This is a genomic window from Aeromonas bestiarum (assembly GCF_028751155.1).
Lineage (GTDB): Bacteria > Pseudomonadota > Gammaproteobacteria > Enterobacterales > Aeromonadaceae > Aeromonas > Aeromonas bestiarum.
In genome coordinates this window covers 1947785-2005455 of record NZ_CP064746.1, presented here as the reverse complement: position 1 = coordinate 2005455, position 57671 = coordinate 1947785, and the positions used below count along the sequence as shown (strand labels likewise).

At 57.4% G+C, this 57671-nt stretch carries 54 protein-coding genes, 3 tRNA genes and 2 pseudogenes (1 of these 59 cut by a window edge); 22 read left to right on the top strand and 37 right to left on the bottom strand.

Translation table 11 applies throughout. The annotated features are described in order from the left end of the window. Positions 1-439, bottom strand: the 5' end (the start) of a protein-coding gene (locus tag IU367_RS09385) for a glycoside hydrolase family 36 protein (protein ID WP_274454124.1). It extends 1271 nt beyond the left edge of the window; the window shows 439 of its 1710 coding nt (coding positions 1-439); its start codon is at positions 437-439; the stop codon falls past the left edge of the window. Positions 440-630: 191 nt separating this feature from the next. Here IU367_RS09385 and IU367_RS09380 point away from each other — a divergent pair, with 191 nt between their 5' ends. The 3 genes from IU367_RS09380 (at position 631) to cdd (ending at position 2751) form a co-directional block, all read left to right on the top strand. Continuing rightward, on the top strand, positions 631-987 hold the full coding sequence (locus IU367_RS09380) for a CidA/LrgA family protein (RefSeq protein ID WP_042035460.1): 357 nt from the start codon (positions 631-633) through the stop codon (positions 985-987). Beyond that, complete coding sequence (locus IU367_RS09375; RefSeq protein WP_274454123.1) at positions 984-1670, top strand: LrgB family protein; 687 nt, start codon at positions 984-986, stop codon at positions 1668-1670. Before IU367_RS09380 ends, IU367_RS09375 begins: the two co-directional genes overlap by 4 nt. A 187-nt stretch (positions 1671-1857) precedes the next feature. Then, positions 1858-2751, top strand: a complete 894-nt coding sequence (gene cdd, locus IU367_RS09370) for a cytidine deaminase (RefSeq protein WP_274454122.1) — start codon at positions 1858-1860, stop codon at positions 2749-2751. A 66-nt stretch (positions 2752-2817) separates the two neighbouring features. On the opposite strand, the gene IU367_RS09365 is transcribed toward cdd, so the two are convergent. From IU367_RS09365 to IU367_RS09355, 3 genes are all read right to left on the bottom strand, one after another. Further along, positions 2818-4482, bottom strand: a complete 1665-nt coding sequence (locus tag IU367_RS09365; protein ID WP_274454121.1) for an AMP-binding protein — start codon at positions 4480-4482, stop codon at positions 2818-2820. A 97-nt stretch (positions 4483-4579) separates the two neighbouring features. Then, positions 4580-4858, bottom strand: coding sequence for a YfcL family protein (locus IU367_RS09360; protein WP_042872229.1), 279 nt, complete (start codon positions 4856-4858; stop codon positions 4580-4582). A gap of 123 nt (positions 4859-4981) precedes the next feature. Continuing rightward, entirely contained in the window at positions 4982-6097 is a 1116-nt protein-coding gene (locus IU367_RS09355) for an ATP-NAD kinase family protein (protein ID WP_274454120.1), read from the bottom strand. Between the two features lie 108 nt (positions 6098-6205). Here IU367_RS09355 and IU367_RS09350 point away from each other — a divergent pair, with 108 nt between their 5' ends. Next, positions 6206-6937, top strand: coding sequence for a TerC family protein (locus IU367_RS09350; RefSeq protein ID WP_043136098.1), 732 nt, complete (start codon positions 6206-6208; stop codon positions 6935-6937). 59 nt (positions 6938-6996) lie between these two features. Here IU367_RS09350 and yfiB read toward each other — a convergent pair whose 3' ends face one another. The 12 genes and pseudogenes from yfiB to pspA form a co-directional block, all read right to left on the bottom strand. Continuing rightward, positions 6997-7485 carry an outer membrane lipoprotein YfiB gene (gene yfiB, locus IU367_RS09345; protein ID WP_098983874.1) on the bottom strand — a complete coding sequence of 163 codons (489 nt, stop codon included), beginning with the start codon at positions 7483-7485 and terminating at the stop codon, positions 6997-6999. A gap of 2 nt (positions 7486-7487) precedes the next feature. Further along, on the bottom strand, positions 7488-8756 hold the full coding sequence (dgcN, locus tag IU367_RS09340; RefSeq protein ID WP_103470603.1) for a diguanylate cyclase DgcN/YfiN: 1269 nt from the start codon (positions 8754-8756) through the stop codon (positions 7488-7490). After that, on the bottom strand, positions 8753-9301 hold the full coding sequence (gene yfiR, locus IU367_RS09335) for a regulatory sequestration protein YfiR (RefSeq protein WP_274454119.1): 549 nt from the start codon (positions 9299-9301) through the stop codon (positions 8753-8755). The genes dgcN and yfiR overlap by 4 nt, the downstream gene beginning before the upstream one ends. Positions 9302-9501: 200 nt before the next feature. Continuing rightward, positions 9502-11049 (bottom strand): transcriptional regulator TyrR, encoded by a 1548-nt coding sequence (gene tyrR / locus IU367_RS09330; RefSeq protein ID WP_043136086.1) that lies wholly within the window; start codon positions 11047-11049, stop codon positions 9502-9504. Positions 11050-11183: 134 nt separating this feature from the next. Further along, positions 11184-11308, bottom strand: a pseudogene (locus IU367_RS09325) (4a-hydroxytetrahydrobiopterin dehydratase); the annotation flags it as partial. An 11-nt stretch (positions 11309-11319) separates the two neighbouring features. After that, positions 11320-11658, bottom strand: coding sequence for a 4a-hydroxytetrahydrobiopterin dehydratase (locus tag IU367_RS09320; protein WP_274454118.1), 339 nt, complete (start codon positions 11656-11658; stop codon positions 11320-11322). Between the two features lie 54 nt (positions 11659-11712). Beyond that, positions 11713-12507 (bottom strand): phenylalanine 4-monooxygenase, encoded by a 795-nt coding sequence (gene phhA / locus IU367_RS09315; RefSeq protein ID WP_043556859.1) that lies wholly within the window; start codon positions 12505-12507, stop codon positions 11713-11715. Between the two features lie 164 nt (positions 12508-12671). Beyond that, positions 12672-13715 (bottom strand): YcjF family protein, encoded by a 1044-nt coding sequence (locus tag IU367_RS09310; RefSeq protein ID WP_274454116.1) that lies wholly within the window; start codon positions 13713-13715, stop codon positions 12672-12674. 65 nt (positions 13716-13780) lie between these two features. Next, positions 13781-15187 carry a YcjX family GTP-binding protein gene (locus tag IU367_RS09305; RefSeq protein ID WP_274454115.1) on the bottom strand — a complete coding sequence of 469 codons (1407 nt, stop codon included), beginning with the start codon at positions 15185-15187 and terminating at the stop codon, positions 13781-13783. Between the two features lie 113 nt (positions 15188-15300). Further along, the gene (pspC, locus tag IU367_RS09300; RefSeq protein WP_241325815.1) at positions 15301-15705 is read right to left on the bottom strand and encodes an envelope stress response membrane protein PspC; all 405 of its coding nucleotides are present in this window, start codon (positions 15703-15705) and stop codon (positions 15301-15303) included. Then, entirely contained in the window at positions 15702-15938 is a 237-nt protein-coding gene (gene pspB, locus IU367_RS09295; protein WP_042872204.1) for an envelope stress response membrane protein PspB, read from the bottom strand. The genes pspC and pspB overlap by 4 nt, the downstream gene beginning before the upstream one ends. A 3-nt stretch (positions 15939-15941) precedes the next feature. Next, positions 15942-16616 carry a phage shock protein PspA gene (gene pspA / locus IU367_RS09290; protein WP_042872202.1) on the bottom strand — a complete coding sequence of 225 codons (675 nt, stop codon included), beginning with the start codon at positions 16614-16616 and terminating at the stop codon, positions 15942-15944. A 195-nt stretch (positions 16617-16811) separates the two neighbouring features. Between pspA and pspF the strand changes: the two genes are divergently transcribed. From pspF to IU367_RS09255, 7 genes are all read left to right on the top strand, one after another. After that, complete coding sequence (pspF, locus tag IU367_RS09285; protein WP_098983868.1) at positions 16812-17843, top strand: phage shock protein operon transcriptional activator; 1032 nt, start codon at positions 16812-16814, stop codon at positions 17841-17843. Positions 17844-18052: 209 nt separating this feature from the next. Continuing rightward, positions 18053-19648, top strand: coding sequence for an ABC transporter substrate-binding protein SapA (gene sapA / locus IU367_RS09280; protein ID WP_274454364.1), 1596 nt, complete (start codon positions 18053-18055; stop codon positions 19646-19648). Positions 19649-19650: 2 nt separating this feature from the next. Beyond that, positions 19651-20610 (top strand): ABC transporter permease, encoded by a 960-nt coding sequence (locus tag IU367_RS09275; RefSeq protein ID WP_043136056.1) that lies wholly within the window; start codon positions 19651-19653, stop codon positions 20608-20610. Positions 20611-20645: 35 nt separating this feature from the next. Then, positions 20646-21539 carry an ABC transporter permease subunit gene (locus IU367_RS09270; RefSeq protein ID WP_274454114.1) on the top strand — a complete coding sequence of 298 codons (894 nt, stop codon included), beginning with the start codon at positions 20646-20648 and terminating at the stop codon, positions 21537-21539. Beyond that, positions 21539-21667, top strand: coding sequence for a hypothetical protein (locus IU367_RS09265; protein WP_274454113.1), 129 nt, complete (start codon positions 21539-21541; stop codon positions 21665-21667). Before IU367_RS09270 ends, IU367_RS09265 begins: the two co-directional genes overlap by 1 nt. Positions 21668-21749: 82 nt before the next feature. Beyond that, positions 21750-22748 carry a peptide ABC transporter ATP-binding protein gene (locus IU367_RS09260; protein WP_043136052.1) on the top strand — a complete coding sequence of 333 codons (999 nt, stop codon included), beginning with the start codon at positions 21750-21752 and terminating at the stop codon, positions 22746-22748. Positions 22749-22803: 55 nt separating this feature from the next. Beyond that, positions 22804-23589: a peptide ABC transporter ATP-binding protein gene (locus IU367_RS09255; protein ID WP_043556852.1), complete on the top strand. Its 786-nt coding sequence runs from the start codon at positions 22804-22806 to the stop codon at positions 23587-23589. Positions 23590-23746: 157 nt separating this feature from the next. Here the strand turns inward: IU367_RS09255 and miaE are convergent, their stop codons facing one another. The 8 genes from miaE to lrp form a co-directional block, all read right to left on the bottom strand. Continuing rightward, positions 23747-24505 (bottom strand): tRNA isopentenyl-2-thiomethyl-A-37 hydroxylase MiaE, encoded by a 759-nt coding sequence (gene miaE, locus IU367_RS09250; RefSeq protein WP_274454112.1) that lies wholly within the window; start codon positions 24503-24505, stop codon positions 23747-23749. A gap of 200 nt (positions 24506-24705) precedes the next feature. Continuing rightward, positions 24706-26226 carry an amidophosphoribosyltransferase gene (purF, locus tag IU367_RS09245; protein ID WP_042869861.1) on the bottom strand — a complete coding sequence of 507 codons (1521 nt, stop codon included), beginning with the start codon at positions 26224-26226 and terminating at the stop codon, positions 24706-24708. 21 nt (positions 26227-26247) lie between these two features. After that, positions 26248-26736 carry a CvpA family protein gene (locus tag IU367_RS09240; RefSeq protein WP_042869859.1) on the bottom strand — a complete coding sequence of 163 codons (489 nt, stop codon included), beginning with the start codon at positions 26734-26736 and terminating at the stop codon, positions 26248-26250. 187 nt (positions 26737-26923) lie between these two features. Next, positions 26924-28219, bottom strand: coding sequence for a serine--tRNA ligase (gene serS, locus IU367_RS09235; protein WP_098983866.1), 1296 nt, complete (start codon positions 28217-28219; stop codon positions 26924-26926). A gap of 387 nt (positions 28220-28606) precedes the next feature. After that, positions 28607-29944: a replication-associated recombination protein A gene (locus tag IU367_RS09230; protein WP_274454111.1), complete on the bottom strand. Its 1338-nt coding sequence runs from the start codon at positions 29942-29944 to the stop codon at positions 28607-28609. Positions 29945-30020: 76 nt separating this feature from the next. Beyond that, positions 30021-30629, bottom strand: a complete 609-nt coding sequence (gene lolA, locus IU367_RS09225) for an outer membrane lipoprotein periplasmic chaperone LolA (protein WP_241279057.1) — start codon at positions 30627-30629, stop codon at positions 30021-30023. 73 nt (positions 30630-30702) lie between these two features. Beyond that, on the bottom strand, positions 30703-33225 hold the full coding sequence (locus tag IU367_RS09220) for a DNA translocase FtsK (protein ID WP_274454110.1): 2523 nt from the start codon (positions 33223-33225) through the stop codon (positions 30703-30705). A gap of 207 nt (positions 33226-33432) precedes the next feature. Beyond that, positions 33433-33924: a leucine-responsive transcriptional regulator Lrp gene (lrp, locus tag IU367_RS09215; protein WP_005300047.1), complete on the bottom strand. Its 492-nt coding sequence runs from the start codon at positions 33922-33924 to the stop codon at positions 33433-33435. 150 nt (positions 33925-34074) lie between these two features. Between lrp and ald the strand changes: the two genes are divergently transcribed. From ald to IU367_RS09200, 3 genes are all read left to right on the top strand, one after another. Then, positions 34075-35190, top strand: coding sequence for an alanine dehydrogenase (gene ald / locus IU367_RS09210; RefSeq protein WP_274454109.1), 1116 nt, complete (start codon positions 34075-34077; stop codon positions 35188-35190). Positions 35191-35371: 181 nt separating this feature from the next. Next, positions 35372-36322: a thioredoxin-disulfide reductase gene (gene trxB / locus IU367_RS09205; protein WP_241279054.1), complete on the top strand. Its 951-nt coding sequence runs from the start codon at positions 35372-35374 to the stop codon at positions 36320-36322. A 57-nt stretch (positions 36323-36379) separates the two neighbouring features. After that, complete coding sequence (locus IU367_RS09200) at positions 36380-37627, top strand: diguanylate cyclase (protein WP_043135955.1); 1248 nt, start codon at positions 36380-36382, stop codon at positions 37625-37627. A gap of 104 nt (positions 37628-37731) precedes the next feature. Here the strand turns inward: IU367_RS09200 and IU367_RS09195 are convergent, their stop codons facing one another. Beyond that, positions 37732-38202, bottom strand: a complete 471-nt coding sequence (locus IU367_RS09195; protein WP_043135952.1) for an outer membrane lipoprotein — start codon at positions 38200-38202, stop codon at positions 37732-37734. A 19-nt stretch (positions 38203-38221) separates the two neighbouring features. On the opposite strand from IU367_RS09195, the gene aat reads away from it, so the two are divergent. The 3 genes from aat to infA all read left to right on the top strand — a co-directional run bounded on the left by aat (position 38222) and on the right by infA (position 39929). Further along, positions 38222-38929 (top strand): leucyl/phenylalanyl-tRNA--protein transferase, encoded by a 708-nt coding sequence (gene aat, locus IU367_RS09190; RefSeq protein WP_274454107.1) that lies wholly within the window; start codon positions 38222-38224, stop codon positions 38927-38929. Then, the gene (locus IU367_RS09185) at positions 38926-39642 is read left to right on the top strand and encodes an arginyltransferase (RefSeq protein WP_043135946.1); all 717 of its coding nucleotides are present in this window, start codon (positions 38926-38928) and stop codon (positions 39640-39642) included. Before aat ends, IU367_RS09185 begins: the two co-directional genes overlap by 4 nt. 68 nt (positions 39643-39710) lie before the next feature. Beyond that, positions 39711-39929 (top strand): translation initiation factor IF-1, encoded by a 219-nt coding sequence (infA, locus tag IU367_RS09180; protein ID WP_005300033.1) that lies wholly within the window; start codon positions 39711-39713, stop codon positions 39927-39929. 67 nt (positions 39930-39996) lie between these two features. Here infA and clpA read toward each other — a convergent pair whose 3' ends face one another. Beyond that, a complete protein-coding gene (gene clpA / locus IU367_RS09175) occupies positions 39997-42249 on the bottom strand; it encodes an ATP-dependent Clp protease ATP-binding subunit ClpA (protein WP_043556842.1) in 2253 nt (750 codons plus the stop codon). A 60-nt stretch (positions 42250-42309) separates the two neighbouring features. Then, complete coding sequence (gene clpS / locus IU367_RS09170; protein ID WP_005310725.1) at positions 42310-42627, bottom strand: ATP-dependent Clp protease adapter ClpS; 318 nt, start codon at positions 42625-42627, stop codon at positions 42310-42312. 229 nt (positions 42628-42856) lie between these two features. Here clpS and cspD point away from each other — a divergent pair, with 229 nt between their 5' ends. Beyond that, on the top strand, positions 42857-43075 hold the full coding sequence (gene cspD, locus IU367_RS09165; protein ID WP_005300025.1) for a cold shock-like protein CspD: 219 nt from the start codon (positions 42857-42859) through the stop codon (positions 43073-43075). Positions 43076-43185: 110 nt separating this feature from the next. Here cspD and folD read toward each other — a convergent pair whose 3' ends face one another. Next, on the bottom strand, positions 43186-44049 hold the full coding sequence (folD, locus tag IU367_RS09160) for a bifunctional methylenetetrahydrofolate dehydrogenase/methenyltetrahydrofolate cyclohydrolase FolD (RefSeq protein ID WP_043556841.1): 864 nt from the start codon (positions 44047-44049) through the stop codon (positions 43186-43188). 203 nt (positions 44050-44252) lie between these two features. Here folD and IU367_RS09155 point away from each other — a divergent pair. The 4 genes and pseudogenes from IU367_RS09155 to IU367_RS09140 all read left to right on the top strand — a co-directional run bounded on the left by IU367_RS09155 (position 44253) and on the right by IU367_RS09140 (position 45970). Next, positions 44253-44329: transfer RNA gene (locus IU367_RS09155), tRNA-Pro, on the top strand. Between the two features lie 37 nt (positions 44330-44366). After that, a tRNA-Arg gene (locus tag IU367_RS09150) sits at positions 44367-44443 on the top strand. 52 nt (positions 44444-44495) lie between these two features. Further along, positions 44496-44571 (top strand) — tRNA-His (locus IU367_RS09145). Positions 44572-44820: 249 nt separating this feature from the next. Beyond that, positions 44821-45970, top strand: a pseudogene (locus IU367_RS09140) (IS3 family transposase). Positions 45971-46242: 272 nt separating this feature from the next. On the opposite strand, the gene IU367_RS09135 reads toward IU367_RS09140, so the two are convergent. From IU367_RS09135 to IU367_RS09095, 9 genes are all read right to left on the bottom strand, one after another. After that, a complete protein-coding gene (locus IU367_RS09135; protein ID WP_274454106.1) occupies positions 46243-48642 on the bottom strand; it encodes a polysaccharide lyase 8 family protein in 2400 nt (799 codons plus the stop codon). Between the two features lie 73 nt (positions 48643-48715). Continuing rightward, positions 48716-49435: an oligogalacturonate-specific porin KdgM family protein gene (locus IU367_RS09130; RefSeq protein WP_274454105.1), complete on the bottom strand. Its 720-nt coding sequence runs from the start codon at positions 49433-49435 to the stop codon at positions 48716-48718. A gap of 32 nt (positions 49436-49467) precedes the next feature. Beyond that, complete coding sequence (locus IU367_RS09125) at positions 49468-51021, bottom strand: sulfatase family protein (protein ID WP_274454104.1); 1554 nt, start codon at positions 51019-51021, stop codon at positions 49468-49470. Between the two features lie 285 nt (positions 51022-51306). After that, on the bottom strand, positions 51307-51891 hold the full coding sequence (locus IU367_RS09120; RefSeq protein ID WP_274454103.1) for a DJ-1/PfpI family protein: 585 nt from the start codon (positions 51889-51891) through the stop codon (positions 51307-51309). After that, positions 51888-52526 carry a bifunctional 4-hydroxy-2-oxoglutarate aldolase/2-dehydro-3-deoxy-phosphogluconate aldolase gene (locus IU367_RS09115; protein ID WP_274454102.1) on the bottom strand — a complete coding sequence of 213 codons (639 nt, stop codon included), beginning with the start codon at positions 52524-52526 and terminating at the stop codon, positions 51888-51890. Before IU367_RS09115 ends, IU367_RS09120 begins: the two co-directional genes overlap by 4 nt. After that, on the bottom strand, positions 52526-53479 hold the full coding sequence (locus IU367_RS09110) for a sugar kinase (protein ID WP_274454101.1): 954 nt from the start codon (positions 53477-53479) through the stop codon (positions 52526-52528). Before IU367_RS09110 ends, IU367_RS09115 begins: the two co-directional genes overlap by 1 nt. 127 nt (positions 53480-53606) lie before the next feature. Then, positions 53607-54461, bottom strand: a complete 855-nt coding sequence (locus tag IU367_RS09105; RefSeq protein WP_274454100.1) for a tagatose bisphosphate family class II aldolase — start codon at positions 54459-54461, stop codon at positions 53607-53609. A 105-nt stretch (positions 54462-54566) separates the two neighbouring features. Continuing rightward, positions 54567-56039: a DUF2264 domain-containing protein gene (locus tag IU367_RS09100; protein WP_274454099.1), complete on the bottom strand. Its 1473-nt coding sequence runs from the start codon at positions 56037-56039 to the stop codon at positions 54567-54569. A 107-nt stretch (positions 56040-56146) separates the two neighbouring features. Then, positions 56147-57385 (bottom strand): anaerobic sulfatase maturase, encoded by a 1239-nt coding sequence (locus IU367_RS09095; RefSeq protein WP_274454098.1) that lies wholly within the window; start codon positions 57383-57385, stop codon positions 56147-56149. Positions 57386-57671 lie beyond the last annotated feature (286 nt).

Sequence of the window (57671 nt, the reverse complement as noted above, 5' to 3'; positions counted from 1 at the left end):
CGCAGTTCATCAGGATTTGCAGACGACCATCGGGATAGAGGCGGAACTCGCCGCCAAAACGGTGGCAACTGGCAAAGGCGAGCAGCAGCCAGCCCTTGCCGTGTTCCACCAGCAACAGGTTGTGGACCGTGTGATAGCCGTCGTCGTCGCTGATGCGATAGACGCCGGCATCGGGACAACGGCCGACCGGCTGCGGGGTCTGCCAACTGCCCATGGTCTGGGCCAGCATCTGGAAGCCTTCGCCATAGATGGCGCACGCAGGCGAGAGGTCGAGCTTGCCGTCAAACAGCACCCAGCGGCCGACCGGCGCAGCCTCAGGGCCTGTGTTGTCGAGCCTGACCCGGCACACAGACCCCTCCCACTGACGGGTTTGCAACAAATCCGGGGGCAGGCCGCTATCGGCCGCCAGTTGACGCACGCGGGACAAGAGGGATGTCATGGCTACTCCTTGTAATTCATAAACAAAACAAACAGTTCAGAACCTGGTCGTTCAAAAAGTGCATCGAGTCAGAAAATCTTCAATCAAATCAGCTTCAAACGAACTGATTTCAGCTGTTATTGTTTTAATGCCGCGCCCCTGCCTCTCTGGTAAACTGCCCGTTCATTCACAGTTACCAAGTTGGGGCTCACGTGATCGCGCAACGTGCCTTGCTGTACCTTCGTGACTTCATGGTCATAGTCGCCTGCCTGCTGGCGGGCAAAACCCTGGCAGCCATACTGCCGTTCGCCTTCCCCGGCAGCATCATCGGCATGCTGCTGCTGTTCGTGCTGCTCTCCTTGCAACTGGTGAAATTGCACTGGGTCGAGCTCGGCGCCGGCCTGCTGCTGCGCCACATGGGCGTGCTGTTCGTGCCGGTGGCGGTCGGGCTGGTAGCCTGGCTGGAGCCGCTGCGCCAGTCGTTCGGCCTCATCATGCTCTGCATAGTGCTGGGGATAGTCTTGATCCTCGGCACGGTCGGCCGGCTCTACCAGAGGATGAACCGATGATCTTCTGGCTTGCCATCCCCCTGACCCTGGCGCTCTACTTCGCCACCCGGACCCTCTATCGCCGCCTGCCCTGGCCCATCATCAATCCCGTGCTGGTGCCCACCGCCGTCATCATAGGCCTGCTGCTCTGGCTCGATCTGCCGCTGGATCAGTACGAGAGCGGCACCCGCCCCATCACGGCGCTGCTGGAACCCGCCGTGGTGGCGCTGGCCCTGCCGCTCTACCAGCAGGCCCGCCAGATCCAGGCCAGGCTCAAGCCCATCCTAATCTGTACTCTGGCCTCCGTCTTGATCTCGGTCTGCACAACCCTGCTGATCGGTCATTTTATGGGCGCCGATCCGGCATTGCTGGCCTCGCTCGCCACCAAGTCCATCACAACCCCGCTCGCCATGAGCGTCAGCCAGTCCCTCGGCGGCATTCCGGCCATCGCGGCGGCCGTGGTGGTGGTGGTCGGGATTGTAGGCGCCCTCATCGGCTACCCGCTGCTCAAACTGATGCGGGTGACCGACCCCGAAGCCCAGGGGCTGGCCATGGGAGCCTGCGCCCACGCCATCGGCACCGCCACCTCCGCCGAGAAGGGCATTACCCAGGGGGCCTTCTCGTCGCTGGCCATGGTGGTGTGCGGCATCCTCACCGCCGCCGTGGCCCCCCTGCTGTTTGCCATTTACCATTGGTTGAGCTGAGTCGTACCGATTTTCGGTTGTGCGGGCCTGGTGGCCCGCCACAGTGCGAGCTGACGCACAGTTTGCGCAAGACAAACGTTTCCTTTACCATCCCCCTCCTTTTGCCCGTCAGGGCGTGAGCGCGCTCACACATTTTGCCGAGCTTGCTCCCTACAATGGCCCCCCAATTGGCCTTTGAGGACACACTATGCATCCCCGTTTTGCCAAGCCACTCGATACCCTGCCCGCCCCGCTCAAAGCGGCGCTGCTGCCCATGCTGGATCCCGAACAGGGCGGCGAATTCAATGCCCGTTTTACCCCTGAGCAAGTGGCGACCCTGAAAGCCGCCACAGGTCTGGAAGATCGCGCCCTGCGCCTGGCCCTGCTGCCACTGGCCGCGGCCTGCTCTGTGGCCCCCATCTCCAAGTTCTTCGTCGGCGCCATCGCCTGCGGCCTGAGCGGCACCTGGTATTTCGGCGCCAACATGGAGTTCGCGGGACAAGGGCTGTTCCACTCGGTCCATGCCGAGCAGTCCGCCATCTCCAACGCCTGGCTGGGCGGTGAGACAGGGATCAGCGAGATCACCGTCAACTACACCCCCTGTGGCCACTGCCGCCAGTTCATGAACGAGCTGAGCACCGCCAAGATCCTGAAAGTCTCTCTACCGGACGACCTGAGCGCCCTGCAATCCTTCCTGCCCCACTCGTTCGGGCCGGCGGATCTCGACATCACGGATGCCCTGATGAGCCCGCAAGCTCACGACGAGCTGCGGCTTGAGAGCGAGGATCCGCTCTGGCAAGCCGCGCTGGCCGCCGCCCGCCAAAGCTATGCCCCCTACAGTCAGGGCTATGCCGCGGTGGCACTGCAGTTTGCCGATGGTCGCCTCTTCTGTGGCCGCTACGCCGAGAACGCCGCCTTCAACCCCAGCCTGCCGCCGATGCAGATGGCCTGTGCCCATGCGGTGCTGAACGGTGAAGATCTCGCCACCATCCGCCGCGCCGTGCTGCTGGAGAGCAAAAACGGCCAGATCAGTCAGCATGACTCCGCCCAGTCCACCCTCAAGGCGCTGGGGTCGGTCGAGCTGGAATACCAGGCCGTCTGAGGTCAAAACGCCCAACAACAAGGGGAGCCACCGGCTCCCCTTGTTGTTTCTGCTGCTAGCTGAAGCTCAGGATTCCCAGATGATGCTCTGGGAGGAGGACCAGGCCTCACCGAGGTCCGCGTATTTCTGCTCCAGCAGGTGGCGGCGGATCTTCATGGTGGGGGTGAGCACGCCGTTCTCTATGTTCCAGGGGCTCTTCACCACCAGGATACCGCGAATTCTGGCGTGGGATTCCAGCTGCTCGTTGACCCGGTTGCGCGCCGCCTCCAGCTGGGCGTTGATGGCGTCCCGGTTGCCCTTCATGGCACTCTCGGCCAGTTGCACCAGCGCCACCGGCTGGGGCATGCCGTAACCTATCACGCACAGCTGCTCTATGATGGGCTCCTGCCCCAGCAGTCCTTCGATGGGCACAGGCGCCACGTACTTGCCCTTGGCGGTCTTGAACACGTCCTTCATCCGGCCCGTGATGGTGAGGTAACCCTCCCTGTCCAGCTTGCCCATGTCGCCGGTGTGGAGCCAGCCATCACTGTCGATGGCCTCGGCGCTGTGCTCGGGATCCTTGTAGTAACCCAGCATCATGCCGTCGCAACGGCAGAGGATCTCCCCCTCATCCGAGATGCGGATCTCGACCCCGGGCCCCGCCTTGCCTACCGTGCCTATCTTGTCGGCCCGAAACGGACAGTTGAGGGTGGAGAAGGCGTGGTTCTCGGTCATGCCCCAGGCTTCGGTGATATTGACACCTATGCTGTAGTACCACTGCAGCAGGGCCGGTGACACTGGCGCCGAGCCGCAGCCCAGCACCCGCGCCTGATCCAGCCCCAGCCCCTTTTGCAACTTGCGTTTGATGAGACCCGAGACAAACGGGATCTTGAGCAGCAGCTCGAGCTTTTTCTGGGGCAACTTCTCGTGGATCTTGATGCGGAACATGGCCCACAGCCGGGGCACAGAGATAAAGACGGTGGGACGGCAACGCTTGACGTCATCGATAAAGGTGTCGAGGGATTCGGGGAAGGCGATGGTGGCGCCGCTGAACAGGCTGCCACCATAGATGTAGACCCGCTCAGTGATGTGGGCGAGCGGCAGATAGGAGAAGCCGCGATCGGCGGCGGTCAGCCCCACCGCCTCCACCAGTTTCTCGCACGACCAGGCGTAGCGCTCGACGCTCAACATGGCGCCCTTGGGCTTGCCTGTGCTGCCGGAGGTGTAGACCAAGCTCAGCAGGGCGTCCGGCACCTGCGCCGGGCTGTCAGCAATGGGTTCGTGCGCCTCCAGCAGATCGTCCCACTGATGGCTGGCGGGCATGGTCTCATAAGGCAAGGCGATGCGCAGCAGATCGGCGGGCACACCGGCCTCCTGGCTCTTCCAGTCATCCAGCTTGCCGACGAAGATCGCCTTGGCCTCGCTGTGGCGCAGCACATATTCGATGGTGTCGACGTTGGCGGTCGGGTAGATGGGCACGCTCACATACTGCCCCATCTGCATGGCCAGATCGGCGATGAACCACTGGGCGCAGTTCTTGGAGAGCAGAGCCACCTTGTCACCGGGCACCAGCCCCAGATGACGCAGTGCCGTCACCATGCGGCGCGCCTCGTCGGCGACTTCACCCCAGGTGAAGTCGACGTATTCGCGGTTGATGGTTTGACGAAGGTAGACTCGGTCAGGACACTGCCGCTCCCAGTGATAGAGCATCTCGAGCGGCAGTTTGTTGGCAATACGTGATGAGGAGGCCATAGTTTAATCCCTGAAACAAAAGGCGAAACTTATTATTAACCTTTCACTAACTTCAGGGAAGAATAAACTCAAACTTCTGTTTGAAATGTGTATCCGATCAAGCTTCTGCTTGTTGCTGCAAACGAATCCACATTGCCTGTACCAGCTTCTCATCTTCTTCGGAGAGCTCACCCTCCAGAATGGCCTCGTTCAGGCTGCGCAGCACATAGCTCTTCACATCCCGCACCAGGTTCTTGCCCTCCAGCTCGGCGCGCGCCACCGCCAGCGAGATGTGGCCGCGCAGATAGCCCCCCGCAAACAGCTCATCTTCGGTCGCCGTGGCCACCATGCTGTCTATCAGTCCCAACAACTTGTGCTCAAAATCATGAATCGTCATGTAACGCAGCCTCATTTTCAGAGTGGCTGGCAAAAAATTGCCGGCAAAATAATTCGGGGGAGTGGAACCGCGATCCGGTTGATCACGGCTCTCTGGCGCCAGGCCAGCCGCATCCTTGATGCCCTATTCCGGGTTGGCCACCGGGTAGATGACCTGATCCTTGTATCCCGTGGTTATGCGCAGATAACCACTTAACGACCGGTTCAGTGCCGGGTCATCGGTGTCCACCAGCAGCGGCCTGCCCGCGAGGGCTGCCAACTTGGCCTTGGTGGCCAGGACCTGGATCTGGTCCCGCCCGACAGCCCGGATCACCTCTGGACTCAATTGCTGATTTCCGCGCCCGAACAGATGTCCCTGTCCGCCGATCAGGGTAATGATCAGCCGGCAGTGACGACCGAGGATCCGGGTCAGGATCTCGGCGGCGGACAGATCCTGCCCGATAAGCCGGCCGTTTTCCACCAGATCCACACCGAGCAAGGTATTTTCCAGGCCTAGCTCTGCCATGCAGGCGGCGACCGTGCTGCCCGACCCCATCAGGTAGAGGGTGTCGGGCTCCATCTGCTCGACCACACCGGCGGCGAGATCCGCCAGCACCAGCTCCTCGGACTCCCGCCCCCCCTGCTTGACCGCCTGCACGTAGCGCAGATCGCCGGGCACCAGCAGCTGGCCGTAATGGCGAGCCCGCACCTTGCCAGCCCGAAACGCCTCCTCGTCTATGTCCATCACCTCGGCATCCACCAGGCTCAGCAATTCGCCGGCGATCATCCGCGCCACTACCCGACCGCTAGCGGCCGGGGTGACGCCATACACGCCGGAGTGAATTTTGCAGCCGGCCGGGATGCCGAGCACATGGCACGACTCCCCCACTGCCGCGCAGATGTCGCGCGCCGTGCCATCGCCACCGGCGAACAGCAACAGGTCGACACCCGCCTCGCGCATCCGCTCGGCGGCGGCGCGGGTATCGGCCGCCGTGGTGGTGCCGGCTGCTGGCCGATAGACGATACGGCAAGGCAGCTGGAGCGATTTCGCGAGATCGGCACCCATTTCGCCTGCGACCGTCAGCAACTCGAATGAGTCTTCGAGATCGCACAGGGGCAGCAGGGCTTGCCGTGCCCGCTCCTGCGCTCTGGGCACGGCGCCCAGCGCCAGCGCCTCGGCGACCACGCCATCGCTGCCCTTGAGACCGACCGCGCCGCCAATGCCGGCAACCGGGTTAATGATGAGTCCTAAACGAAACATAGATTTCTCCCTCAAATCGCCCGCCATTTTATCTTTTCAAGGCGCTGGGACAAGCCATGTTGCGCCTGCTAGAATGCGCTGCTTCAATTTTTTAACCAAGGTTCAATCATGCTGGAATGGGTTCTTGATCCCTCTGCCTGGGTTGCGCTCGCGACCCTGACCCTGCTCGAAATCGTGCTGGGCATAGACAACATTATCTTTATCTCCATCCTGGTCGCCCGCCTGCCGGAGGCGCAACGCCAGAAGGCGCGGATCCTGGGTCTCGGCCTCGCTATGGGCACCCGCATCCTGCTGCTGCTGTCGCTCGCCTGGGTGATGCGCCTGACCGAGCCGCTGTTCACCGTGCTGGGTGAGGCCATCTCGGGTCGCGATCTCATCCTGCTGCTGGGGGGCCTGTTCCTCATCGGCAAGAGTGCCCACGAGATCCACGCCACCCTGGAAGGGGCGGCGGAGCCAGAAGGCTCAATCGCGGTTGCGTCCGGCTTCGTCAGCACCCTGATCCAGATCGCCATCCTCGACATCGTCTTCAGCCTGGATTCTGTCATCACAGCCGTGGGCATGGCGGATCACGTGCCCGTCATGGTGCTGGCCATCATGATCGCCGTCTTCATCATGATGTTCGCCGCCAAGGCCATAGGTGACTTCGTCGATCATCACCCCACCATCAAGATGCTGGCCCTCTCCTTCCTCACCCTGGTCGGCTTCGCGCTGATGGCCGAGGGCATGGATCTGCACATTCCGAAGGGTTACATCTACTTCGCCATGGCCTTCTCGCTGACGGTGGAGATGATCAACATCCGCCTGCGCAGTCACCACGACCGCGAGAAGCTCGAGCAGTAAATGCCAGAGCCACAAAAAAGAGCGCCATCAGGCGCTCTTTTTTTATCCACACAACCGGCTTATTCGTTGCTGATGACGATGGCAACACGGCGGTTCTCGGCCCGCCCGGCAGCGGTCTTGTTGTCTGCCACCGGATCCCGCTCACCGCGACCACGGATGTCCAGGTTGGCCGGCTGCATGCCGACCGACACCAGCACCTCGGCCACCGATTTCGCCCGTTTCAGGGAGAGCTGATCGTTGTAGAGCTCAGGCCCGTTGGAGTCGGTGTGACCGTCGATGCGCGCCTTGTTCAGGCCGACACCCAGCAAGGTCTTGCCCAGCTTTTCCACCAGAACACGGGTCTTGGGGTTGAGGGCCTCCACGTTGTTGGCAAACAGCACCCGGTTGGAGAAGTCCAGAGTCCAACCCTCATCGGTCAGGCGAAAACCCTGCTCCTTGAGTACGGCGATCTGCTCTGCCGTCAAGCCGTGGGGGGCGCTTTGACAGCCCACCAGCACGCTCAACAACAGGCCGATCAGGCCGGTTTTCATCAGGACATGGATCTTCATTGTTATTTTTCCTCTGCAGAAACATCAAATTCCAGCTGGTCATGGAGTGCAAGCTCCCGACGCAGCCGCTTGGATTGGTACATGGCGTTGTCGGCCTGCTGCAACAGCTCGCCAGCGGTCAGCCCCTGCTCCGGATAGAGGGCCGTGCCTATGCTGATGGCCGCCACCAGCTGGCGACCATCCCCCAGCACCACGGGGTCGGCCATGGCCTGCTGGATGCGGGATACCACATCCTGCGCCTCGCTCTCTTGCAACACAGGAGTCAACAGGATGGCGAACTCGTCTCCCCCCAGCCGACATACCAGATCCATCGGCCGAAGCTGATGTTGTACCCGTCTGGCCAAGGCGATAAGCACGTCATCCCCGGCGGCATGGCCCAGGGTATCGTTGATCTGCTTGAAGCGATCACAATCGAGGTAGAGCAGTGCGAAACGCTCTTCATGCAAGCGACCCGTGGTCACGGCTTGATCCAGACGAGCCTCAAAAAGAGCACGATTGGGCAGGCCGGTCAAGGCATCGTGGGTGGCCCGGTGCAGCAGGCTGGCGTTCTCCCGCCGCTGATGAGCCTGCCAGGCTTCCAGCTCGTCGAGCAGGGAGTTGAAGTCCTGACCGAGCTCGTGCAGCTCGGCGATATGCGCCTCGGGGACCCGCATGGCCAGGATGCGTCGACGGCTGACACTGTGAGCCACCTGCGCCAGCTCCTTGAGTGGCACAGTCAGAGAGTTTTGCATCCAGCGCGCCACGTAGAGCGCCCCCAGCGCACTGAGGATGAGACAGACCAGCATGGCCAGCAGGGTTTGCAGCAGGAACAGCAGCAGATATTGGCCGTGGCCGACCAGATGGATGCGGGCTATCTCCACCCCGCCCCGCATCATGGGCTGATCGACCGGGCCCGGCAGTATGAGCCTGGCCAGATACTGCTCCAGCCCAGACCAGGGGGTGCTCATGGCCCGGCGCCAACTTGCCAGCGGCTGACCCGTGGGCAGATAGATGCTGGCCTGCGCCACATCCTCATGGGTGACTATGGCTTGCAGCGCCTCCTTGGCGGCCTCTTCGTCATGGAACACCACGGCCGCTTCACTGGTGTAACTGATGGCGCGGGCCACCAGCTCCAGGTTGTGATCCGCGTAGAGGCGCAAGGCCAGCAGAGCGATACCGGTCAGCAGCACACCGGCCATACAGACAGCGGTCAGGGACGTCACCAGGTGGGTGCGTCCCAGACTCTGTCGCAAGGTGAGCCGCTGGGTCGGTGGACGAAAGAGCCCTATCATGGTGTCTCCTCATCCGCCTTGGCCAGCTTGAGCACGGCAGGATGCACCCGCACCCCGCTCCTGGCCAAGGCATCCAGATTGACCCGGAACCGCACGCGTTCCAGCCCGACCCGCAGGCAGAATACGGCGTCGGCGACACACTCGGCGCTCTGCTCGCTGATGCTGAGAATGGGGTGTTCCCGCAGCCGCTGGAACAGGGACAGCCGCCGCTCCGGCGCCAATATCCCCAGGTAGAGCACGTCACAGCGCCGCCCCAGCGCCTCATCATCCACGTCGTAGCGATGGACGCTGACCGGCCGGCCATTGGCTTGCTGCTTGATGGAAAAGAGGGCGGTGGCATATTCGGTCGGCGCCGTGATGCACAGGCGCAGCTCAGCGGGCTCGGTCGGCCAGCGGGTATAGCTCAGTATGTCGAGGACCGTCTGGCGTACCTGCTCGGCACGCACCTCGGCAGAGGTGGGGAGAACAGGCTCGGTGGCGAGGGCCAGCGAACAGATCAGCGGCGTCAACCACGCCAGGATTCGAACCAGTGAAAGAGAGTGCATCGTGCCTGCGCTTATGCCCACGCCAGCGCCCGCGAAGGCCTGACGCCCAGGAAGGGTGAGCCGGATAGGAGTAGTATTGAGCTTATCAGCCGCATGACAAGGCACCGCCAACAGAACAAGCACATACGTCACTAAATGTCGCAACAATGGCAGGGGCCCACCCTGGTGTGAGCCCCAAGATCCTACCTGCATTCATCGACTTACTTCTTGCTGATCCCGTATTCGCGCAACTTGTTGGCGATGGCGGTGTGCGACACCCCCAGCCGTTTGGCCAGCTGACGGGTGGAGGGGAAGGCCGGATAGAGCCGCTCCAGCAGCCGGCTCTCGAAGCGCTTCACCGCCTCGTCCAGGCCCCCTTCGAACCACTCATCGATCAGCGGCATGGCATCGGCCGCCACCGGCAAGTCGACGTGCTCCGGCCCTATCTCGTCCCCTTCCAGCAAGGTCATGGCCCGGTAGAGGCAGTTGCGCAGCTGGCGCACGTTGCCGGGCCAGCGGTAGGCGGTCAGGTACTCGGCCATGTTGCGGGTAAAGCGCGGGCGCGGGCGCTGCAATTCGCTGGCGAAGCGGGAGACGAACTGCTGGGCCAGCGCCATGATGTCCGCCTTGCGCTCGCGCAGGGGCGGCAACGCCAGACTCAGCACGTTGAGGCGGTAGTAGAGATCTTCGCGGAACTTGCCGTCGTGCACCAGATCCAGCAACTGCTTCTGGGTGGTGCAGATGAAGCGCACATTGACCTTCACCTCCTGCTCGTCACCCACCCGGCGGAACACGCCATCCTGCAGCACTCGCAGAAACTTGGTCTGCAGATGGGGGGACATGTCGCCGATCTCGTCCAGCATCAGGGTGCCGCCGCTGGCCAGCTCCAGTACCCCGCGCTTGCCCTCGGTGTTGTTGCCAAAGGCGCCGGGGGCGTAGCCAAACAGCTCGCTCTCGGCCACGTTGTCCGGCATGGCGGCGCAGTTGAGGGCCATGAAGGGGTGGCTGGAGCGCAGGCTGGCGCCGTGGCAGGCGCGGGCCAGCAGCTCCTTGCCGGTGCCCGTCTCGCCGACGATGAGCAGCGGCGCGTCCTGCATCGCCAGCTTGCTCGCCTCCGTCAGTACCTGCTTCATCTTCTGGCTCTCGGCCTGCAGGTGCTCGAAGCCCCCCACTTCCACCGCGTGCAGCGCGCTGAAGTGCATGCCGACCCGACGGGCGGATTTGAGAACCACCACGGCGCCGGCCAGGGCCTGACGGCCCTTCTCTTCGGCCACGAACAGCGGCATCAGGTCCGCCAGATACTCTTCGCCATTGAAGCTGAGCTTGCAGGTCTGCGGCTTGATCTCGCTCGCCTCCAGCCAGCGGCTGAAGGAGAAACCCTTGACCAGCGAGCCCAGCGCCACGCCGCGTATCTCTTCCACCGGCAGGGCCAGGGTGGTGAGGGCGGACTGGTTGGCCTGGGTCACCTTGCCCTTGGCATCGAGGGAGAAGACCAGATCCGGCAGCGCCTTGAGCAGGGCCTCAATCTCGTGGTGCTCGCGCTCGGAGGGCATGTAGGGGATGGTCTTGACGTCATAGACGCCGGGAATGCGGCGGATCTCCGGCATCAGGTGCTGGAAATCACGAAACTCCAGCTCGGGAAAGTTGAGATAGATGATGCCTGAGGTATCGATTTCGATGCCGCGCAGATCGATGTTGTGCTCCACCAGACGGTCGAGCAGTTCCCGGGTCAGGCCCAGGCGGTCTTCACAGCTGACTTCAAGACGCATTCGGGACACACTTCCTAGCTAACTCTATGAATGACCGGATAATACAGACTCGATCCCGCCAGTGCGAGCGCCAGCCCATAAAAATGCGGGCCCGCCCCGCTTTCGCCGGACAGGCCCGAGTCACTGGATGAGGCTTATTTGTGCAACGGATCACTGAGCAACTGGTCGGTGCGCGCCGCCATGATGAAGTCGTTGCGATGCAAGCCGCCTATCTTGTGGGTCCACCAGCTGACGGTCACCATATCGCCCACTCGGTGAGTGGTGGCGTCTTCACTTCAGCAGCTCATCCGTACGCGCCGCCATGATAAAGTCGTTGCGATGCAAGCCGCCTATCTTGTGGGTCCACCAGCTGACGGTCACCTTGCCCCACTCGGTCAGAATGGCGGGGTGATGGAATTCCGCCTCCGCCAGCTCGCCCAGACGGTTGGTGAAGGCCAGCGCCTCCTTGAAGTTGCGAAACGCAAACTCCCGGCGCAGCTGCAGCTCCCCTTTCACCACCAGCGGCTGCCAGTCGGGGATAAGCTGCATCAACTCGACGAGTTCCTGTTCGCTCACCTTGGGGGCATCTGCGCGGCACGCTTCACACTGCTGGCTTGCCAGTTCGGACATGGGTTTCTCCTTGTTCATCAATGGGGATCGGATAACGAAATGGGTCTGTTCAATTCAGCTCGCCTGTTTGCCGCCGGCGGGGGCAAAGCGGGGCGGACGCAACCCCAGCCGGCGGGCATCGGACACCATGGCCATGATGTCCTGCTCCGCCAGACGGTAGAGATCGGCCAGCTCGGGCAGCACGAAATAGGTGGGCTGCATGATGTCGATGCGATACGGGGTGCGCAGCACTTCTATGGGGTCGAAGGGTTGCAGCACCGGCTGACCGCCGAGGGCATAGGCGGTCTCGCCGATGGAGGAGAGAATGCCGCCGCCGTAGATGCGCAGCCCGGCAGGAGTATTGAGCAGGCCAAACTCCACGGTGAACCAGTAGAGCCGCGCCAGAAAGACGCGATCTTCCTTGCCCGCCTGCAGGCCGAGCTGGCCATAGACATGGGTGAAGTGCGCGAAAGCCGGGTTGGTCAGCATGGCGCAGTGGCCGAAGATCTCGTGAAAGATGTCAGGCTCTTGCAGATAGTCGAGCTCGTCCCGGCGGCGAATGAAGGTGGCCACCGGAAACTGGCGGTTGGCCAGCAGGGCAAAGAAGCGATCGAACGAGATAAGCGCAGGCACGGCGGCCACCGACCAGCCGGTGGCCGGTTGCAACACGGCGTTGATCTGGGCCAGCTGGGGGATGCGATCCAGGGGCAGATTGAGGCGGGTCAAGCCAGCCAGATAGTCGTCACAGGCCTTGCCTTCGAGCGCCGCGAGCTGACGCTCGATCAGGATCTGCCAGGTACCGTGCTCCTCATCCGTGTAATGGATGAGGCCCTGAGGGTCCGGCTGGTGTGCTGTGTAGAGACTTGCCATTAAGGGTTCCATCCTGTCTGCCCGCCCGGTAACCCAAGCAGCGGCGACTCACGTTTGACTGATGGGATCACTGTAACGGTTTGTCCCCTAAAAAAGCAGCCGACCCCGGGGTCGGCTGCCGTTGACAATTGTAAATAATTTGTGACAACCACAATCGAGGCCCGTCACCCCTTGTTGAGATAGCCAGCCAGCTGGCCGATGAGCCGCTTGCGCAGCTCGCCGAGCCTGGGCTTCTCGTCAGCGCACCAGGGCAGCGGGCGGCACGCCTCCATGGTGCGCAGGCCAAGACGCGCAGTGAGCAGCCCAGCCCCCACCCCTTGCGCGGCGCGGGCGGAGAGCTTGGCGGCGAACTCTGCCCCCAGCAGATCCATCCCCACCTCGGTCACCAGCTCGGTGGCCCCGGCATAGAGCATGTTGCGAAACACCTGCCGAATGAGGCGGATGCGGCTCCAGTAGCCGAGCTCGATGGCGTAGACATCGGCAATGTCCTCGATCATCCGCAGGTTGCGCCACAGCATCAGCATCATGTCGACGGTGGCGAGCGGGCTCAGGGCCACCAGCACGGCGGCCTCCCCCGACCATTTGGCCACCCGCGCCTGGGCCAGCTTGTCCCGCTCGGTCAGCACCAGCTGACTGTAGAGGGTCAGCACTTCCCGATCGCTGTGGCTCTCGTCGAGCTGGGACAGCCAGTTGTTGTACCCCTCCCGCCCCTTGTCCCCACTCTTCTCGGCGAGCGCCTCGCAAAAAGCCTGTCCCTGCCCGACGCCCTGACGGGCCAGCAGATCGTCGGCCCGGGAGCGCACATCCTGGCGCCGCTTGAGGGTGCGCAGCCGCAGCCACTCGCGCCCCACCACACCTGCCGTGCCCACGGCCACCAGACCGGAGGCCAGCAACCAGGCGCTGCCCCAGAGCGGGGTGGTGAGCAACTGGTCGTAGAGAAAGGCGCCATACTGGCCCAGCGACAACAGGCCAACCGCCCCCAGTCCCCAGCCAAGCAGCCGGTGCCGCCGGCGCGGCTTGATGGTGAGTGCGGGCTCCACCTCGGTGAATGCCTCCAGCTCGTCGAGGCGCTCGAAACTCGCCTCTTCCAGCCGCTGGGCAGGTGCAGGCGGTCGCTCGTCGCTGGCCACAGTCAAGGCGGGCTCCAGGATCACCTTGCCCTGCAGCTGTGCCGGTTCGGCCACCGTCGGTTTTGTCTGATCGTTCATCTTTTTGCTTGCTCCTCCACGCGGCCGTGCAGCCATGCCTTGCCTGCATTGCCGCACAGCCTGGGTTATTCGAGGTGATCCCCGAGCAGAAACTCCAGCGCAGCGTCGAGCCGGATATGGGGCAGCGCCTGATGGGCGCTCATGGGCATGGGGCGAAACGCCTGAAAATCGAAGCCCTGATTGTTCCACCATTGCGCAGGCGGAATATGGGGCGGCACCTCTCCCGGAAACAGCAGCAACGGCTCGCCGGCGAGGCTGGTGCCACGGATGGCGGGAAACTCACGGCCATTGGCCACCCCCTTGCCCACCTCGGTCGCCTTGATGGCGGCGAGCGCCAGACACTCAGTGGTGATCCCCTCAAAGCGCGCCTGACCCCGACCGCTGCGCACCAGATGCTGGAGCAAAGAGACCAGGGGGCCGTGCTGCTCCGGGGTGACGTGATCGGCCTTGCTCGCCACAAACAGCAGCTTGTCGATGCGCGGCGAGAAGAGCCTGCGCCACCAGTTGCTCTTGCCATAGGCGAAGCTCTCCATGATGCGGGCGATGGCCTGCTGCATGTCACCAAAACTGGCCGCGCCGGCGTTGAGGGGCTGCAGGCAGTCCACCAGCACGATCTGGCGATCGAACCCCGCAAAATGCTGCTCATAAAAGCCCTGTACCAGGTGTTGCTTGTACTGCTCGAAGCGCTGCTTGAGGGTGGCGTAGAGGGTGCCATCGGCGGGCTCGCCGGCAGGCATATCCCACACCCAGGGCACGAACTGCAGCAGAGGGGCGCCGGCATACTCCCCCGGCAGCACGAAGCGACCAGGCTGGATGAGGTGCAGCCCCAGCTCCCGCTTGCAGGCGTGCAGGTAGTCGGTGTAGCGCTCGGCAAGCTGTGCGACCGGTCGCTCTTCAAAAGGCTGCATAGCCTGCCACTCCGGCGCCAGCCAGCCAGCGGCAAGCGCCTGCAGCTCGGGGCGGCGCAACTGGTCGCGCACCTGCTCGCTCCACTGCTCGTAACTGAGTTCCAAGAGCGGCAAGTCCAGCAGCCACTCCCCCGGGTAATCCACCAGATCCACATAGAGGGTGGAGATCTCCCCCAGGTGTTTGCGCAGGGGATGGCGGGTGCGATAGCGAATTTCGAGGCGCACCTCGGCCACCCCGCGGGTCGGCTCGGGCCAGGCGGGCGGCTCGCCGAACAGGGCGTCGAGGCCGCGCTCGTAGGCAAAGGTGGGAATATGGGCGTTTTGCTGGGGCACCCGACGGGCGCCGAGAATGCGCCCCTGACGCAGGGCATCCCACAAGGGCAAACGGCCATCGATGGCCGCGTGTTCCAGCTGGTTGACCAGCGCCGTGATAAAGGCGGTCTTGCCACTGCGGGAGAGGCCGGTCACCGCCAGCCGCAGATGGCGATCCCGTACCCGGTTCACCACGTCTGTGGCCCTGTGCTGCAAGAGCGACCACTTTTGTTCCAGTGTGTTGCGTATCAAGGCTTGTTCAATCCCTCAATTCGATCGTCGGTTTCAGGTGTGCCCGCCATGTCGGGTCTTGGGATCCCGCTCAAGAGAGGGGCCTCGCTCAATCGGCGAGGCCCGGCCAGAGGTCACAGCTTGCTGAACTCCCGCTGCAGGGTGAACTCCTTGGAGGTCACCAGCTTCTCGATGCGCTGCAATCTCGGCTCCAGGGTATCTAGCTCCTGTGCGATGCGGCCCAGCGCCTGGTGGGGGGTGACGCCGGCCTGCCAGCTGCGCGCCTTCATCCGCACATCGGCAAACTCTCCCTCTTCGTTTTCATAGAGAGTGACCGGCCGCTTGTCGAGCAGAAACCAGGCGGCAATATAAGCGGTGAAGGTAATGAAGCCGGCGAAGATGAGGCCGCTGATGGCCAGCAACCGCACTATCCAGGTCTCCACCCCGAAGTAGTCGGCAAGGCCGGCGCAGACGCCCGCTATCTTGCCACGCTGAGGGTCGCGATAGAGATTGCGCCCCTCCCGATTCGATGGACTCATACCTTGTTCCTCCAGCCCGGCACTTCCGCGTCCAGAATGGACTCCAGCGCCCCAACCCGCTCCTGCATCTTCTCGGCCCGCACCAGCAGCCCTTGCAACTGTTCCCGCTCGCTATCGGCCAGGCCGACGCCTATCCGCCCCTTGGCTCTGTAGTGCAGCACCAGCCAGATGGGGGCCACCACCACCATGAAAACCACCATGGGGACCATCAATACGCCCAGCAGATCTTCCATCTATTACTCTCCCTGTTTGCCTTCGCCCTGGCCCAGCTTCTGGCGCATGGCCTCGAGCTCTTTGCTTATCTGATCGTCGACTTCCAGCTCGGCAAACTGCTGGGCCAGTGCCTTGTCGGACTGCCCCAGATCGGCGCGGGCCTCCATCTCGTCGATGCGACGCTCCATGCGCTCGAACTTGCTGACCACCGCCTGACTGTCGCCGCGAGCAACCTGACTCTGCACGTTGAGGCGGCTGCTGGCCGCTTCAGTGCGAATGGCCATCGCCTTTTGACGGCTACGGGCATCTTCCAGCTTGGCTTCCAGCTGACGTATTTCGTCACCCAGCTTGTCGATGCCGCTGTCCACCGCCTGCTGCTCGCGATAGAGCGTCTCGGCCAGCTCGGTCTGCTTCTTCTTCTCGATAAGCGCCGCGCGGGCCAGATCTTCACGGCCCTTGGCCAGCGCCAGTTCGGCCTTGCCCTGCCACTCGTCAACCCGCTCCTGATGGCGGTTGACCTGACGGCCAATCTCTTTCTGGCTGGCGAGGAAGCGGGCCAGATTGGAGCGCTCCTTCACCAGTTCGTCTTCCATCTCCTGGATGATCAGGCGCACCATCTTCTGGGGATCTTCTGCCTTGTCGAGCAGGGCCGTCAGGTTGGAATTGATGATGTCGGCCAGACGGGAAAAAATACTCATGATAGAACTCCTGTGGTTGGCATGCGTTGTTTCTCCATTGACAATGGCAACTTGTGTGCCAATCTGGAACAGAATTTAACTTGTTGATTTATATGGGGCTCATGCGTCGAGTTTCAAGACGCCCCGCACAAATGATGATAAGAATCACCAACTTTTGGTAAGATTGACCAGCTTTTACAACGGACAGGGATCACTATGACCACGGCCACGGAAAGCCTGTTGGGGGAATCCAACGCATTTCTCGAGATCATTGAGCAGGCCTCACGGCTCGCCCCGCTGCGCAAACCCGTGCTGATCATCGGCGAGCGCGGGACCGGCAAGGAGCTGATCGCCCATCGCCTACATTATCTCTCGGCGCGCTGGGATCAAAGCTTTGTCACCATCAACTGCGCCACCCTGAGCGAGAGCCTGCTGGAGACAGAGCTGTTTGGTCACGAGGCGGGATCCTTCACCGGCGCCGCCAAGCGCCATCAGGGCCGCTTCGAGCGCGCCGATGGCGGCACCCTCTTCCTCGACGAGCTGGCCACCACCAGCGCCCGGGTGCAGGAGAAGCTGCTGCGGGTCATCGAATACGGCGAGTTTGAACGGGTGGGCGGGGCCAAGGCCCTCAAGGTGGATGTGCGGCTGGTGTGCGCCACCAACGAGGATTTGCCGGCACTGGCCGACAGAGGGGACTTTCGCCACGACCTGCTGGACAGGCTGGCCTTCGATGTCATTACCCTGCCCCCCTTGCGGGAGCGGCGGGAGGATATATTGATGCTGGCGGAGCATTTTGCCCACAGCATGACCCGGGAGCTGGGTTATCCGCTGTTTGCCGGTTTCTCCCGCAAGGCGACCCAGTTGCTGCAAGATTACCCCTGGCCCGGCAACGTGCGGGAGCTGAAAAACGTGGTGGAGCGCAGCATCTATCGCCAGGGCAACCCCCAGTTGCCGCTGTCCGAGCTGGTGCTCAATCCGTTCGACTCCCCCTGGCGCCCCCGTCCCCGGGCAAGTCTGGCCGCGACCCTCGATGAGCCCACCCAGCTGACCACCCAGGCCCCTCCCGCCCTGCCGCTGGATCTCAAACACGCGGTGGCGGAGTACGAGATAAATTTACTCAAGCAAGCCATGCAGCAATCCCAGTATAATCAGCGCAAAGCCGCTCAATTGCTGGCCCTGAGCTATCACCAGTTTCGCGGCATGCTGCGCAAATACCAGTTGCTGGACAGTGACAACGATGCAGATTAATGCCCGGAGCAGCCAGGTTCAGACCGATGCCGGCACAGGTGCCGGCCCTGCGCTATCGCCCGTTTCGTGGCAGGCTGCGCCAATACCGGTTGCTGGACAGTGACAACGATGCAGATTAATACCCGGGGCAGCCAGGTTCAGACCGACTCCCGCAACTCGCCAGCCTTGGCGCTGGCACATTCGTATAAAAACATGGTTCTACAATGAGAATGTTCAAACCCTTGCTGCTTGGATTGCTGGTGCTGGTTACCGGTTGTCAGAAACAGGACGACGCCTCCAGGACGGGTCTCATCTATTGTGCGGAAGGCTCGCCCCAGACCTTCAATCCCCAGGTGTCCAACTCAGGAGTGACCCTGGATGCCAGCTCGCGCCCGCTCTACGATCGCCTGCTGGAGGTGAACCCCAACACCCTGGCGCTGGAGGGGGGACTCGCCACCCGCTGGACCCTGAGCGAGGATGGCCTCTTCTACACCCTGACCCTGCGCAAGGGAGTGACCTTTCATCACACCTCCTGGTTCAACCCCTCGCGCACCTTCAACGCCGATGACGTGCTGTTCACCTGGCAGCGCCTGCTGGACAAGCAGCACCCCTATCACGACGTCTCCGGCGGCGAGTATCCCTATTTCTACAGCCTGGGGCTGGATCAGCTGATCAAGCGGGTCTACAAGAAGGGGCCAGAGCAGGTGGTGTTCGAGCTGAATCGGCCGGATGCCTCCTTCCTCGCCACCCTGGCCAGCGACTACGCCATAGTGCTCTCCGCCGAATACGCCGGTCAGCTGCAAAAAGCCGGCACCCCGGCCCTGCTCGACAGCCGCCCCATCGGCACGGGCCCGTTCAGCTTCAAGGAGTATCGCCACAACGAGTACGTGCGCTACTTGCGCCATCCCGGTTACTGGGGCGGCGAGGCCAAGATAGAGCAGCTCATCTACGACATCACCCCCAAGTCCTCCAAGCGGCTCGCCAAGCTGCTGACCGGCGAGTGCGACGTGATGAGCACCCCGTCCGCCAGCCAGCTGTCGGTGATCGACACGGACCCGGATCTCAGCCTGTCGGTGCAATCCGGCATGAACGTTGCTTTCCTGGCCCTCAACACCCGCAAGCCGCCGTTCAACAAGGTACAGGTGCGTCAGGCCATCGCCAGCGCCATCAACATAGACAACCTGCTGCAGGCGGTCTATTTCGAGACGGGCCAGGCCGCCAACAGCCTGCTGCCGCCCCTCTCCTGGGGCTACAATCCCTCCCTGCCGATGCGCCAGCCTGATCTGAAGCGGGCGCGCCAGCTGCTCAAGGAGGCGGGGTTCGAGCAGGGGTTCGAGATGCAGGTGCTGGTGCAGCCAGGCTCACGCCCCTACAACCCGGATGCCCTCAAGACAGCCCAGCTGATGCGAAACGATCTGGCCAGGATAGGCATCAAGCTGAAAATCGTGCAGCAGGAGTGGCCCGTCATCGAGGCCCGCCTCGCTCAGGGCCAATATGACAGCCTGCTCTCTGGCTGGATTGCCGACAACGCCGATCCGGACAACTTCTTTCGCCAGCTGCTGAGCTGCGCCGCCGTCGAACGCGGCAACAACTACAGCCGCTGGTGCAGCCCGGCCTTCGATCAACTGCTGGACGATGCGGTCACCACGCCCCAGCTGGCGTTCCGGCTGCGCAACTACTATTACGCCCAGAGCCTGCTCAACGAGCAGGTGCCGCTCATCCCGCTGGCCCATGCCCTGCGCACCCAGGTCAGTCGCAGCGACATTCAGGGGCTCTCCCTGATGCCCTTTGGCGGCACCGTCTTCAACCAAGCCCACAGGGAGTAAGCATGTTTCTCTATATATTGCGTCGCATCAACCTGCTGCTCATTACCCTGCTGGCGCTGACCTTCGTCGCCTACCTGCTGGACTTTCGTCTCATCGGTCAGCAGGCCAGCTTCTGGAGTGGTTATCCCGATTTCCTGCGCCGCATTCTGGATGGGGATCTGGGGCTCTCCAGCGTCTCGGGCCTGCCGGTGCTGGAGGAGATCCGCCACTACTTCCCGGCCACCCTGATCCTCTGCCTGGCCGCCTTTGCCATCTCGCTGCTGGTGGGCATTCCGCTCGGTACCCTGGCGGCGCTCTATCAGGGCAAGCCGCTGGATCTCTCCATCATGACCGCCGGCCTCATCGGTTATGCGGTGCCCGTCTTCTGGCTGGCGCTGCTGGTGGTGATGTTCTTCTCGCTGGATCTGGGCTGGCTGCCCGCCTCTGGCCAGATCAGCCTGCTCTATGACGTGCCCTCCATCACCGGCATAGCCGTGTTCGACGTGCTGATGAGCCACGAGCCCTGGCGCCAGGCGGCGCTGCACGATGCCCTGCGCCACCTGATCCTGCCCTCGCTGGTGCTGGCTGTGGTGCCCACCACAGAGGTGATCCGCCACGTGCGCAGTTCACTGATCGACGTGATGAAGCAGAACTACATCAAGGCCGCGGCCAGCCGTGGCCTCTCCCGCCGCCAGATCGTCTGGCGCCATGGTCTCAAGAACGCCCTGCCGCCGGTACTGCCGCTGCTCGGCCTGCAGCTGGGCAGCGTGCTCACCTCAGCCATGATCACCGAGGTGGTGTTCGAGTGGCACGGGATCGGCCGCTGGCTCATCAACAGCATTGCCCTGCAGGACTACGCCGCCATCCGGGGCGCCACCCTGGTAGTCGCCGGCTTCGTCATCTTCATCAGCGTCAGCACCGAGCTGCTCACCACCCTCATCTATCCGGCGCGGCGCAAAGAACTCTATGCAAAACAAGACTGAACGTGCTCATGGCATGACCTGGAGCCAGGAATCCTATGCAAGACAAGAATAACCTCTACCCCGAGCTCAAGATCCTCTCCCCGCTGGAGCAGACCTGGGCCTCCTATCGCCGCAATCCGCTGGCCATGGGCGGACTCTGGTGCTTCGTGATCCTGCTGCTCATCACCCTGTTCGGCCCCCTGGTGGTGCCCTACGGCATCGACGAGCAGCACAGCGGCCGTCTGCTGCTGGCCCCCTCCTGGGCCAACAGCGGCAACATCGACTACTTCCTCGGCACCGACGATCTGGGCCGCGACATCCTCTCCCGGCTGGTGGCAGGGGCGCGGCTCACCTTCGGCAACGCCCTGCTGGTGGTGATGATCGCCATGGTGGCCGGCACCACCATCGGCATCCTGGGCGGCATGAGCAAGGGGCTGAAATCGAGCGTACTGCACCACCTGCTCGATACCCTGCTCTCCATCCCCTCCCTGTTGCTGGCCATCATCATGGTCGCCATCCTGGGACCTGGCCTGTTCAATACCCTGATCGCCATCACGCTGGCGCTGATCCCTCCCTTCATCCGGGCGACCTACAACGCGGTCCATACCGAGATGCAGAAGGAGTACATCATCGCCAGCCGCCTCGACGGCTCGCCGCCGCTGCGGATCATGCGTCTGGCCATTTTGCCGAACATAGTGGAGACCCTGGTCGCCCAGACCACCCGCACCCTCTCCGCCGCCATTCTCGATATCTCGGCGGTGGGTTTTCTCGGCCTCGGCGCCCAGTCGCCCCAGCCGGAATGGGGCGCCATGCTGGCAGATTCGAGCGATCTCATCTACCTCGCCCCCTGGACAGTGACCCTGCCAGGCATGGCCATACTGTTCAGCGTGCTGGTCACCAATCTAGTGGGTGAAGGCATTCGCGAAGCACTCAAAGAGGGGAACGATTGATGCAGCGCTCTCTGCCCAAGATTGACATGTTCACCCTTGGCCCCTGTCCATTCCTGTACGGCGTGCTGGTCAACCCATCGCTGGTGGGTGAAGGTATTCGTGAAGCACTCAAAGAGGGGAACGATTGATGATCTTGTTGCTCTATACCATCAAGGACGGCATATCCCCGATGCAGCACGCCGTGCCACACCCTCATGAGGAGCGCAACTGATGCCCTTGCTCGATATTCGCAACCTCACCATCGAGATCGACACGCCCCAGGGCAAGGTCAAGGCGGTGGACAGGGTGAGCCTGACCCTGACCGAGGGGGAGATCCGCGGCCTGGTGGGTGAATCCGGCTCCGGCAAGAGTCTGGTGGCCAAGGTGATCGTCGGCATCCAGAAGGACAACTGGACGGTGCGTGCCGACCGGATGCGCTTCAACGACATGGATCTGCTGACCATGGCCCCCAAGGAGCGACGCCGGATCATGGGTCGCGAGATCGCCATGATCTTCCAGGACCCCATCAGCTGTCTGGACCCTTCCGAAGAGATAGGTACCCAGCTGGAAGAGGCGATCCCGACCGATTCGTTCGAGGGCCAGTTCTGGCAGCGCTTCCAGTGGCGCAAGAAGAAGGCCATCGCCCTGCTGCACAGAGTCGGCGTCAAGGATCACCGCAAGGTGATGCGCGCCTATCCCCACGAGCTGTCGGACGGCATGTGCCAGAAGGTGATGATCGCCATGGCCATTGCCAACAAGCCGCGCCTGCTGGTCGCCGATGAACCCACCAGCGCCATGGAGTCCACCACCCACTCCCAGATCCTGCGGCTGCTGGACAAGATGAACAAGCTGGGCAACACCACCATCCTCATCATCAGCAACGACATAGCGGCCATCGCCAACCTGACCGACACCATCAACGTGATGTACTGCGGCCAGATGGTGGAGGTGGGCACCCGGGAGCAGATCCTGACCTCGCCCCATCACCCCTATACCGATGCCCTGCTCAAGTCCATTCCCGATTTTGACAAGCTGGTGCGCCACAAGTCGCGGCTCGAGACCCTGCCCGGGGTGATACCGCCGCTGCAGCACCTGCCCATAGGTTGCCGGCTCGGCCCCCGCTGCCCCTATGCCCAGAAGCAGTGCGTACAGACGCCGCTGATGAGCAAGGTCAAGGGTCACCAGTTCAGCTGCCACTTCCCGCTGAACATGGAAGAGCCGAAGAAATGAATCCAAGACGTTATCAGCCCGTGGCCGCATGCTCTGCCACCAAGGAGCCAGGACAGTGATCGAACCCTCCCTGCTGCAGGTCAGGGGCCTGTGCAAGACCTACCAGAACCGCACCGGCCTGTTTCGGCGTCAGGCGGTCGAAGCCATCAAGCCGCTCTCGTTTGACCTTGAGGTCGGCCAGACCCTGGCCATCGTCGGCGAGGCCGGCTCCGGCAAGAGCACGCTGGCGCGGATCCTGGCGGGCATGATAGAGCCGAGCGGTGGCGATATCGCCATCGAGGGTCAGACCCTGATCCACGGCGATTATCAGACCCGCTGCAAGCTGCTGCGGATGATCTTCCAGGACCCCAACTCCTCACTAAATCGCAAGATCCGGGTCGGCCAGATCCTGGAGACGCCGCTGCGGCTCAACACCGAGATGAGCGACGAGGAGCGTCACGACAAGGTGGTGCAGACTCTGCGCATGGTGGGCATGCTGCCGGATCACGCCCTCTTCTATCCGCAGATGCTCTCCGCAGGCCAGCAGCAGCGGGTGGCGCTGGCCCGGGCGCTCATTCTCAACCCCAAGATAGTGGTAGCCGACGAGGCACTCTCCACCCTGGACATCTCGGTGCGCTCCCAGATCATCAACCTGCTGCTGGAGATGCAGGAGACCATGGGGCTGAGCTATGTGCTGGTGGCCAACGATCTGGGGGTGGTGAGCCACATCAGCGACGAGGTGCTGGTGATGCACGAAGGACGGGTGGTGGAACGTGGCAAGACCCTCAAGGTGTTTGCCGATCCCCAGCACGAGGTGACTCGCCGTCTGATCCAGAACTACAACAACGAATACCGCCGCTGATCCCCGGGCCGGTGCCGACCCCGGCACCGGCCAGCCCTCTTCGTCATCTGCTGGAAAAAGCGTAAAAAAATCCCGGCTCAGGGGCCGGGAATTGCGCTCAAAAGTGAATGCGTCGCTCGTAGTAGGAACATGGCCATGGTAGGCAGAGCCTCTTGCGTCAACAACTGTCAGATCTGACAGGCAGCCCGCTATGGAACCTGAACTGCGGATCCGGCGAGCGGATAAGCTCGGCTTCGAGTTTGCCAAAATAAGCCACCCGCTCGCTGATATCCTCCCCCGCGTATTGCTCGGCCAGCGCCAGATAGTCCTGGTAGTGGCGCGCCTCCGAGCGCAGCAGGGAGACATAGAAGCGACCCAGCTCCTCGTCCAGATGAGGCGCCAGCCTGGCAAAGCGCTCGCAGGAGCGCGCCTCTATGTAGGCACCGATGATCAGCTTGTCGACGATGGTGGCCGGCTCGTGGGTGCGTACATGCTGCATCAGGTTGCGCGCATAGCGGGAAGCCGTCACGGGGCCATAGGGAATGCCGCGCGCGGCCATCAGTTCCAGTACCTGCTCGAAGTGGTGCAGTTCCTCCTGGATGAGCCGCACCATGGGAAACAGCAGCGGGTTGCGGGCCAGCTCCTCAAACACGGTGCGATCGGACTCCCCCATGCTGCGCTTGCCCAGGATCTCCGCCTTCTCCGGGATGGCATCCAGCTCCCGATAAAATTCCAGCTTGGGCAACAGATGGCGCTTGCCCTTGGGCAGGCAGTAGCGCCGCACCAGGCTGTGGGCGGTGAGGGCGGCCTTGTTCTCGCAGTTGGCATGATCGATGAGCAGGGTCGGCAACCAGGCGGGATCCCGCGCCATCTCCACCCAGGCATCCGGGGTCTCACACTGCAAAAACTGGCGCACGGGGGCTAGCAGGTCATCCATCTGAATTCTCGTCTGTTCTGGTTGATACGGCGGCGCGATTGGCGCGTGGCTGCCCATGCTAGCGGATCCCGCCGCAACTGCCCACACTTGGCGGTATAAGTGACTATTTTTAAAGCAGATAACAGCCCTATCCCGCCGCCCAGACAAGACAATGGGGGCCTGGGCCCCCATCTCATATCTCTCATATCAAGCGAAAACGTTTAACTGCCTTCGTTGAAAATTTCCAGATTGCTGGTGCCTTCCTGCCACTCACGCACCGCCTTGTTGTCGTCGCTGCGCAGGGCATTGAGGTGATCCAGATAGGATTGATCCACGTCCGAGGTGACGTAGTGACCGTTGAACACCGAGGTCTCGAAATGGCGCAGCTCGGGGTTGATCTCCCGCACCGCCTCTTCCAGATCTTCCAGATCCTGGAAAATCAGGCCATCGGCACCGATCAGCTTGCACACCTCTTCCACTTCCCGACCGTGGGCGATCAGCTCGTTGGCGGTGGGCATGTCGATGCCGTAGACGTTGGGGAAACGAATTTCCGGTGCCGCCGAGGCGAAGTAGACCTTGGCCGCCCCTGCCTCACGAGCCATCTGGATGATCTGCTCCGAGGTGGTGCCGCGCACTATGGAGTCATCCACCAGCAACACCTTCTTGCCCTTGAATTCGGAGCTGATGGCATTGAGCTTGCGACGCACCGACTTCTTGCGCTGGGTCTGACCCGGCATGATGAAGGTACGGCCTATGTAGCGGTTCTTCACGAAGCCCTGACGATAAGGCAGGTCCAGGGTGTGGGCTATCTCCAGCGCCACGTCACAGGAGGTCTCCGGGATGGGAATGACCACATCCACGTCGAGATCTTCCCACTCCCGTGCAATCTTTCGGCCCAGCTTGCGACCCATGTTGAGGCGGGCGGCGTAGACGGAAACCTTGTCGATGCAGGAGTCAGGACGGGCAAAGTAGACGTATTCGAAGATGCAGGAGCTCATCTGCGGGTTTTCCGCACACTGCTCGGAGAAGAGCTGGCCCTGCTCCGTGATGTAGATGGCTTCACCGGGGGCGACGTCACGCACCGTCTCGAAACCGATGGCGTCCAGCGCCACGCTCTCGGAGGCGAGCATGTACTCCACCTGGCCCTGCTCATCGGCCCGACGACCCAGGATCAGCGGGCGAATGCCGTTGGGATCGCGAAAGCCGATGAGGCCGTGACCGATCACCAGCGAGACCACGGCATAGGCGCCGCGGATCTGCTGGTGCACCTTGCGCACCGCCGAGAAGATGTCTTCCGGCCGCAGCGCCATCTTGTCGCACAGATCCAGTTCGTGGGCCAGCACGTTCAGCAGCACTTCCGAATCGGAAGTGGTGTTGATGTGGCGACGGGCCACCTTGAACTGCTGCTCCTTGAGCTCCTTGGCGTTGGTGAGGTTGCCGTTGTGGGCCAGCACCATGCCGTAGGGGGAGTTCACGTAAAAAGGTTGGGCTTCAGCGGCACTTGAGCTGCCTGCGGTGGGATATCTGACATGACCTATGCCGATGTTCCCTTGCAGACGCTGCATGTGGCGCACTTCAAACACGTCCTTCACCAGGCCGTTGGCCTTGCGTTGCCGGAAGTTTCCACTCTCTATGGTCACGATCCCGGCGGCATCCTGTCCCCTGTGCTGCAACACCGTCAAGGCGTCGTAGAGGGCCTGATTGACGGGGGTGGTGCCAACTATACCGACAATACCACACATGTCTTTGCTACCTCGAAGTCACTATACCTGTTTAAGAAAACTGGACGAGTTCAACATGAACCCGAAAAACCACTGGATCACCGGCTTGAACTCGGGAACCAGTTTGGACGCCACCCACCAGTCGCTCTGGGAGAGGCTGGTGAAGGTATCCATAAAAAACAGCAGGGCACTGACGATCAGTACCCCGCGAATGGCGCCGAAGCAGATGCCGAGCACCCGATCCGTTCCTGACAGGCCGGTCTTTTCCACCAGCAGACCCACCACGTAGTTCACCACGCCGCCCAGGATCAGGGTCGCCACGAACAGGGCTGCGATGGCCAGGCCGTTGCGTACCAGAGGGTCGCTGAACGAGGTGAAGTAGATGGCGAGATCGGGATAGAAATGGCTGGCGATGAAGAAGGCGATAAACCAGGTGACGAGCGACATGGCTTCCTTGACGAAGCCGCGCACCAGGCTGATGAGGGCGGAGAAACCGACGATGCCGATGATGGCGTAATCAATCCAGACCATAGGAAAAAGTGTCCTGCGAAATTGCGGCGCAGTCTAACAAAAACGATTGCGCAATGCTTGATAAAAATGTGTTAAATGTTCAGCCGGGGGCCGGATGAAGCACTTTTTTCGGCGCCAACACGAGGATTTGGCGCCCAAACGCACAACGCCATGGCATGGCCATGGCGTTGTGTTGATGCGAGTGTGCTTAACCTATGTGGGTCAGGCCACCCATGTAGGATTGCAGCGCAGCCGGGATGGCGATGCGGCCATCTTCCTGCTGGTAGTTCTCCATCACGGCTACCAGGGTACGACCCACTGCCAGGCCGGAGCCGTTCAGGGTGTGCAGCAGCTGGGGCTTGCCGTCGATACGCACGCGAGCCTGCATGCGGCGCGCCTGGAAATCGGTGCAGTTGGAGACGGAGGAGATCTCACGGTAGGTGTTCTGGGCCGGCAGCCAGACTTCCAGATCGTAGGTCTTGGCGGCGCAGAAGCCCATGTCACCGGTGGCCAGCGCCATCACGCGATACGGCAGCTCCAGCAGTTGCAGCACCTTCTCGGCGTGACCGGCCATCTCTTCCAGCGCTTCCCAGGATTTTTCCGGGTGAACCAGCTGCACCATCTCGACCTTGTCGAACTGGTGCATGCGGATGAGACCACGGGTGTCACGACCATAGGAACCAGCTTCGGAACGGAAGCAGGGGCTGTGGGCCGTCATCTTGATGGGCAGCTCCTGCTCGTCGAAGATCTCGTCGCGGGCCATGTTGGTGAGCGGCACTTCGGAGGTCGGGATCAGGGAGAACTTGCGCAGCTTGCCCTCTTCTTCCCCTTCACCCTCGATCCCCGTGTTGAACAGGTCTTCGGAGAATTTCGGCAGCTGACCTGTGCCGTACAGGCTGTCCGGGTTCACCAGATAAGGCACGTAGCATTCGGTGTAGCCGTGCTGCAGGGTATGCAGGTCCAGCATGAACTGCGCCAGGGCGCGGTGCAGACGGGCAATCTGGCCCTTCATCACCACGAAGCGGGCACCGGACAGCTTGACGCCGTTCTTGAAATCCACGCCCTTGGCCGCTTCACCCAGATCGATGTGATCGCGCACCGGGAAGTCGAACTCGCGCGGGGTACCCCAGCGACGCACTTCCACGTTGTCGTTCTCGTCGCGGCCCACCGGCGTGGTCTCGCTCGGCAGGTTGGGGATGGCGTCGGAGATGGATTTGAGATCGCGCAGCAGTGCCTCGAGCTCAACCTTGCTGGTTTCAAGCTCGTCGTTGATCTTGGTCACCTCGGCCTTGAGCGGAGCCACATCTTCACCACGACGGGCAGCCTCACCGATGGACTTGGAGCGGGCGTTGCGCTCGGCCTGCAGCTCCTGGGTACGGGACTGCAGATCCTTGCGTTTCTCTTCCAGAGCATTGACAGCCGCTACGTCCAGAACGTAGCCACGTGTCGCCAGACGAGCGGCAGCTTCGTCAATCTCGCTACGCAGATATTTGGGATCCAGCATGGTTTACCTACTTTTTTAAAATGGGATCTGGGCCTGGGTCATCATGACCGGGCGAGAGAACAGATCCGGAAGTTAACATCGGTTGGCGCACCCCTATCGTCTTCAGGATCGAGCCTTCAAAAACAGGCCTTCGAAATCAAGAAGATGGCGCAAGGCCGAGACAAGCGGGGTCAGAGGGCCAGTGTATCAGACCGCCCCCCCGCCCGAACAGGGACTATTTGTGTCGTTTTCACGGACCCTGCCGGTCGGCAAGGCTCGGGATACTCCCTCACTCCCCATTCCTGACCACAGCGGCAAACCGGTACCTGAACTGCCTCATTTGAACAAGTGCACTCAGGGGCCGCACGTCTACTGACAGGGCTGGTCGAGGGCGCAGGCGGCGGCCTGCTACTTGCCCCTTTGTTGCGGGCTCTGCCGGTCCAGCTCATGGAGGTAGTCAAGCTTCTGGGCTATCTGCTTCTCAAGACCGCGATCCGTGGGCTGGTAGTACTGTTTGCCCGCCAACTCCGGCGGCAAATACACCTCGCCGGCGGCATAGGCGCCCGGTTCGTCGTGGGCATAGCGATACTCGGCGCCATAGCCCAGCTCGCTCATCAGCTTGGTGGGGGCGTTGCGCAGGTGCGGCGGCACCTCGAAGTCGGGCAGATTTTTGGCATCGTTGAGCGCCGCCTTCCAGGCGGTGTAGACCGCATTGCTCTTGGGGGCGCAGGCAAGATAGACGATGGCCTGGGCGATGGCGCGCTCCCCTTCGGCCGGGCCGATGCGGTGGAAGCAATCCCAGGCCGACAGCGCCACCTGCATGGCCCGCGGATCGGCATTGCCCACGTCTTCCGAGGCGATGGCCAGCAAGCGGCGGGCGATATACAAGGGATCGCAACCGGCGCTCACCATGCGGGCGTACCAGTAGAGGGCCGCATCGGGGGCCGAGCCGCGAATCGATTTGTGCACCGCCGAGATGAGGTCGTAGAAGTGATCGCCCCCCTTGTCAAAACGCGCCACGTGCTCCCCCACCACGGCGGCGAGCAGAGCGCTGTCGATCACTCTCTTCCCTTCGCCATTGGTCTCGGCCATGTCGGCCAACAGCTCCAGATAGTTGAGAGATTTGCGCCCGTCCCCATCCACAGCCTTGGCCAGCGCCGCCTTCACCCCGGGGGCGAAGGCCAGGGTCGGATCATTGAGACCGCGCGGATCTTGCATCGCCTGATCGATCATGGCGATTATGTCCTCCTCTTCCAGCCGTTTGAGCAGGTAGACCCGGGCCCGGGAGAGCAGCGCGTTGTTGAGTTCGAACGAGGGGTTTTCGGTGGTGGCGCCGATGAAGGTGATGGTGCCGTCTTCGATATGGGGCAGGAACACATCCTGCTGGCTCTTGTTGAAGCGATGCACCTCATCCACGAAGAGGATGGTGCGCACCCCGCGCCAGCTGTTCTCCTTCGCCTTGTCGATGGCGGCGCGGATCTCTTTGATACCGGAGGTAACCGCAGAGAGGCGCTCCACCTCGGCCTGGCAGTAGTGCGCCATCAGTTCGGCCAGCGTGGTCTTGCCGGTACCGGGCGGGCCCCACAAAATCATCGAGTGGCAGTGGCCGGCCAGTATGGCTTTGCGCAGGGGCTTGTCAGGCCCCAGGATATGCTGCTGACCTATGTACTGGTCGAGGTTTTGCGGCCGCATCCGGGCCGCCAGCGGGCGAAAATCCGACGAGAAATCCAGCGACAAGTTGCTCATCTGTGGTGACAGTCCCGTACCACGTCGATCGCCAGTGGAAGACGGTTCGACGATAAATCCAAAGAGAGATGGCTCATCAGCGCTGGTCGTCCAGCTCGACCCCCTTCGGGATCTTGAACACAAACTCATTGCCCTTGAGCGCCGGCTTGCGATTGAAGCTGCTCAGGGTGAACTCGCTCCACTGCCCCTGGGCCTCTTTCACATCAAAGCGGCTGATGTTGTTGTCGCGATCGAAGGTGACGCGGAAGGAGGCGATCAGCTCATCCTTGTTGCGGCTGGTGACGGTATAGACGTCCCCTTGCTGAGTCACGTCGTAGTTTTTCCAGAACTTGTCGTCGTTGCCGGCGATCAGGATGAAGGGGGTGTTGAGCACCGCATCCTTGAGTTTGAGGGCGGTCACCTGCTCGACGAAGGGATCGTAGACCCAGACGTCCTTGCCATCGGCCACGATCAGGCTCTCGTCCGGCGAGGTGGTGTGCCAGTTGAAGCGATTGGGACGCTGCACCAGCAGGTCGCCACCGGCCTTTTGCAGCTCCTTGCCCTTGCTGTCATAGACGGTCTGGGCAAACTTGGCGGAGAAGAGGCTGACACCCGCCAGCTTCTGCTTGAGGTCGCTGGCCGCATCGGCCCACACCTGGCTGCTGGCGACCAGCAGTACGGTTCCCATCAACAGTTGTTTTTTCATCATGCTTTTCATAACGACGATCTCGATAAAAGGCCACGCCGCTGAGGGCATGGCCAGGATAGTGGGATGAGGCTTAGTCTCGTACCGGGGGCGGTGCCAGCACGTCGCGCTGACCATTGCCACCTGGCGAACTGACGATGCCCTGGTTTTCCATCTGCTCGATGAGACGAGCGGCCCGGTTGTAACCAATCTTGAACTTGCGCTGCACGCTGGAAGTGGAACCACGGCGGGACTCCACCACGAAGGCCACCGCCTCGTCGAACAGGGGATCCAGCTCTTCATCGCCGCCCCCGCCAAATTCGCCGCTGCCACCCTCGCCGCCCGACTCGCCGGAGAGGATCTCCTCTATGTAGTTCGGCTCGCCGCGCAGTTTCCAGTCCGCCACCACCTTGTGCACCTCGTGGTCATCGACGAAGGCGCCGTGCACCCGGGTCGGGTTGGAGGTACCGGCCGGCATATAGAGCATGTCGCCCATGCCGAGCAGGGATTCGGCGCCGCCCTGATCCAGAATGGTGCGCGAGTCGATCTTGCTCGACACCTGGAACGAGATGCGGGTCGGAATGTTGGCCTTGATGAGGCCGGTGATCACATCCACCGAGGGACGCTGGGTCGCCAGAATGAGGTGAATACCGGCGGCCCGCGCCTTCTGGGCGATCCGGGCAATCAGCTCCTCCACCTTCTTGCCGACGATCATCATCATGTCGGCGAATTCGTCCACCACTACCACTATGTGGGGCAGCTTCTCCAGCTCCGGCGGCATCTGATCCATGGAGTCACCCGGGCGCCACAGCGGATCCCGCAGGGGCTCGCCCTCGGCAGCCGCGGCCAGCACCTTGTCGTTGTAGCCCTTGAGGTTGCGCACCCCGACCGCCGACATCAGCTTGTAGCGACGCTCCATCTCGCCCACGCACCAGCGCAGCGCATTGGCGGCGTCCTTCATGTCGGTGACCACCTCGGTCAGCAGATGGGGGATCCCTTCGTAGACCGAGAGTTCCAGCATCTTGGGGTCGATCATGATGAAACGCAGATCGTCCGGCGATGACTTGTAGAGCATGGAGATGATCATGGTGTTCACCCCCACCGACTTGCCCGAGCCTGTGGTACCGGCCACCAGCAGGTGTGGCATCTTGGCCAGATTCACCACCACCGGCTCGCCGGCTATGTCCTGACCCAGGCCCATGGTGAGCGGGTTGCGACTGTCACGGAAGGCCTCGCAGTCGAGGGTCTCGCGCAGGTAGACGGTCTGGCGCACCCGGTTGGGCAGCTCGATGCCGACGAAGGTCTTGCCCGGGATCACTTCCACCACCCGCACGCTGCTGGCCGACAGAGAGCGAGCCAGATCGCGCGACAGGTTGGTGATCTTGCTCGCCTTCATGCCCGGCGCCAGATCCAGTTCGAAACGGGTGATGACGGGGCCCGGATAGACACCGACCACCTTGGCCTGCACGTTGTAGTCGGCGAGTTTTGCCTCCACCAGACGGCCCATGCGGTCCAGCTCGTCCTTGCTCATCATCTGGGTCTTGGCAGGCGGCCTGTCCAGCAGCTCCAGGCTCGGCAAGGGCGCCATGCCTGGCTGTGGACGACGCTTGGGTTTGCTCGGCGCAACGGCGACCGGTGCGGCCACGTCATCGTCACCCTCGGCCCAGGGCAGATCGAACTCTTCATCCTCGTCATCGGCCGTGGTCAGGGCCGGCTGGCGACGGGCAGTGGCAGCAGCGGCGCGCTTGGGCTTGGCCACGGGCGCCGGCTCGTCGTCTTCATCATCAAATTGCGGATCGAACTGGAAGGTGTCGTCATCGAGCTCGGGCAGCCACTCATCGGACTTGGCCTTCTGGCCCTTGCCCGTCTTGCCCTTGGGATTGCGGGTCCAGCTGGTGTGAGGATCGTCCTCTTCATCTTCTTCCAGCTCGATGGCACCCAGGCCCCCTTCCAGCAGGGGATCCGGCCCCTCAAAACGAGGCTGGCGCCAGCCGCCGGTCAACCAGCGACCCAGGGTGCTGGGAAAGTGGTAAACCGCGCTGACCGAGCCAGTGCAGGTGGCACCGATCCGCTCGACTATGGTGAGCCAGGACCAGCCGGTAAACAGTGTGATGCCGGTGGCCACGAAGCAGAGCAGCATCAGGTTGGCCCCGACGCCGCCAAACAGCGGCACCACGGCGGAGGAGATCACATCCCCCACCAGGCCGCCGGCGGAAAAATTCTGCATGTCGTTGAAGTTCATGCTGGCGATGGCGGACATGCCGAGCACGGTCAGCACGAAACCCACTATCCGTACCGACAGGGTAAGGTAGTCCACGTCCAGCAGCCGGCTCGGACGCCAGAACAGGCTCCAGCCCAGCAGGACGACCAGGGGGGGAACCAGATAGGAGAAGGCCCCAAAGGTGAACATGGTGATGTCGGCGAGCCAGGCCCCCGCGCTACCGGCGAGGTTCTTCACCTCCCCTTGCCAGGAGGTCTGGGACCAACCGGGATCGGCCGGGTGATAGGACAACAGGGCAAGCAAGAGATAGGCAGCCATCAGGGTGATGGCGATCAAGACGGCTTCGAAGATCCGTTGTGTACCTGATAAAGGAGTAAACAGCTTTTTATCGGCCAAACTCCGGCTCCTTTCTGAAAACATGTAATGCAGGGGATAAGGGGGCCTAGTATCCCTGAAAAGCCCACCGATTGTCAGCCAGTGCCTGATGGGCTGGGCCATATTCACAACTAACGCGATAACGATAAGAAGAAACGAGCGGACCGGCCGCTCGTTTCTGACTGTCGTGACTTGTCATAAGCCTGGCAAGCCACAGCATAACCCAACTCAACGGGTGCTGATCACCAGACGACTGCTCTGTTTGACCTCTTCCATCACCACGTAGGTGCGGGTGTCATTGACACCGGGCAGTCGCAGCAGGGTTTCCCCCAGCAGGCGACGATAGGCCGACATGTCGCTGACGCGGGTCTTGAGCAGATAGTCGAAATCGCCGGAGACCAGATGGCACTCCTGGATCTCTTCGAGCACCTGAACAGCCTTGTTGAACTGTTCAAACACATCCGGTGCACCGCGATTGAGGGTAATTTCCACGAACACCAGCAGAGACGCGTCCAGATAATGAGGGTTCAGAATAGCGGCATATCCCTCGATATAACCTTGTCGCTCGAGGCGACGAACCCGTTCCAGACACGGTGTAGGACTCAGGCCAACTCGTTTGGACAACTCAACGTTCGAAATCCTGCCATCCTTTTGCAGCTCATTCAGAATGTTGCGGTCAATCCTGTCCAAATCCTTTAGCCGACTCTTAGCTTCCATCATTTTATTCCATCCTTTGGCTATTTTTTGGTAAGAATCACCAGTCATTTTATAATTATGGTCACAAATCCTGTCAATACCTGAATATACTAGGCGCAAATGTTGCTTAACATTTCTGCAACATAAAACACCAATCGATAGACGAGGGATAGCATGATTATCGGTGTACCTAAAGAAATAAAAAACCATGAATATCGCGTAGGCATGGTTCCGGCCAGTGTACGTGAACTAACAGCACGAAACCATACTGTTTTCGTCCAAAGCGGCGCCGGAAACGGCATTGGCTTCGGTGATGCAGATTATCGCGCTGCCGGTGCCGAAATTTTGGCCTCCGCCGCAGAGGTTTTCGCCAAAGCCGAGATGATCGTCAAGGTGAAGGAGCCCCAGGCCGTCGAACGCGCCATGCTGCGCCCGGGCCAGACCCTCTTTACTTACCTGCATCTGGCGCCCGATCTGCCCCAGACCCTGGAGCTGATCAAGAGCGGAGCCATCTGCATCGCCTACGAAACCGTCACCGACGGCCGTGGCGGCCTGCCCCTGCTGGCCCCCATGTCGGAAGTGGCCGGACGCATGTCTATTCAGGCGGGCGCCCAGGCGCTGGAAAAATCCCGTGGCGGGAGCGGCATGCTGCTCGGCGGCGTACCCGGGGTCGAGCCGGCCAAGGTGGTGATCATAGGGGGTGGCGTGGTGGGTTCGAACGCAGCCCGCATGGCCATTGGCCTGCGTGCCGATGTGACCATACTCGACAACAATGTCGACACCCTGCGCCGCCTCGACAGCGAGTTCCAGGGAGCCGCCAAGGTGGTCTACTCCAACCGCGAGACCCTGGAGCGACATCTGCTGGCGGCGGATCTGGTCATCGGCGGCGTGCTGGTGCCCGGCGCCACTGCGCCAAAACTTGTCAGCCGTGACCACATTGCCCGCATGAAACCGGGTTCTGCCATCGTCGATGTGGCCATCGATCAGGGCGGCTGCGTGGAGACCTCCCACCCGACCACCCATGAAGATCCCACCTACCTGGTCGACGAGGTGGTGCACTACTGTGTCGCCAACATGCCGGGGGCGGTAGCCCGCACCTCAACCGTGGCCCTCAACAACGCCACCCTCCCCTTCATCATCAAGCTGGCGGAGCAAGGCTATCGGGAAGCATTGCTCAAGGATGCCCACCTGCGCCACGGACTCAACATCATGGCGGGTCACGTCACCTGCAAAGAGGTGGCTGAGGCCCATGGCCTGGCCTGCACAGATCCGCTGACCCTGTTGCACTGATCGCCGCCCCGCCCGGGGAGTCGATGAGTCAGAATCCGCCCGCGATGGGCGGTTTTTTTATGCCCGAATGCACGCCAACCCGCACCGACGGTCGATTGCCACAATCGACTCACTGGCCTTTGACCCCGGATCTCGAATTACCTACAATCGCGCAAACTCATCACGTCTCGGAAATCACATCATGAGCCAAGTCACTCACAGCAAACTGCTGATCCTGGGATCAGGCCCGGCCGGTTACACCGCCGCCGTCTATGCGGCCCGCGCCAACCTCAATCCCCTGCTCATCACCGGCATGCAGCAAGGCGGTCAGCTGACCACCACCACCGAAGTGGAAAACTGGCCCGGTGACCCCGAGGGGCTGACAGGTCCGGCCCTGATGGATCGCATGAAAGAGCATGCGGAGAAGTTCGACACCCGCATCCTGTTTGATCACATCAATGAGGTGGAGCTGACCCAGCGTCCGTTCCGCCTCAAGGGCGATAGCGCCGAGTACACCTGTGATGCGCTGATCATCGCCACCGGTGCCTCCGCCAAGTACCTGGGGCTGCCTTCCGAAGAGGCCTTCAAGGGCCGCGGCGTCTCCGCCTGCGCCACCTGTGACGGCTTCTTCTATCGCAACCAGGAAGTGGCCGTGATCGGCGGCGGCAACACGGCCGTAGAAGAGGCGCTCTATCTGGCCAACATCGCCAAGAAGGTGCACCTCATTCACCGCCGCGACGAGTTCCGCGCCGAGAAGATCCTGATCAAGCGTCTGCACGACAAGGTAGCGAGTGGCAACATAGTGCTGCACACCCACCAGACCCTGGACGAAGTGCTGGGCGATCAGATGGGCGTGACCGGCGTGCGTCTGCGCAGCACCCAGGATGAGACCACCTCAGAGCTGCCGCTGATGGGGGTCTTCATCGCCATCGGTCACCAGCCCAACACCCAGATCTTCGATGGTCAGCTGGCGATGCAAAACGGCTACCTGAAGGTACGCGGCGGGCTGGACGGCTTTGCCACCCAGACCAGCATCGAAGGGGTCTTTGCCGCCGGGGATGTGGCCGACCACACCTACCGTCAGGCCATCACCTCTGCCGGCACCGGCTGCATGGCGGCCCTCGACGCCGAGCGATATCTGGACGCGCAATAAGCGCAAGGGATATAAAAGGCATGCCGTGAGGCATGCCTTTTTATTTTAAGGAGCCGGATGAAACAGAAAATATTGATTGTCGAAGACAGTCTGACGATCCGCCGCATGTTGATCCAGGCCATAGCACAACAAACAGGTCTGGAAATCGATGCGTTCGATACCCTGGAGGGCGCGCGTCATTGCCAAGGGGAAGAGTATGTGGTGGCCCTGGTCGATCTCACCCTGCCGGATGCCCCCAGCGGGGAAGCCGTCAAGGTGCTACTGGAACTGGGCCTGCCGGTGGTGATCCTCACCGCCGACATCAGCGAAGACAAGCGGGAAGCCTGGCTGGAGGCCGGGGTGCTGGATTACGTGATGAAGGATTCACGCCACTCACTGCAATACGCGGTCAGTCTGGTGCATCGCCTCTATCTCAATCAGAAAATTGAGGTCTTGGTGGTCGATGATTCACGCACCTCCCGTCATCGCACCATGGCCCAGCTGCGCAAGCAGTTGCTGCAGGTACATGAGGCGAGCCATGCCCGCGATGCCCTGGCCCAGCTTGAACAGAACCCGGCCATCCGGTTGGTGCTGGTCGACTACTACATGCCGGAGATCGACGGCATCAGCCTGGTGCGCATGCTGCGGGAACGCTACAGCAAGCAGCAGCTGGCCATCATAGGGATCTCGGTGTCAGACAAGCGCGGCCTCTCCGCCCGCTACCTCAAACAGGGCGCCAACGACTTTCTCAACCAGCCGTTTGAACCGGAAGAGTTGCAGTGCCGGGTCAGCCACAACCTGGAGGCTCTTGAGCAGTTCAACAGCATTCAGGAGTCGGCCAACCGCGACTACCTGACCGGGCTCTATAACCGGCGCTACTGGTTCAATGAGGGACAGAAGTGGTTTGAGGATCATCAGCGCCAGGAGACGCCGCTCGCCCTCTGCGTGCTCGATGTGGATCACTTCAAGCAGGTCAACGATCACTGGGGTCATGCCATCGGCGATCAGCTGCTTTGTCACCTGACCCGGTTGCTCACCCAGTTCTTCCCCGATGCCATGATCGCCCGTTTTGGCGGCGAGGAGTTTGCCCTGATGGTGCCCCATTGCACCGTACCTGTGCTGCTCAAGCGGCTGGAGGGGCTGCGCCAGCAACTGCGTCAACAGCCGTTGTCACGGGAGATCCCGCTGTTTGCTCGCGCCAGTTTCGGGGTGATCAAGGTCGGGCGCGTCTCCATGGACGAGGCACTGAGCGAGGCGGATCGCCTGCTCTATCAGGCGAAGAACACAGGTCGCGACAAGATAGTGTCTCAGGACTCATCGGCCTGAGCAGACCTCGGCAGATGAGCACCGTGTAGTACCGCCCGACGGATCCTCACTGTGGATGTCGTCGGGTTGCTCCCCCTCTCCCCCTACTTCTTTCCTGGTTCCACTCAATAGGTCTTGTCGACCCGCACCCCATCGTTGAAATAGAGGATGCGCACCTTGTCGCCGTTCATGAATACCATGGCAGGATCATAATCCTGAATGACATTGATGAGCCCGTTCTGCTCGTTGCGAATGAGCAGCTCCACCAGCTTGTTCTCCACCACGGTGCCGCCAGACTGATACTGCTGCGCCGCAGCCGCCCCGGCCAGCGCGCCGACTGCGGTGGCTATTTCACGGCCGTGGCCGCCGCCAAACTGGTTGCCAAGCAAGCCGCCCAATACGGCGCCCCCCAGGGTTTTCCAGCCGGAGTGCTCGGACTCCAGGATCTGACGCTGGGTGATGTTGCGCACAGTTTCGACCTGGCCAAACACCACCTGATCCACGGGCCGCGCCGTGTTGCGCTCGTAGACCTGGGCCCAAGCGGGCGCAGTGACAAAGCAGAACAAGCTGGATACTATCAGGATAATGGCCTTCATCTGTGAACCTCTTCGCCTTATGTCTCGCTATCTTACCCAATTGGATGATGCGCTGTGCTGGTTTCCCGACCCCGAGCACGCCCTGGAAGAACCCAATGGCCTGCTGGCGATCGGGGGGGATCTCTCCCCTGACCGATTGCTGGCAGCTTACCACAAGGGGATCTTCCCGTGGAATGAGCCCCACCAACCGCTGCTGTGGTGGTCACCGGATCCCAGAGGGGTCATCATTCCGGAACAGTTGCACGTCAATCGCAGCCTGCGCAAATTTATCCGCCGTACCTCATTCGATATTTCCATCAATCGCGCCTTTAATGAGGTAATAGCGGCCTGCGCCGCCCCCCGTCGCAGTGCCAGTGGAACCTGGATAAGCACGCCCATGATCGACGCCTATCGACAACTTCACCGCCTTGGCCATGCCCACTCAGTCGAGATCTGGCAGGATGGCCAGCTGCAAGCCGGTCTCTATGGTCTCTCCCTCGGCCGCCTCTTCTGTGGCGAGTCCATGTTCAGTCGCATCGACAACGGCGCCAAACTGGCCATGATGGCGCTCTGCCAGCACTTCGCCCGCCACGGCGGTGCGCTGATCGACTGCCAGATGCAAAATGACTTCCTGGCCACCATGGGGATCCAGGAGTGGCCAAGGGTAACCTTCCTGACGGCCCTGGCCCAACTGAGCCGACAGCCATTGGCGGAGAGCTGCTGGCAACCGGGGAGCATCAACCTATGACAGAAGAAGTGATCCTCAAGGTAGGGCTGACCCCCAAGCATCAATGCAGCTATCTGGGCCATGAGCAGGAGCAACTGCTGGTATTGATGGACCACAACCTGCTCAATGCCAGCGGCTATGAGCGGCTGCTGACGGCGGGATTTCGGCGCAGCGGCAACGACATCTATCGACCTCACTGCCCCGCCTGCAGTGCCTGCCAATCCCTGCGCATCCACAGCGAGCGTTTCGTGCCGAGCCGCAGCCAGAAGCGGATACGCCAGTTGAATCAGGACCTGGAACTGGTACTCAGCTACGACGACAAACCCGAATATTATCAGCTCTACGAGCGCTACATTCGCCAGCGCCACCATGATGGCAGCATGTATCCCCCCAGCCGAACCCAGTACAAGGGCTTTTTGCACTGCGACTGGATGCCGCCCCTCTATCTGGAGATGCGCAAGGACAACCGCTTGATCGGGGTCGCCACCACGGACCTGCTGCCCCACAGCATGAGTGCCATGTATACCTTCTTCGATCCGGCCCATGCCGATCGCTCCCTCGGCACCTTCGCCATCCTGAGTCAGTTGGAACTGGCCAGACGTACGGGTCGTACCTGGTTGTATCTCGGCTATCTGGTGGAGGAGTGTCGCAAGATGAATTACAAGCGCCAATACCTGCCCCACGAGCGCCTGATCCAGGGGGAATGGAAAAATATCGACACCAAGCCCGAGTAAACTTTACACATAGCCTTAAATCCGGCATGATCCAGCGGATTTTTGTTGTGGCTTATCAAGAGGATTCAATGGCTAAAGAAGACAGTATTGAGATGCAGGGCACCATTCTCGAAACCCTGCCCAATACCATGTTCCGTGTGGAACTGGAAAATGGTCACGTGGTTATCGCTCATATTTCCGGCAAGATGCGCAAAAACTACATCCGTATCCTGACTGGGGACAAAGTAACGGTAGCTCTGACTCCGTACGATCTCTCCAAGGGACGTATTGTTTTCCGCTCTCGCTAAGCCAGGAATTCAGCAAAAAACCCCAACCTCTCGGTTGGGGTTTTTTGTCGCTTTCTAACTATGGTGCCTAGTGGGAGACAGCTTCAATATTGACCTGAAAATCAAAGCTGAGGCTGTCATTTACCAACTCAACCTTCACTACCCCCCCATCAACCAGTGATCCGAACAGGATCTCATTGGCCAAGGGTTTCTTGAGGTGTTCCTGGATGACCCGTCCCATGGGTCTGGCTCCCATGGCCCTGTCATATCCCTTCTCGGCCAACCAGTGGCGGACACCCTCGGACACTTCAAGAGACACTCCCTTGGCATCCAGCTGTACCTGCAACTCGACAATGAACTTGTCGACCACCTGATGGATCACCGTCATGTCCAGATGGTTGAACCAGATGGTGTGATCGAGCCGGTTGCGGAATTCCGGGCTGAACGTCTTGTTGATCACCGCCATGGCATCATGGCTCATGTCTTGCTGCTGGAAGCCGATGGACTTGCGCTGGGTTTCCTGCACACCGGCGTTGGTGGTCATCACCAGGATCACGTTGCGAAAATCCGCCTTGCGCCCGTTGTTATCCGTCAGGGTCCCGTTGTCCATCACCTGCAGCAGCAGGTTGAACACATCAGGGTGCGCCTTCTCGATCTCGTCCAGCAGCACCACTGAGTGCGGATGCTTGAGCACCGAGTCGGTCAACAAGCCGCCCTGTTCAAAACCGACATAGCCGGGAGGCGCGCCAATCAGACGTGAGACCGTGTGTCGCTCCATGTACTCGGACATGTCAAAACGCAGTACTTCCACCCCGAGCGCCTTGCCAAGCTGCTGGGTGACCTCTGTCTTGCCCACCCCGGTCGGGCCGGCAAACAGGAAGCAACCCACAGGGCGCCGCTCATTGCCAAGGCCCGAGCGTGACAGGCGGATGGAATCGGTCAGCACAGAGATTGCCTTGTCCTGGCCAAACACCACCATCTTGAGGTTGCGCTCCAGGTTCTTCAGCACTTCCTTGTCGGAGGAAGAGACTGATTTCTCCGGGATGCGGGCTATCTTGGCGACTATGGCTTCGATTTCCGGCACATTGATCACTTTCTTGCGCTTGCTCACCGGCAGCAGCCGCTGCCCTGCCCCCGCCTCGTCGATCACGTCGATCGCCTTGTCAGGCAGATGACGGTCATTGATGTACTTGGCCGACAGCTCAACCGCAGCCCGGATCGCCTTAACGGTATAACGTACACCGTGGTGCGATTCGTAGCGGCTCTTGAGCCCCATCAGGATGCGAGTGGTGTCATCCACACTCGGCTCGACGATATCGATCTTCTGGAAGCGACGGGCCAGCGCGCGGTCTTTCTCGAAGATCTGGGAATACTCCTGGTAAGTCGTCGACCCGACACAGCGCAGCAAACCATTGGAGAGCAACGGCTTGATGAGGTTGGCCGCATCCAGCTGGCCACCTGAGGCGGCCCCGGCCCCTATGATGGTATGGATCTCGTCGATGAACAGAATGGCCCCTTCCTGGCGCTCAATCTGTTTGAGCAGCACCTTGAGGCGCTTCTCGAAGTCACCACGGTATTTGGTGCCCGCCAGCAGGGAGCCCATGTCGAGTGAATAGATGGTGCTGCCGGCAATCACCTCGGGCACATCCCCCTTGACGATGCGATAGGCCAGTCCTTCGGCGATGGCGGTCTTGCCTACACCCGCTTCGCCTACCAGCAGCGGGTTATTCTTGCGGCGACGGCACAGTACCTGGATGGTGCGGCTCAGCTCCTGATCGCGGCCGATGAGCGGGTCGATACGCCCCTCCAGCACCAGCTGGTTCAGGTTGGTCGCAAAGCTCTCAATCTGGGCGGCAGAGACATCGTCATCAGACTCGGCGTTGTTACCGCTGTTATCCGGCTTGCTGTCTTTGCGCACCCCGTGGGAGAGGAAATTGACCACGTCCAGCCTGCTGATCTCGGCTTTCTTCAGGAAATAGGCCGCCTGGGACTCCTGCTCGCTGAAGATGGCGACCAGCACGTTGGCGCCGCTGACTTCGGTATTACCAGAAGACTGGACATGGAATACGGCACGCTGCAGCACCCGTTGGAAGCCAAGCGTGGGTTGGGTTTCTCTGTCTTCATCATCGCGGGGAATCAGCGGGGTTGTTTGACTGATGAATGCGCTGATCTCTTTGCGCATCAGTTCCACATCAGCACCACATGAACTCAGCGCCTCATGGGCTGAGCTGTTATCCAACAGGGCTAACAACAGGTGCTCGACGGTCATGAATTCGTGGCGCTCGTCACGGGCCAGTTTGAAAGCCTCGTTCAGCGTCTTTTCTAGATCTTTATTCAACATAGGCACCTCCCCTCAGTACAGCAACAATGTGGTGTCGTCATCGCCATCAAGTCATCAGATTCAAGCCTTTTCCATGGTACACAGCAGTGGATGTTCGTTGTTACGTGAATAGGTGTTGACCTGGACCACTTTGGTTTCGGCAATCTCGGCGGTGAACGTGCCACAGACTCCCTTACCACTATAATGCACACTCAGCATCACTTGGGTGGCCTTGTCCAAATCCATGCCAAAGAACTTTTGCAGCACCTCCACCACAAACTCCATCGGTGTGTAGTCGTCGTTGTTCAGGACGACCTTGTACATGGGTGGCGGTTGCAGCTTCGTTTTCTCTGCTTGTGCAATCTCTTCATTAGCAAAGAGTTCTTTCTGCTTGCTCATAATCGCGCTTCGGTACCTCTAGATTACTACCGTCTAACACAAGATTGTCAATAGACTTGTTAACCAGATCACATCAGTTGTTAACAACTCCTTGACTCGCTCAAAAGTTAGACTAGATTGGTTACTTGCTAATCGGCGCCCGTCTGCTATGGGCTTATGCTACTAGTTATAAAGGGCTGGCGCAGGTTACTCAACGACTTCAGGGTAATCAATAAAAGGATGTAGATGTATGGCAACCGGAACAGTCAAGTGGTTTAACAACGCAAAAGGATTTGGGTTTATCTGTCCGGAAGGGGGTGGTGAAGATATCTTCGCCCACTACTCCACGATACAAATGGAAGGTTACAAGACCTTGAAAGCAGGTCAGGCAGTCAACTTCGAACTGCAGCAGGGGCCGAAAGGAAATCACGCCTCTGTCATCGTGCCAAACGAAGCACAGAACATGTAAGAGTCAAACTGGATAAATAAAAAACCCGGCTAACCGCAAGGTCGCCGGGTTTTTTATTGCGCTGCGCGATTGCGAGCGTGAAGCCCGTCAGACGCGGGCTTCATCGACCATTACAGGGCTTGGTCGTGGTAGTCCTGGCAGGCACTCAGGGTGTTTTCCATCAGGCTAGCCACCGTCATGGGACCAACCCCCCCCGGAACCGGTGTGATGAAGGAGGCGTGATTACGCGCCGTCTCGAACTCCACATCCCCCACCAGAGAACCGTCAGCCAGACGATTGATGCCCACGTCGATCACCAGGGCCCCCGGCTTGATCCACTCCCCCGGAATGAAGTTCGGCTTGCCCACGGCCACGACCAGCAAGTCGGCGCGACGAACCTGATCTTCCAGATCCTGAGTGAAACGGTGACAAGTGGTCGTAGTACAACCGGCCAGCAGCAGCTCCAGCGTCATCGGGCGCCCCACAATATTGGATGCCCCGACCACTACCGCATGCAGACCGTGTGTCTTGACACCCGTAGCCTCAATCAGCGTCATGATGCCCTTGGGCGTACAGGGGCGCAGCGCCGGAATACGTTGCGCCAGACGGCCCACGTTGTACGGATGGAAGCCATCCACGTCCTTGTCGGGACGAATACGCTCCAGCACCTGAGTCGTATCACAATGGGCCGGCAGCGGCAGTTGCACCAGAATGCCGTCTACGTCCGCATCATCATTGAGACGATCGATCAGAGCCAGCAGCTCTTCCTGGCTCGCCGTCGCGCTCAGATCGTAAGAGCGGGAGATAAACCCCACCTCTTCACAGGCGCGGCGCTTGCTGCCGACATAGACCTGAGAAGCCGGATCCACTCCGACCAGGATCACCGCCAGACCTGGCGCCCGTTTCCCTTGTGCCAACCGCTGTTGGACTTGCGCTGCGACCTGATTGCGAATCGTTTGCGCAACCTGTTTTCCATCAATGATTTTGGCAGACATCGTTCTTCACTCACCATGTGTTCAACTGCCGCGCATTGTCGCATTTTTTTGGCGCGGGTGTTAGCAACGCTCGCTGGGCGGGCAATAAGTAGGCACTTGAATTTACTAGCGGAAAAATACGTTGACGCTGCCTTTCCCGCTTGGGTATGATGCCCGCCCGTTGCCCAGTACCACCGCTATCGGTATGCTGGACAAGAAATTTTCGGTGATTAGCGCAGCCCGGTAGCGCATCTGGTTTGGGACCAGAGGGTCAAAGGTTCGAATCCTTTATCACCGACCAAGTTCATCGATGAGCCACCTTGGCTGATCGATACAGAGCGCCCTTAGCTCAGTCGGATAGAGCAACGGCCTTCTAAGCCGTGGGTCGCAGGTTCGAATCCTGCAGGGCGCACCATTAATGAATCCTCCCTCCCAGGGATGGACAGTATTAATGGAAATTTTCAGTGGTGGCTGTAGCTCAGTTGGTAGAGTCCCGGATTGTGATTCCGGTTGTCGTGGGTTCGAGCCCCATCAGCCACCCCATACCTCTTTCTATTTTCTATAGACTGCTTATAAAGCAGCTCTTACGCGAAAAACAAGATATATCTTCGAAAATACCATACATACCACAACGCTTATCTACCTGATGTAGATAGAATATATTTATGCAGCTTCTGGTCCCCAAAACGCAGCATAATTTATTTTATTCCTCCTACACATAGACAGAACTGAATCGCCCCTACTTTCCTAGACACCTCAAGAGCCTCAAACTGAGGTCATTCAGGAGGTGTTATGAGCAAGCAGCAACGTTACACGGAAGAATTTAAACTGGCCGCCGTCAAGCAGGTGACTGAGCGCCATTACCCAGTGGCAGAGGTCGCCGAGCGACTTGGTGTTTCCAGCCATAGTCTTTACGCCTGGATCAAACGCTATAGCCAGCCCGACGTGCAGCAGTATGAGTCCAGCCAGCAAGCCGAGATCCGCCGCCTCAAGGCCAAATTGCGCCGCGTCACCGATGAGCGAGATATCTTAAAAAAGGCCGCCGCGTACTTTGCCAAGCTGTCAGGTTAAGGTACGCCTTCATCCGGGAACACGAGTCCACGCATCCTGTCCGCAGACTGTGCCGGATGATGAATGTCCACCCGAGCGGTTATGACGCTTGGCAGCGACAGCCCTTACCTACCCGAGCACAGGAGGATAAACGCCTCCTGGGCCAGATCAAGCAATGTTGGCTAGAAAGCGGAGGCGTCTATGGTTATCGCAAGATCCGGGATGACCTGCGAGAAATGGGCGAGACCTGTGGCAAGCACCGGGTGGCGCGATTAATGCGACATGAAGGGTTACGTTCACAAACCGGCTATCACCGCCGTCCAGGCCATTATGGTGGCCGGCCAACGGTGGTTGCACCGAATCATTTGGAACGCCAGTTCGATGTGACCGAGCCCAATAAGGTCTGGGTAACGGATATCACCTACATTCGCACGCATGAAGGCTGGCTCTATCTGGCTGTGGTATTGGATTTGTTCTCACGACACGTCATTGGTTGGTCGATGGGGCAGCGGATAGACCGAGAGCTGGCCATCAGTGCGTTCCTGATGGCGGTGTGGCGACGGCGACCCGAACAAGAAGTGCTGGTTCATTCCGACCAAGGGAGCCAGTTTAGCAGCTATGACTGGCAGGATTTTTGCGGGAAAACCAGCTCAAGGCCAGCATGAGCAGGCGCGGCAATTGCCATGATAACGCGGTGGCGGAGAGTTTCTTCCAGCTCCTCAAACGCGAGCGGATCCGACGTAGAACCTATGCGGATCGCGAGGAAGCCCGACAGGATGTGTTCGATTACATTGAAATGTTTTACAACCCCAAGCGCCGGCACAGTTTCAACAACGGGCTATCGCCAGTAGAGTGTGAAAAGCAATATTTCGAACGGCTCAGAAGTGTCTAGAGAAGCCGGGGCGATTCAGGCCGCACTCGGTGACTTGTTTCACAGCTTCGATTTTGAATGTTGCTGGATAACACTGATGGGTCACAACACCTCCAATAATTTCCTCATTTTAAAGCTGTAAGGTGTCTAGGGAACTGGGGGATATTCAATGTCAACTTACCGATTAACAACCATCTTTTATTTAAAAAAACAAAACTCTCTAATTTAAATAATACTTTCTCATCTCACATGTGGCATCGATATAAAATCGATGCCACTTATAGCCAAGCTTATTAATAATGTTTTTTTGTTAAAAAGAAACTATACGTTCCACCACGTAGCCCTTCAAGATTAACATTGAAACCATTTTTTTGCGTAGGGCTAACTCGACCATCTACGTCAGTAGAGACCGTCCAACTATTATTCTGCATTTCAAAATCTATTGACAGTTGCGATCTTGTCGGATCGCTAATGTTAACAGTCAATACATTTCCATCTCGGCTATAAATAATTGATGAAGGTTTCGACACAATCATTTCATCAATAGATACCGGACCGTCACCCCATATATTTGCCAAATACCTACTACCGTTACCTATATCTATAACATGGCCCGATTTATCTTGCTTTAAAATAGAAAAGTCTGGTGCTGCAGCGTAGTCTGACAGTTCACTCTGGCTAATTCCAGGAATAATGACATACTGATATCCCCCTCCATTAATTTCGTGAGGAATCCGCATAGAAAATGCGTATCCACTCACATTTTTATTCAGAGTTCCAATATTATTCCAGTTTGAGGTAACATGATTTTTATCTACAGATACTATCGGTTTACTTGGCAGGAAATATCCAACACTTGCATTCTTAACATTCCCTTCTATGAATATTGTTTCAACAGCATTAATATTCACATTCATTTCTGGAAGATTACTTAACTGCATTCCATTAATAGATATTATATTAGATCCGGTTTCATTTAGCTTTTTGTTATCAATGATTGTCGCAACAGAATTTGTGCTAGAACTTTTTACATCAGAGCCTAATGCAACAATTTTGTTATTGAACATAAACCAAGACTTTAGTGCGGTTAACGTATCATCGTGATTATAAAATTCAGAACCAACAGCAGACTCCCTCTCTGATTTAGCCCCTCCAACCCACTTCATATTTTCATTTTTATTCACACCAACTCGGGCGGCCACCTTATTTGAATTTGTACAATCATCTAATTTTAATGATAAATCAACCGTTGTCCCAGAAATAAAATATGGATTTATTATTGGCCAATAATCAGTATATTGCAACAGGTCGCCATCATATAAGTAGGTCGCACCATCACCAGTAAACCACCCTTTTTTGTTTTCATCATTCATGCACTCAAAATTACCTATTCGGAAAGAGTGAAGCGAAATACCAAATGCAAACCCCTTCCCATGAAAAATGAATCTGTCCATATCTGGATACAACCAGGCACCATTTAAATTACTTGCAGATGGAATGTTATCATCTGACAAAAGATTTTTCGCTTTGTTATATACAGCAAAATCTGATTGGTTATAAAAGAAGTCCCTAGATGTATCATCTAGTATTTGTTTTTTAATTACTCCACCAAGCTTATTACGCTGCTCTTGTGTTGCACCATCTAAAAATCGAACCATTGACGTGAGCACACCATGGCCTTCTACATGATTCTGTCGATCACCACGAGCAATGGCACGCCCACTTTGCATGTCTAGCATCTGCCCCATATACAAGAAAGGCACAAATGCATTTGACATAACATCGTAAACCCTTAGCAATTTAGGATCACTAGCGGGCCATTTCGAACCAGACATCAAATTCATAACCTTTCCAACTCCCTCTAGCAGCACATTTCCATATGTTCCGGTATAAGGAATATCATTATGTTGGATAAATGAATTGTCATGATAAAAACCATCTCCATTTTCAACAATATCTAAAACTTGTGGCAATACAGTCAGTGACTTATTTATTTCACCTTCATTTTCAGAAAGAACTCCACGAACAATTACTATTTGTACCATGTCTGTTCTATTACCACCAGTCGCTTCCCTTTCATTCGGGTTACTTGATGCACCTGCACCAGGACCGGAGCCATTACGATCTGGATATGGAGAGAAATAGCGGCTAGCTGACATGTATATTTCTTGTTGCTCAGGCGTTAAGTAAGGATATAAAAGTGCAACAATGTCATTTAACGCTTTAGGCACTCCAATTTCCCATTCCCACCAATTACCATACTCTTGAGCCCCTATGCGATAGTGCTCTTCCACAAGATAATCAAGGGCTGCAATTGTATCGTTTAATAATTTTTGATCATTTTGATATTGACCTAGTAATCTGAAAGCCCTAGACATTGTATATAGTCTTAGGATTGAACTTCTTATATTAACGCCAAGTTTATTTTTACCATTATCATAATCGAATGGCAAATCTTCCCAAAGATAACTCCTACCCTCACCTTTATTCATGCTGGCCCATCTGCTACCAGCATCAGATTGAATAGAATTTATCATGCGTTGTTGATTGCTATCGTAACTCTGTCCAGCAACACCGATACTGGACTCGGTCCAGCGATCTGCTAGCACTTTGAAATCAGGAGCAAGATCATAAGAATATACGGCGTTACTCATAAACGAAATCAATATCAAAAGCTTCCTTAATGAAACCATACCAACCTCACTCTGATTAATTTAAAATAGGCTAGCCTGATAGCCAGCCCAAAGCCACCGAATTAATAGCAACTTACCATGTGTATTTTATACCGATACGATATCGAGTCTGACGATTACTGATATAGCGGTCTTCCCTGACATTACCGACTTCTACAAATGGCTTCCAATTACTATCCCATGCATAACTCACTTTAATATTATGCTGTGTATCATAATCCTTACCATTGAATTCAGGCATGGCTCCATCAGTCATTTGCTTAAACACATCAAGTTGATATTCAAAGTCCCACTGATTATATTTATAACCCACCCAAGTATCAAACTCTTGAATTTTTGATCGATATCCTATATTGGTTTGAGGATTAGTCATTTCATAATCCCAGAATTTCCATTTGTAACGACCCTGAATTCTGAATCCATTGTCAAAACGATAGTTTAAACGAACAAATGGAATATGAACGGCACCACTGGAAGAAACATCGAATGAAGTGCCAACCAAACCTGTTAAGTTTTTATTCAAAGCCTTATAGTAAAATGCACACAACTCGGAACCATCAAGATACGTGGAATCAAAAACCTGAGATGGATTACTATTTCCATAACGAGCATCTAACTCAAATCCAATATTTTTACCTGTATCCACATATATTTTAAATCTGTCATCATTTTTCTTGGAACCATCTGCATATCCATGACGATATTCAACGGTTGTTTTGTAATCATTTGCTAATGCTTGATGGATTGATAGCGAGAATATAGCTAAAGGCAAAAACTTAATATAGCACTTCATAGTAATAACTCCGTTATATTGTATTTATATAGTCAGGAATATGCTTTCAAAATACCAATCGGCACCTCGGTTGGCCGCCATGGATCACCGGTGTGCTCCAACCATGGCATTAGCTCTTTCTCAATTAATTCATTCACCAATTCAACATTATCATCTGCAATATTATTAAATTGATATGGGTCAGTATTATTATCATGCAAAACAAATACTAATGGTTTACCGATCTTCCTGTCGATCACCAACGTATATCTATCTGTTCTGATACCACGTCGCCCATATGATTGAGCGCCATATGGCATAAAGGTGTACAGTTGTGATGTTGGCATGACATCACCACTCTCCCCCATCAATGTTTTTACGTAATTTGTACCTTCCACTGTATCTGGGATCAATGACTCAAAACCAAGCAATCCAAATATTGTCGGATAAATATCAGGGGCAGAAAAAAGTAAGTCATCCTGTTTAGGATTTAATTTTCCTGGCAACCTGAAGATCATAGGAATACGTATTGATTCCTCATAGTGAACATTTTTTGTTGGCTCCCCGTTTGAGCCCATGCAACTGCCGTGATCAGAGAAAAAAACGACCAAGGTGTCATTGGCTAACCCTTGCCGGTCTAATTCATCCAAGATACGACCAAATTGCTCATCCACCCCATGAACCATTGCCATATATTCTTTGAAATACTGCGGTCCATATCCTTCTAAGTAGTCTTTATTCCATTGAACGTTAGGCCGAATATTCAATTGCTTAGATGTCTTCCCCTTGTATTCATCCAGATATTTTTGAGGAACCTCATCATAGGGCGAATGTGGTGGATTCATTGATACAACAAGTGCAAATGGTTTGTTTTTATCGCGATATGCATTATTTTCATTACGCAAATATTTTATTGCAGTATCAGCCTCATGTTCTGGACTCCATTGTTGTATTTTCAATGGACTTTCACGGGGCGTGTCATTGGTCCAATACATGGGTGACATATGCTTATCATATGTTCCGTATGAATACCAAAAATCGAAACCATGCCGACGATCAGGAGCAGTCCAATCGTTCCAATAACGGCCCTCCATGGGATTATTATAACTGGGAATAAAAGGTGCACTGGGTGCATCAAGGTGCCACTTACCGATATACCCCATTGAATAGCCTTGCTGACTCAATATATCTGACCAAGTCACTGAGTTTTTCTTCAACTCAATACCAAAGTCTTTTCCACCAAACTGACCAGGTACCCCGGTATGACTATTACCCTGTATTCCATTGCGATATGGATATTGCCCTGTCATTAACATGCCACGAAATGGGGTACAAAGTGGAAAATTGGATACAGCTTGGCGAAGCACCACCCCTTCCTTGGCGAACCGATTCAAATTTGGTGTTATTGATGGATCCTGCTCCATAAATTCAAGAGCTTGAGCTCTCATCTCATCAGGGAACACTATTAATAAGTTTGTTTTTCCATTTATGCGTCCAGTAGATGCCATTCTTGTAGTTGACGCTTGGCATCCTGAAATCAATGAAGTCGCTGCGACTGCGCTAGTTGCCGCCAGCCCCTTCAGCAACTCACGCCGAGAGATAGACATGCTTCACTCCTGAAATGATGGGATATATTGGTGTGCTATTTCACTTAATTTCAAATCAGCCTAATCGTAACCCATCGAAACAAAAACCAACGTGCACCAGATCACACAAAATCATAATCGAAGCATATCGAAAGACAATGATATTATTGTCACTTTCAGAAGTAGAATGTATACAGAGATCAAAAGAAACTGCTAACATATAGGATAAAAAAGCCATCTACGCGGAGATGGCTTTTATAACTGCTTGGTTGAGTCTGTTATTTCGATAAAATAGAGGAAGCTATCCTATTCTGGCAGCGGCCAGTGATCAAAATAGATATGCTCGGCTTGCCAATCAACTTTGTTTTGACTATCGCTCAACAGATAAGATGCCACGGTAAAAGCAAACTCAAAACTGACGCCGAGCCCTTTGCCGCTGATAAATTGCCCATCAACAACTACTTTGTTATCGACAAAAACACCATCGGAAAATTTTTTCTCCAACCCTCCCCCACAGGTATAGTGATGGTGTTGCAACAGATGGTGAGCCGCCAGTACCTTAGCACCTGAAGAACAGAGAGCACAAATCAGCTTGTTGTTAGCGATATGCCGTGTCAAAAAAAAATGGACAGCTTGAGAAGAAAATAAATTATCAGTACCTTTCGGGCCACCTGGCATCATGACAGCATCATATAAAATGTCTGCATTGTCATCCAGCGTAGTATCAGCCTCAATTCGGGTACCAAAATATGTGGCCAATTTCGTCGTTACCATACAGGAGAGCACATCAACATGAATATCCAGCCTGCGCATGATATCGATGAAGACAACTGCTTCGCCCTCTTCAAACCCATCTGCCAGCAGCACAGCAACACGCTTGGCACCACTCATACGGACCCCTCTGATAACATAGCCATAATTTCTTTGACATTTTTACCAATAGTCGACCAATCGTGAGCATTAATAGCTGCAGGCGTAGCAATCCAGGTACCACCACAGGCGAGAACTTGTGGTAACGCCAGATAACTCATGAGATTGCTCAACTTGACCCCTCCGGTAGGCATAAACCGTACTTGCGGATAAGGCCCCGCCATGGCTTTTAGCATGGCCACACCACCAGATGCTTCTGCCGGAAAAAATTTCAGCAGTTCAAGCCCTAGCTCCAATCCCTGTTCTATTTGACTAGGATTATTCACGCCAGGAATGATCCCGATCCCTGAATCGTGGCAGTATTTAACGATATTCGGATTCAACCCCGGGCTTATCACAAAGTCCGCACCAGCATGGATAGCCAGATCCGCTTGTTCCCGTGTCAATACAGTCCCCGCACACAGGATAATATCCGGAGTCGTGGCCTTGATCTGACGAATGGCTTCTGCCGCGGCAGGGGTCCGAAACGTAATCTCGGCAGCAGGTAAACCATGCTCTGCCAGAGTACGTCCCAACATGGGCGCATCCATGGCATTGTCGATCTGTATGACAGGAACAACCTTCAACATTCCCAACTTCTCTTGCCAGCGACTCATTATGGTTTCAACTCCGTAATCAATGTCTCAATGTGGTGGCGATCAATGATGGCTCCCCGGTGCTGAATAACTTCTGCAGCGACCCAATTACCCCACTGGCAACAGGTCGCTACAGGTAAACCACGGTATCGTGCAGCCAGATATCCCGCATTAAATGAATCTCCCGCAGCGGTTGTATCAACCACGCGCTCAACTAACTCGCCTTTGCACAATCCACGTCCCTCTTCGGACTCAGACCACATGGCCCCCTCTTTACCCAGTTTGATGATGACTTGGTTAATCCCGAGGCCATGCAGGCGCTCAATAATCTGCTCTGCACTCTGGACTTCCCCTAATAGCAAGTACTCATCATCAGCGGTCACTAGGGCAATATCACAAAGTTGGTACAGTCTATTAATCCAGATGGCAGCATGAGCTGCATCGTGCCATAACCGAGGACGATAGTTAGAATCAAACGCAATGGTTACACCGGCCGATTTCAGAGAGAGTAACGCCTGGATCAGGGTCTCTTTATCTTCTTCGGGTAAAATGGCAATGCTGATCCCAGAGAGATAGAGCAGATCTACGCCATGGAGAGTGTCCAGGCACGTCGTAAACGCCTCATGCTGGCAAAGAAAACGAGCTGCGGAACTACTACGCCAGTAGTGGAAGCAACGCTCTCCTTGCTCATCTATCTCGATGGCATAGATACCTGGAAGCCGTTGTCGATCGCGTAGTACCAAAGAACAATCTACCCCCTCCGTTTGCCAGCGAGTCAGCATACCCTCGCTATAGTGATCGTACCCCAGTGCCGTGACATAACGGGGAGCTAGTTCTGGCAGCAAGCGCGAGAGATAGATGGCGGTATTCAAGGTATCGCCACCAAACGATTGCTGCTGAATTCCGAATGCCTGACCACTTAATTCAATCATGCACTCACCAAGGACGGCGATACCACCCGGCTGTTTATCCATTTCAATCCCTTGTCTTGCTCATGATGAATGTATGACGCAGACCATGTTCACCACCAAAATAGGGTGACGCGCCCACCAAGCCAAAAGCATGAGTCAACGAAAATGGATCACCCTAATGTGAATATTTTTAGATCTTGCCTTCACTACCACACACCCGGATCTTGTCCATTACCACCTGCTTCATCGCCGCTTTACCAGGCATGATGTAGTGACGTGGATCGTTCGCATCGGGGTGATGGAGGAAATAGGCCTTGATAGCATCAGAGAAGGCAATTTTCAGCTCGGTTGCCACATTAACCTTGGTGATCCCCAATTCAATACAACGACGCACATCCTGATCTGGAATACCGGAAGCACCATGCAGTACAAGTGGGATATCGGTCTTGCTACGGATAATTCCGAGACGATCAAAATCCAATCTTGGCTCTTCCTTATACATGCCATGGGCAGTACCGATAGCAATTGCCAGAGAGTCGATCCCTGTCATGCGGATAAACTCTACTGCCATGTCCGGATCGGTGAAGTTGGCATCCTTGGCATCAACAATCAGGTCATCTTCCTGACCGCCCAAGCGCCCCAACTCGGCTTCGACTGAACAATCCCAACGATGGCAGAGTTCTACCACCCGGCGAGTAAGGGCTACGTTTTCATCAAACTTATGATGTGAACCATCAATCATGGCAGACTTGATACCACTCTCTACCTTGAATTTCATGTCATCAAAAGACTCATGATGATCCAAATGCAGTGCAATTGGCATATTATGGTGTTGCGCTGCCTCTTTACAAATCCTCACTAGATAGCCGGTACCCGCATATGAAAACGTGCCTGGCGTGCCCGCCAAGATAATGGGAGAACGTAACTCAGCAGCCGTCTCGACGACGACCTGAACAGTTTCAAGATTATGAATATTGAATGCGGGGACGGCATAACGCCCCTGCTGTGCTCTGTTCAGCATTTCCCTAGATGACACCAGATACATAAAGACCCCATTGCTTTCGATTTGTTTCCAACATGGTATTCGAAAGCAAACGAAGAAAGATAGATCCACATCACACAAACGAAACCTAAAGAAAGCAAATCGAAATCAAAAGAAATGTGACATTTTGGAGGTGTAACAGGTAATACCCTTTCGAAGTAGATTGTTTTTAGGCCTTTCTGCCCGTCCAGTAACCCATTCTTTGAGGCGACGCCACCAAGGTTGCGACTCCAATCTTCGTGTCAATGGACTCTGCCTGTCTGCATAGTCGAAACAAAAAAGAGCAACAACCTCTTTCGTTTCCCTAACGCCCTGGATCTGGAGCCCAATAGCGGGCACTGACAGCATGAAATCATCCTGTTCGACTGGCAGTAGTAATGGCTCAGCGTCCCATAATCCACAGCGTTCCCCGCAATAGAGCGCCACATTCAGGGCCCTCAGCGACCAGAGACTACTCGCCTGCCCACTGTAATTGTCGGTCAGGCGGTCATCGTGGCCAAACAACCCCTGGGTTGGCACCCCAGCTTCCAGCGCTCCATTTGCAATGAAATAGGAAAGTGAAGTGCTAAAAGCACGCTTCACTTCACCTGGCGGTAAAGTACCGTGGTCGGCCGCAGCAATCAGCGGGGCTGCGGCAGCGAGTCGATAACAGGCGCTACGGCCGAAAAAAGGCAATCCTTGTGCAGTAAAGAGATAACGATAACTACCCACAAATTCCGCCAAGGAGCCACGAATGAACACCGGGTCAAAATCAGGTAGGATCTGATCCAGCCAATAAAGCGAGTAGTGAAAACCCCACGCGTTGTAATAGTCGTAGTTGCCTTGAGCTCCATCACGGAACCATCCGTCCCCGACATGAAACTCCTTGATCCTGTTGTATTTTCTTTGGTCGATGTGATCTATCCCCGTCAACGACTTGAGTACGCATTGAACGGTCAGCGGAAATAGATGCCAATTGTTGTCAACCGTGATCAAATTATCCACCTGATGAAACCATGCTACGATTTGCGCTTGCTCAGCATCGGTATAGCGTGACCAGACATGCGCCCGGCTCAGCCACAGGGTCAATGCCAGATCGGCACTCTCGCAAATACGTTGATCACAATCATGCAGTGTCCCCCAAAAACCGGGGTGCTGAGGGTCAGTCCCCGCCAGAAAGGCCGCATGAATAATGGCAGAAGGATCCAGCTGCCGCCCATCCTGCAAGGTGAGTTTGCTTTCAGTCTGACCTTCGGCATGTAACCAAGCAGCCAGCGTGGGCAGCAGTCGGCTGGCACCTTCCATGGCATCAGTACGGGCACTCTGCTGACTGGGCCGCCCAGGATAATAGGCGTGTGTATAATCCCAAATAGCATAATGCTCAAATGCCTCAGCCACATATTTTACCAGCTCACCACACTGATATTTCAAGTCGCCTTGATGTGCCGAGAAAACGTTAAGAATATGCTTATCATTACGGGTGTATGCTCTCTTCCTGTGGCGCAGGCGCACCATATGTTCCCGGAAGAGATGGCAATACATGGCCCAGTCAGGATCCTCATAAGGGACTTTTGGCCGTTCAGTGATGTTGATATCCGTCATTTAGAATCACTCGCATCCAGCACCTTTTATATAGGTGAACAAATAGACAACAATACTCGTTATCGTATTAATTTAGTCAAGTTAATCATTCGTTCAGAGCATATTTATCAATACCATTGGTCGCTATTGCTAAGCCGGGTCATAATATTGGCCGCGACTCCTCCACGTTGGATCTCCTCCGCCATCATCTGCATGATGGGCGCGGTATGGTGGAAGATCTGACGATATGAAGAACAAAGATAGTTCTGACGATGTTTCTCTCCCTCTACCGATAATAAGCGATGCTTGGGACACCCTCCATAACAGAGCGGATAAACGTCACATTGCTTGCACTCGGTCGTCAGTCGTGATGACTTGACAGCTCCAAACCGTTTTTGCTGCTTACTGGTCGCCATGCTGGCCAGTGACTGCTGATGGATATTGCCGAGCCGATTGGCGGGATAAACATAATGGTCGCAGGCATACAGGTCACCATTTGCCTCGATGACCATTGCCTGACCACACTCTTTAGCTTGAATACAAACCGAGGCTGAATATCCCATCCATACCGACAACATACTGTCAAACATGCGCACAAAGATTTGACCAACATCGGCTCGACACCACTCGTCGAAGACATCTGTCATGAAACAACCATAACCATGCGCTGGCACAGAAAATCCCGTCAGCTCTGGATTTGGAGAGGGAGAGTAGTGGCCACCGTTGTCGACCTGACAGGCAGATGTGATCTCAACGATCGGGATGAACTGGAGGTGCTCTGCCCCCAGCGCTTTCAGCGCAAGATAGGTATCACGTCCCTTGTCCCAATTTTTATCATTGATCACCGTCAAGGTGTTGAACTCAACGCCGAATGCCTTCAGCAACCCGATCCCATGACGTACCCGCTCAAACGTGGGATTGCCATTCACCGAGACACGATAAGCATCGTGCACACTTTGCAGCCCATCGACCGAGACCCCGACCAGGAAATCGTGTTTGGCAAAAAATTCGACCCATTGACGGTTGATCCCAATCGCATTGGTTTGAAAGCTGTTAGTAATGCGTTTTCCATCCGCATATTGTTTCTGATACGCCACCACATTGTGATAAAAATCCAGTCCTGCGAGCGTGGGTTCTCCCCCCTGCCATGAGAAGTCGACCTGCTCACCATGCTGAGAACGGATATATTCCCGTATGTAGCGCTTCAGGGTCACATCTGACATGGCCTGCGAGGCGGCGGGGTCCGTCTGGTAAATAGAGTGCTCTTTCTCTAGGTAAAAACAGTACTCACACTTCAGATTGCACCGATAACCGGTTGGCTTAGCCATCATATGAAATGGCGTCTGACTCTTTCTATTCATATTCATGGAGCTGAAACATCAAATGAAGTAATCTCACCATTGTACGAAAGGTTACGAAAGGCTTGGTTGCGTCAAGTCACACTTAACGCAACAAAATAAAGGAATAAAAATAAATATTAAGGGAAATGAAGACCTCAGCCTATAAAGCTGGCTTTTCACACCATGACGGCTCGTATACGCAGATGGCGTTATTCCCGTGACGTGTTGACGAGTCGCTTGACCCCTCCCTGCATCCATGATAAGGAGCTTGTTTGGCTCCTGTACCGTCGCCCGGAACCACGCCAGGTAATTC

Coding starts and splice junctions, on each gene's coding strand:
- IU367_RS09365 (WP_274454121.1), bottom strand. CDS start 4,482: ATGGCCTCCTCATCACGTATTGCCAACAAACTGCCGCTCGAGATGCTC.
- serS (WP_098983866.1), bottom strand. CDS start 28,219: ATGCTGGATCCCAAATATCTGCGTAGCGAGATTGACGAAGCTGCCGCT.
- pspA (WP_042872202.1), bottom strand. CDS start 16,616: ATGAGTATTTTTTCCCGTCTGGCCGACATCATCAATTCCAACCTGACG.
- yfiR (WP_274454119.1), bottom strand. CDS start 9,301: ATGCACTCTCTTTCACTGGTTCGAATCCTGGCGTGGTTGACGCCGCTG.
- IU367_RS09350 (WP_043136098.1), top strand. CDS start 6,206: ATGCTGGAATGGGTTCTTGATCCCTCTGCCTGGGTTGCGCTCGCGACC.
- IU367_RS09130 (WP_274454105.1), bottom strand. CDS start 49,435: ATGAAGTGCTATATTAAGTTTTTGCCTTTAGCTATATTCTCGCTATCA.
- IU367_RS09260 (WP_043136052.1), top strand. CDS start 21,750: ATGCCCTTGCTCGATATTCGCAACCTCACCATCGAGATCGACACGCCC.
- IU367_RS09360 (WP_042872229.1), bottom strand. CDS start 4,858: ATGACGATTCATGATTTTGAGCACAAGTTGTTGGGACTGATAGACAGC.
- IU367_RS09240 (WP_042869859.1), bottom strand. CDS start 26,736: ATGGTCTGGATTGATTACGCCATCATCGGCATCGTCGGTTTCTCCGCC.
- infA (WP_005300033.1), top strand. CDS start 39,711: ATGGCTAAAGAAGACAGTATTGAGATGCAGGGCACCATTCTCGAAACC.
- miaE (WP_274454112.1), bottom strand. CDS start 24,505: ATGGATGACCTGCTAGCCCCCGTGCGCCAGTTTTTGCAGTGTGAGACC.
- cspD (WP_005300025.1), top strand. CDS start 42,857: ATGGCAACCGGAACAGTCAAGTGGTTTAACAACGCAAAAGGATTTGGG.
- IU367_RS09230 (WP_274454111.1), bottom strand. CDS start 29,944: ATGAGCAACTTGTCGCTGGATTTCTCGTCGGATTTTCGCCCGCTGGCG.
- pspB (WP_042872204.1), bottom strand. CDS start 15,938: ATGGAAGATCTGCTGGGCGTATTGATGGTCCCCATGGTGGTTTTCATG.
- clpA (WP_043556842.1), bottom strand. CDS start 42,249: ATGTTGAATAAAGATCTAGAAAAGACGCTGAACGAGGCTTTCAAACTG.
- lolA (WP_241279057.1), bottom strand. CDS start 30,629: ATGAAAAAACAACTGTTGATGGGAACCGTACTGCTGGTCGCCAGCAGC.
- phhA (WP_043556859.1), bottom strand. CDS start 12,507: ATGGCAAGTCTCTACACAGCACACCAGCCGGACCCTCAGGGCCTCATC.
- clpS (WP_005310725.1), bottom strand. CDS start 42,627: ATGAGCAAGCAGAAAGAACTCTTTGCTAATGAAGAGATTGCACAAGCA.
- IU367_RS09110 (WP_274454101.1), bottom strand. CDS start 53,479: ATGGATAAACAGCCGGGTGGTATCGCCGTCCTTGGTGAGTGCATGATT.
- IU367_RS09125 (WP_274454104.1), bottom strand. CDS start 51,021: ATGTCTATCTCTCGGCGTGAGTTGCTGAAGGGGCTGGCGGCAACTAGC.
- folD (WP_043556841.1), bottom strand. CDS start 44,049: ATGTCTGCCAAAATCATTGATGGAAAACAGGTTGCGCAAACGATTCGC.
- aat (WP_274454107.1), top strand. CDS start 38,222: ATGTCTCGCTATCTTACCCAATTGGATGATGCGCTGTGCTGGTTTCCC.
- trxB (WP_241279054.1), top strand. CDS start 35,372: ATGAGCCAAGTCACTCACAGCAAACTGCTGATCCTGGGATCAGGCCCG.
- pspF (WP_098983868.1), top strand. CDS start 16,812: ATGACCACGGCCACGGAAAGCCTGTTGGGGGAATCCAACGCATTTCTC.
- IU367_RS09375 (WP_274454123.1), top strand. CDS start 984: ATGATCTTCTGGCTTGCCATCCCCCTGACCCTGGCGCTCTACTTCGCC.
- IU367_RS09275 (WP_043136056.1), top strand. CDS start 19,651: ATGTTTCTCTATATATTGCGTCGCATCAACCTGCTGCTCATTACCCTG.
- yfiB (WP_098983874.1), bottom strand. CDS start 7,485: ATGAAGATCCATGTCCTGATGAAAACCGGCCTGATCGGCCTGTTGTTG.
- IU367_RS09100 (WP_274454099.1), bottom strand. CDS start 56,039: ATGACGGATATCAACATCACTGAACGGCCAAAAGTCCCTTATGAGGAT.
- IU367_RS09195 (WP_043135952.1), bottom strand. CDS start 38,202: ATGAAGGCCATTATCCTGATAGTATCCAGCTTGTTCTGCTTTGTCACT.
- IU367_RS09265 (WP_274454113.1), top strand. CDS start 21,539: ATGCAGCGCTCTCTGCCCAAGATTGACATGTTCACCCTTGGCCCCTGT.
- lrp (WP_005300047.1), bottom strand. CDS start 33,924: ATGATGGAAGCTAAGAGTCGGCTAAAGGATTTGGACAGGATTGACCGC.
- ald (WP_274454109.1), top strand. CDS start 34,075: ATGATTATCGGTGTACCTAAAGAAATAAAAAACCATGAATATCGCGTA.
- IU367_RS09135 (WP_274454106.1), bottom strand. CDS start 48,642: ATGGTTTCATTAAGGAAGCTTTTGATATTGATTTCGTTTATGAGTAAC.
- purF (WP_042869861.1), bottom strand. CDS start 26,226: ATGTGTGGTATTGTCGGTATAGTTGGCACCACCCCCGTCAATCAGGCC.
- pspC (WP_241325815.1), bottom strand. CDS start 15,705: ATGAGTCCATCGAATCGGGAGGGGCGCAATCTCTATCGCGACCCTCAG.
- IU367_RS09200 (WP_043135955.1), top strand. CDS start 36,380: ATGAAACAGAAAATATTGATTGTCGAAGACAGTCTGACGATCCGCCGC.
- IU367_RS09120 (WP_274454103.1), bottom strand. CDS start 51,891: ATGAGTGGTGCCAAGCGTGTTGCTGTGCTGCTGGCAGATGGGTTTGAA.
- IU367_RS09095 (WP_274454098.1), bottom strand. CDS start 57,385: ATGAATATGAATAGAAAGAGTCAGACGCCATTTCATATGATGGCTAAG.
- IU367_RS09105 (WP_274454100.1), bottom strand. CDS start 54,461: ATGTATCTGGTGTCATCTAGGGAAATGCTGAACAGAGCACAGCAGGGG.
- IU367_RS09320 (WP_274454118.1), bottom strand. CDS start 11,658: ATGTCCGAACTGGCAAGCCAGCAGTGTGAAGCGTGCCGCGCAGATGCC.
- IU367_RS09310 (WP_274454116.1), bottom strand. CDS start 13,715: ATGAACGATCAGACAAAACCGACGGTGGCCGAACCGGCACAGCTGCAG.
- IU367_RS09270 (WP_274454114.1), top strand. CDS start 20,646: ATGCAAGACAAGAATAACCTCTACCCCGAGCTCAAGATCCTCTCCCCG.
- dgcN (WP_103470603.1), bottom strand. CDS start 8,756: ATGATAGGGCTCTTTCGTCCACCGACCCAGCGGCTCACCTTGCGACAG.
- IU367_RS09115 (WP_274454102.1), bottom strand. CDS start 52,526: ATGAGTCGCTGGCAAGAGAAGTTGGGAATGTTGAAGGTTGTTCCTGTC.
- tyrR (WP_043136086.1), bottom strand. CDS start 11,049: ATGCGTCTTGAAGTCAGCTGTGAAGACCGCCTGGGCCTGACCCGGGAA.
- sapA (WP_274454364.1), top strand. CDS start 18,053: ATGTTCAAACCCTTGCTGCTTGGATTGCTGGTGCTGGTTACCGGTTGT.
- IU367_RS09185 (WP_043135946.1), top strand. CDS start 38,926: ATGACAGAAGAAGTGATCCTCAAGGTAGGGCTGACCCCCAAGCATCAA.
- IU367_RS09355 (WP_274454120.1), bottom strand. CDS start 6,097: ATGTTTCGTTTAGGACTCATCATTAACCCGGTTGCCGGCATTGGCGGC.
- cdd (WP_274454122.1), top strand. CDS start 1,858: ATGCATCCCCGTTTTGCCAAGCCACTCGATACCCTGCCCGCCCCGCTC.